The following is a 57,671-nucleotide window of genomic DNA, read 5'->3' on the forward strand; positions in this document are numbered from 1 at the left end:
TTGTTTTACTTTGCTCACTGGAAAATATAGATAAAATTTTGTCCCTTTATTTAGTTCAGTCTCAAGGTCTATAAAGCCTTTGTTTTGTTTTACTAGACTGTATACAATTGAAAGCCCCATTCCTGTTCCTTTACCTATATCTTTTGTAGTAAAAAAAGGTTCAAATATTTTTTCAATTATATCTTCATAAATCCCACAACCTGTGTCCTTAACTAATATTAACACATAATTTCCTGGAGGAATCTCTTCATTTAATCTTGTCATCTTTTTTTCTGTTAAGGTCAAGTTCTTTGCCTCTATTACAATGGAACCCTTGTACTGTATGGCATCCCTGGCATTTATTACAAGGTTCATTAAAATCTGTTCCAGATGGGTTATATCTACATATATCTTATTTAATTCACTTGCTATATTAATTGAAAAATCAATATCTTCAGTAATAACCCTTCTCATAATTTTATAGAAATTCTCAAGAAATCTTTCCACATCTATAACCTGTCTTTTTCTTGGACCTCCTCTACTAAACATTAAAAGTTGATTTGTAAGCTCTGAAGCCCTTTGTAAAGTGTCTTTGATTCCTGATATATATGGCCTGACTTCCTGACAGGTTAATGTTTTTTTATCGAGCATCTCTGTATGTCCATTTAGTATAGTGATGAGATTGTTAAAATCATGGGCAACTCCAGCTGCAATTCGTCCAAGAGATTCGAACTTTTGACTCTGTAGTAATTGTTTGTTTAGGTCATCTTTTTCCTTTTCAATCTTTTTTCTCTCACTAATATCTCTTACCACTGCCAGTATTGCAGGTTTACCATTATAGTCAATTAAATTCGTATTTGTTTCAACAGGAAAGATTGTACCATCTTTTTTTCTATCTATGGTCTCATATAACAAATTTTTTTTCTTTTTTAAAAGAGAAATGATCTTTTTTATATTGGGTAAGTTGTCACTTCCAGATAAATCAGATAGTTTAATATTTGAAAATTCTTCTTCTGTATACCCATACAACTCAAGACATTTTTTATTATATTCTAACAGATTAAAGTCCATATCAAATATCATTATGGCGTCATTTACATTATTAAATATATATTCGTACTTTTTCCCTAAAAATTTCGTCTCTGTCATATCAAAACCAAATGCAACAAATACAGGTTTATGCAAAGATAAATATTGCAAATAGATCCTGATGGGGTATGTGGAACCATCCTTTCTTTTGTGGATTACTTCAAAAGATATTTCATCTCTTTCTTTATTTTTTAATTGTCTAAAATAACTATTTACCAAATCTTTTTTTATATCAACCACAATATCACATGGTGACATGTTTTTCATTTCATCAGATGACATACCCATATTTTTACACACACTGTCATTAACATAGATGAATTTATATGTCTCAGGATCCAGGACATAAATTTCACTTTTTACATTTTCCACTATTGCTATAAGACGTTCGCAATCTTCCATTGGATAAAAACCATTACTTTTTTCTCTACTCATGGTTATTTCCTTTTCTTTTAGAAAAGCTCAATTGCTGGACCTTCATCCACAGATGAATGTCCTGATATAGTATTTTCATGTATCTTTCTTTCTCCTGCCATTTTATATTTTTCTTTTAAAGCATCAGAAGATGGTATATCCAGATCTATTATAGCTTTTATATCTTCTTTTTCCAAAACAGTTATAAAGGATTTAAAAAAATTTGATAGGGTCTGAAACTCTTCTTGTATGTTCTCTATCCTCTGTCTCACAATGTCCTGAAATTGAATAGAGGCAATGACCTCTATTACCATATCCATTGCAACTTTTGTATGTTCCTGAACAGAATTTAAAATCCTGGCTCTTATTTCTGTTGATTTTTCACTTACTTTAAATATTTCATCTATCTCATTAATAATATTTTCATATGTACCCTCTCTTTCAAGTTCTTTGGCTACATCTAAAAGCCCCTGAAATCTTTGTTCTGTTGTTTTAACAAGACTGGAAATCTTTTCTGTCATCTTTATGGTGGTGATTCGTGATAGTTCAGCTAATTTATGTACCTCATCTGCAACCACAGCAAACCCCCTTCCTGCTTCACCAGCCCTGGCAGCCTCAATAGCAGCATTTAAAGATAAAAGCTTTGTTCTATCAGCGATATCCTTTACCTCTTCTATTAATCCGTCTAAAGACTTCACCTCTCCCATTATACTAACAACACCCTCTATATTTGTTTTTATATTATTCAACCCTTGGGACATTGTTGTCTTCATATCATTTAATACTTCTTCAATGGTCCTTGCCTTAGATCCTGCTTTTTCACTTACCAAATTTTCTAACTCTTTAACGCCTGATAAAACAATATCCAATATCTTATTCACAGATTCCTCTAATTCATTTAATCTGGATACAATATCTGATGCAGTGTCTTCAGTTATTTGTATTATCTCATCATCTTGGTTAAACATTATATTTGTAATATTTATTATTTCTTGTGAAAGTCTTTTGATATACCCTTTGATATCTTTATAATTTTCTTCCAGATGTAGAATTTGATCTTTTAATCCTTTTTTTTCTTGTTTAATAATCTTTATGGTATCCTTTAATTTACTTATTTCCCCCTCTATTATCTTTAAATTATTTAATAAATTTTCTAAAAATTCATTTTTATCTATTTTATCTATATTATGGATTTCTTCGCATAAATTTAGCGGCATATTTTTAGTATCTACTAGATTTAAATGAATGGAATTATCACTTAATAGTTTATTTAACTGTATCATCAAGGATTGTATGGACTTACAAATTTTTTTATATTTTTCTTCCTCTAACTTTTCCATTTCATCTTCTTCTTTAAATTTTTTTCCCATAAAACTAAAGGATATAAGAAATATAAAAAAAATACCTATACAAGTTATATAAAAAGTATATGTGTGATAATTTACATAAACATAATACACTACTATCCCCATAATAAAAGAAACTGTACAACGCATTAAATTTAAAAAAAATTCTTTCATTGGGATTTCCTTTTTTAAATGTTTAGCCACCATAGGTATCCTCCCTATTATGGCAACACCTTTTTTACAACAGCCAGAAGGTCATTTGGCTTAACTGGTTTTACCAACCAGCCAGTTGCTCCTGCCTTTTTTGCCTCCTGTCTTTTTTCCTGTTTGGATTCTGTGGTGAGCATCAGTATTGGCAGAAATCTAAATCCAGGTTTTTTCCTAACCTCTTTTATAAAAGTTATTCCATCCATAATAGGCATGTTTAGATCCGTGATTATAAGATCTGGCTTTTTGCCAGAGCTCAGTTTGCTCAGGGCCTCTTTCCCATTTTTTGCCTTTTCCACTTCATAGCCAGACCTTTTTAACACCCCTTCCATGCTCATAAGTATTGTTGCAGAATCATCAACCAAGAGAATTTTTTTCATGGTGAACTCCTTTGGTTTAAAAGGAATTATAATTATCCGTTATTTCCCGTGCCCAGAACTCTTCTATTTCCTCACATAAAAGATAATAATCCATTGCACCTGCACTTTTTGGTGCAAAGTATCTAACAGGTTTTCCTGAATTAAATGCCTCTGCCAGTCTTATATTGCTCCTTATACCCCTGAGTATTTTTCTAGGGCCAAACACTTTGGTTATATCCTTTATCACCTCTTTGTGCATATTATATCTTCTGTCATACATAACAGGCACAAGACCAAGTAATTTTAATTTTTTATTGTACCTAGTTGCAATTTTATAAAATAATGAACTCATCTGTTTAACCCCAATTGCAGCAAGAAAATGGGGCAAAAATGGAATAATTATTCCCTTTGATGCGCAAAGTGCAGATATTAAAAAGATATCTAAAGTGGGTGGTGTGTCAATAATTATTCTTTGAAACTCATTTAGTTTTATCAAGACATTATAGAGCGTTAATTCATAGAATTTCCCCTGTTTATTTATAAAATGTGTATTTGCTGGGGATATATATAGATTTTCAAAATCAGTCTCATATATGGCCTGGTAAAAATCAAAGTCCTGTTTTTCAAAAATATCATGTGCAAAATATTTTATTTTTCTAAAATCCACGCCAAGTCCATAGCCTGCATGTCCCTGGGTATCCAGATCAATTAAAAGGGTCTTATGTCCCCTTGCTGCCATCTCAGCTGCAAGGTTTACTGCTGTTGTGGTTTTACCAGTGCCTCCCTTTCTATTTGCCACAGAAATTATTAGCATATAATGCTCTCTTTTGTGTAATAACCCCACTCATCACTGATCTTTAAAAAATCATCTATCTCCCTTAACTTCGCTGATTTAAGCGTAAATTTATCCTTATCTATCCTGTATTGTTACTCAAATATTCCGTGATTAAATCTTTATAAAAATCGTCTCCTGGCATTGCTGAAATCTCAGGCTTAAAATACAAAATGGACTGAACAAGGGCTGTGTGCATATATTCCAGGTTTTCCAGGTTAATTTGTGGATCCTTTGTGCTTTTCAACCACTCTACAAAACTTTCTGCCTCTTCCACAGTGCATTGATCTTCAAAAAAAGCAACATTTCCCTCATACCTTATAGCCATCTTATAAGCTCCTTTGGATTTAATATAAGTAACACACGACCATCTCCAAGCAAAGTCGCCCCTGAATACAAGGAGTATTTTTGCATGGCGCCTTCCAGGGGCTTTAAGACAATATCAATTCCTTCATGGAATTTATCCACAATGAGACCAAATTCTGTTTTCTCCATTGTCAGGATTAAAATAGCCATTTCATCTTCATCACCAATGTTTTCCTCTAGTTCAGAATATTTTCTCCCTTGATCTGACACTTCTTCAATCCCAAGTACACTGCGCAAATTATATATTGGGATTATTCTGTTTCTCAAGACAATTACTTCTTTGTCTTTTACCTTATGGATTTCAGAAGAGGGTATCTTTACTGTTTCTGATACATTTTCAATTGGAACCCCAAAAAATTCACCACCAACCTCTATCATTAAAATCCTTGTAACAGCCATGGATAGAGGCAGACTCAGAGTAATTGTAGTGCCTTTTTGCGGCTCAGACCTAATCTTCACACTGCCACCAACCTCTTCCACCATGGCACGAACAACATCCATGCCCACTCCCCTTCCTGAAACATCTGTAACCTTTTTTGCAGTGGATAGACCTGGGGCAAATATTAGATCAAGGGCCTGTTCATTACTCAACTTGCCAAGACTTTCTTCATCAATAAGCCCTTTTTCATATGCCTTTTGCTTCACTTTCTCCACATCTATCCCCCTACCATCATCTCTCACTTCTATTACCACCTGATCCTCTAATTGATGGGCAGCCAAAATAATATGCCCTTCCTCTTCTTTCCCACACGCCACTCTCTCATCAGGGGATTCTATGCCATGATCAAGGCTATTTCTTATAAGATGTACCAGGGGATCTGTCATTTTCTCCAGGACATTTTTATCTGCCCGTGTTTCTTCTCCTTCTATTGTAAGTTTTACCTTTTTGTTTAAGGAACGGGATATATCCCTCACAAGCCTTGGAAATCTTTGAAACACATGGGATACAGGGATCATCCTTATCTGCATTACAATTCCTTGAATTTCTTCGCAAATACGATTTATAGTAGCATACTGACCCTTTAGTTCCCTTCCAAGTTCCCTGCTTTTAAATTCTTCTTCAGCCCTACGAGCCAGATAGGGCAATGCATTCTTAGCAACAACAAGCTCACTCACCAGATCCATCAAAGAATCTATCTGCTCCTGATCCACTTTTAACACCTTTACTTCAGTCTTTATCTGGGGATGATGTATTCTGGAATCCTTTGATATGGGGGGGGATATTCTTGTTTGATTTTTAGTTACAGTCTCTCTTTTTTCACATTTATTTTCTTCAGATGAAATTTCACTGGAAATATCAACCGCTTGTTCTTTAAATAAAAAATCCATCCTGGATAGTAAATTCTGTTTTGTTTCTTTTGCAAGCTCATAAGAAAAATTTTCCATGAGATTATCTATCTGCTGTAAAACAGCATGTGCCACATCTTCATATCCACAGGAAGACAATATATTTGTTAACATATTTTTTATACTCTTAAGCTGACCTGGTTTTATTTTTTCATCACACTCAAGTTCCAGAAGTTCTACCTGTTTTTTTATTATATCTTTCAGTACATCATCCACTGGAATCTTTTTTATTTCTGAAAATTCTTTTATTTTTTCTTTGCTTTTATCTTGAGTTTCATCACAAACAATATTTTCTGCGTCCCTATCTTCAGGAACAACAAATTCATGGGATTTAATAGATTGTATAAGAGATTTTATCCACTTAACTGGAAGGGGAGGTGATTTTGAAATACCTATCTCTAGAAAACTCAATGCAGCATATTCATAACTAGTTTCAGATATAATCTCCTTTACAACTTTAATGGCATCAAGGAGTTCATCTAACTCACCTTGTTCCACCAGCCTCATTGCATCCTCAACAAATAATTCCAGGTGTTCATTAAATACAATATCCCCACATGGACACAAAAGTGCAAATATAGTTATTGGAAATATATTTATTTCATCTAAAACATAAGCAAAATGTTCTTCTAGCTCTTCTGATGGAGCAGAGCTTATCATTGAAAACTTTAATATACATTTAAAAGGATCAAAATCTTCTCTATCTATATCAATAAGTCCACATGAAAATCCCTGTAAAAAAGGAGTTTTCTTTACAGTTATTACAGGATCATCCCCTGTGAAAAAACAATTTTCATTGGGTTCATAAGTTATTAAGTTCAGTTGAACATCCCAATCTGGTGCATCCTTTATTATTGCCAGTCTATGTTTTACAGGGATATGGGTCACTGCATCTAAAATTTCCTGGGTAATCTCAGGAGCTTTAGCTCTATGTTCCAGCTCAGTATCTGCAAGCTCTTTGGATATATCAGGGGCCTTTGGTGTAATATCCTTTGATATGGCTAAAAGCCTTTGTTTTAATTTATTACTATATTCCTCAGCATCTGGACCCAATTTTTCTTCAGACTCTAATTCGTCCATCCATATATTAATTTGATCCAGGATATCTAAAAACACATCTACCACATCAGGAGTTAGGGTAAATTCCCCATCCCTTGCCTTATCCAGGATATTTTCTGCCTCATGTACTAATTCTGTTAAAGGAGTTAATTCAAATACTCCTGAAGAACCCTTTATTGTGTGCATTGATCTGAAAAGACTATTTAATATGTCAGGGTCATCTGGATTTTCCTCTAATTTCAAAAAATCAGAGCTCGCCTGTTGAACCAGATCCCTTGTTTCTTCTATAAATTGTGCAAGTAAATTATCCATGTATTGCCCCCTTAGAATATTGATTTGGATATTAGGTGCTGGGTTTTGGCAAAATTCAGCATCTAATCCCCAATATTACCCAACAACCCCCTTACAATTGACTCCAGCACATGAGGTTTTACTGGTTTAACAAGATAATAGTTTGCACCTGACTCATATGCCTTTATTTTATCCTTAACATCTGATTCAGTGGAAACCATTATTGCGGGTATATCAGAAATTTCTTCATTTGAACGCATTTCCTTTAAAAAGGAGTAGCCATCCATAACAGGCATGTTTATATCCACAAATACAAGGGCTACTTTTTCTTTTAAAATCTTTTCAAGGGCTTCCATTCCATTTATGGCTTCATCTGTATCAATCCCCAGTTTTTCCAGCAAACCTTGATGATACTTTCTTACAGTGGGAGCATCGTCTACCACTAACACCTTTTTATTCATAAAATCCCCCTGATTAATCTTAATATGGCTTTTGATAGGCTATACAATTTTGAAATTTTCGCACCTTAAACAAAGAACATATCCTGCTCATGGACTCAGAATGTCCAAGAAAGATGAACCCCCCTGGATTTAAGCTGTCATAAAAACTGTTTGCTACTTTTGCCCTGGCCTTATCATCAAAATATATTAAAAGATTGCGACAGAATATCACATCAAAATACCTCATCTTTTTTGTTTCAAGCACATTGAAGACATTTACCCGCTTAAATTCTATGGCATCTCTTATATCCTCGGTTAGTTGGTATTTACCTTCACCAAGGGATTTAAAATATTTTTTAATCAAAGTGCGTGGCAATTGTTTTATTGACCTGGTTCCATAAATCCCCTTTTTGGCTTTTTCCAGGGCATTTGTATCTATATCTGAGGCAACTATTTCAACGTCAAATTTATCAATATCTGGCCAATATTCCAGAAGATATATGGCAATAGAATATGGTTCTTCTCCTGTGGAACAGGGAATTGACCATATTCGTATAAGATTTTCCCTTTTACTTTCACATATCTCAGGAAGCACTTCTTCAACCAAACACTTAAACTGGTATTCTTCTCTAAAAAAATATGTCTCATTAACTGTCATGAGATTGACCAGATTCTCAAATTCCTTACCACTTCTGTCAAATCTGAGATATATAAAATAAGAACGAAAATCCTTATAACCTGTGGCCTTGATTCGCTCTATAAGTCTCTTGTCCACAAAATATCTCTTTGAATTTCCAAAATAAATACCTGTTTTTTTGTAAAAATATTCTCTAAATTTTTCAAAGTCGTGATCTGTTATTACAATATCATCCTGCATGTAGGTACTCCCTAACCCGGGTTGTCAAAACCTGGGTTAACTATTAGAACAATTTTAATTTAATATTCTCTTTCTACCCCCCTAGTTTAGTATTTAGTATTTTGATAAATCGGAGGGTTAATTACATTAAAAGGGTTATTATTGTTACTTTTTATGATAAATCACTTATCGCTAACCCTTAAAAATTCCTCTATCTCCTTTATATCTCTGGATTTAAGCACCAATCTGTTGAGTTTCTTTAGTGTGTCTTTGCTCTCTATTTTATTTATCTTTTCTCTTAACCTCTTGGGCACATTGTCAAACTTTAGCTCAATACCCTCTATGATCATAGTGCGCATTGCATATATCATCCCTTCCTGAATACCATGTTGCCTGCCTTGCTGAATCCCCTGCTGGATTCCCTGTTGTATTCCCTGCTGGATTCCCTGTTGTATTCCCTGCTGGATTCCCTGTTGTATCCATTTTTGAGCCAATGACGGCATACTATCACCTCCTATTCCTTCTAATATCTCCTCTAATTCCTCCTCTGATGCCTCACTTCCTGCTGATATATACTCTAAAACTAACATCAATCTATTCTTATCTATACTGTACACCTTCTTTAATACAGGTGTTAATGACTCCTTTAAACCTCTTATCTCATCAAATATGTGTTTCATGCATAAAAGGCCTGCGCTTAAAAACAAGTTCACTCCTATATCCAATATTTCTTTATCCTTATATAAATTGGTATCAAACAATACCACCTTAAAATCTACCAGATACTCTTTTATTTCCTCTGGTACATCAAAATAGTCTGAAAACCTGACTGGTAAATTGTATCTCTTCCTGCCATGATAAAAAATAACTGGAATTATAGGCCTTGGCCCCTTACCCCTCTCCATATCCTTCTTCCACATCACCACAAGATAGCTCAATATCTGAATCAATACACGCCTGTCTGGATAGGACTTGTGTTCAAATACAAAATATAGCTCACCTTCTCTTTTGCCAAATTTGCATCTTACTGCTATATCCAGATAATACCTCTTATATTCCTCATCACTCTTCTCACTATCTATTATCTCAACACTGTCTAAATTTATGTGTCTTACCAGAGATTGTGGCAAAAATTCCCTTATAAAATCCCTTACATTCCTCTTATCGCCAAATAGCTTCTTGAAAAATGTGTCATGGGGACGAGTAACCCTTATATCCATGTCATTTATTTCCTATCCATGCCAGTTTTTTAAGTACCTGGGTTAACATATTGGTTTAGCATTTTGATAAATCAGGGTTAAGGTCTTGCAACAGTGAATCAATAACAAATGTTATATATGGCTCATCTTTAAATTTATTTTTGATTTCTAAAAGTGTGGGTTCCATATCTGGAGTAACCACCAGTTCACTTAACGCATCTAAGGCAGTAGAAACTACATTTATATGGTTATCTTTTTTTGCAGTTTCAAGGATCCATTTTGGAACATCTTTGTGTTTTAAGGAACTCAAGATATTAAGTGCAAAAATTCTTATATCTGGATCAGGATGGGTTAGAAGTTTTTCAATGTGTTTTTCCATCTGATCTGGCATCTTTTGTAGGACTTCTATAACCCTGTTTCTTAAAGCTGCATCTTCTGATGATAAAAAGGGTATTAACTTTTCTGCAATTGGCTCACAATTTATCTCCAGAAGTACATTTAAGATAACATCCTGTACGCTTTTATCTGTTTCCTTTTCTAATCTCTCACAAAGTGGCAAAATTGCCCTTTCACCATACTCAAGTAAGTCTCTGGCTGCCCATCTCCTTTTTATGGAATCATCATCCTGGAGTTGTTCAACCAGTGTATCAAAATTCCTCTCCTTCTTTCTTCTTTCTCTAGGTCCATCTTCTTTGGTTGGCTCTGTTTTTCTAGATTTTATAAGACCCATAATTAGCTCCTTTATTAACTCCTCATATTAACTAACTTTGCCAGTTTATCAGCTATCTCATAAGAAGGGAGCACAAAATCTGCTCCATTCCTTTCTATAAGCTCCCTTGGCATTCCAAAAACAACTGCAGTCTCCTCAGACTCAGCAATGGTCTTGCCTCCCTGTCTATGCACCTCTGCCATGGTCTTTGCACCGTCATATCCCATGCCAGTTAAAAGCACTGCTATTATCTTATCAGCAGGGATTGTGTTTAGTGCAGATTCAACCATCTTATCCACTGAAGGATGCCATAAATATTTAGGGTCTTCGTCAACACTCTCAGCAATAACCCGCTTTAATCTTGTTTTTACCTCTACATCAGCATTTCCCTTTGCAATATAGATCTTCCCAGGCTCAAGGGGTATGGCTTTTTCTACATGGACCACTTCAAGTTCACATACCTTATTCAGACGTTTTGCAAATACCCTTGTAAAACTTTCAGGCATGTGTTGGGCTACAAGTATTGGCAGGGGGAAATCTCCAGGGAGGTTTGACAATATCTCTTCAAGGGTAGACGGCCCTCCTGTGGAACTTCCAATTAAAACAATGCCCTTAAACCCTGAAATGGTTCTAATTTTCTTTCTGGGCAATTTATCTGCATGTCTGACTCTTATCTTTTCCCTTTTTAAGCGATTTCTCACTTTTAATATGGATTTTCTGGATACAACTGCCTTTATCTTTTTAATGAGCTCATCTTTGATCTGTTTTATGTTTAAAGAAACTGTTCCCCCTGGCTTTGGAATATAATCGACTGCCCCAAGTTCAAGGGCCTCAAATGTAACTAAAGCCCCTTTTTCTGTTAACGAAGACACCATAATAACAGGTCTGGGAAACTCTGACATAATATGAGTTAAGCACGTGATGCCATCCATTACAGGCATGTTTATATCCAGGGTAACAACATCGGGATCTATTTCCCTTATCTGCCTTAAGGCATCTTCTCCATCTCTGGCAGTATATACCTCAAACTCATGCTCCAGCATTTCTCTTAAATATTTTCTCATTAATGCAGAATCGTCTACAACCAATACCTTAATTCTCTGTTTCATTGCCAAATCTCCAGATTGTAATTAGTTGTCCTCAGAAATAGAAGATATTTCTTCAAACTCTTCTTCTTTTAAGAGCTTTTCCACATTTATAATAAATATCATTCTTCCCTGTTCTTTTAAATTAATTACCCTATCTAAGACATCTGCCTGTTCCTTTGACATTTTTGGGACATTTTCCATTACTATTTTATCAACACTTAGAACTTCTGACACACTGTCCACAATAAAACCCATACTAACACCCCTGGTATTTAGCACAATAATGCGCTGGGATTCCTTTTTTGTTGTAGAAGGAAGACCAAGACGCTTTCTCATGTCCATAACAGGAAGTACTCTGCCCCTTAAATTAATCATTCCTTCTATATATTCTGGTGTCTTTGGTACTATATTTATCTCTTCTGGTACCAGAATTATCTCCTGTATATTTTCAATTAAAATACCATATTCTTCATCTTTTAGCCTAAAAACAACAAGTTGAATCTCATCCTCTTCCATGGTTTCTTGCTTTTGTTTATCCTCCATACTACTCTCCTTGTATTCCTGACTCATTGATATGGCAATTTCCATTGCAGGGTGCTTCATCATATCTTTTAAAGACAGAACACTTACAAGACGCTTTCCATTTTCCAGTCTACAAACTGCCCTGATATCCTTTTGATCTGATGAATTTTGCAATAGATCAGGAAGTGGATCCCATTCATTTTCAGATACCTTGAAAATTTCACATACCCTATCCACCACAAGGCCTACTTCATATATATTTTCTTCATAAAAACAGGTGGCAACCAGTATTCTGCTCTGTTCAGGGTCGTGATTGGATTTAAGTCCCAACATCTTATTGAGATTCACAATGGCTAAGGTTTCGCCTCTATAATTTATTATCCCCATAAAACACTCATCTGTATCTGGGACATGGTAAATTTCATCAGGATAACGAACAATTTCTTTTATTTCAGACACCTCCAGGGCAAATTCCTGAATATCTAAATTAAAACTCACAACCTGATGGATATTTTCATCTTCATCTTCTCTATTTTGTTTTTTGCTATATAATTCCCCAGAGACAAGATCAGCTCCAGAAGATTGTATGTTCTCATGTTCAGAATAAAATTCCCTTTTCACTATTTTTTTCCCATCCAGAACCTGTATTAATATGGACTTATTTTTGGGATGTCTTATAACACCTATTAAAAAATCGGCCTGGAGCTCCTGTTTATTCTTTTCTTGCTCTATATCATCTTCTTCCACCTGGATAACCCTGTCAATTTTATCCACTAAAAAACTAATTGGTTGTCCTATATCTATAATAACCACTCTGGAGTTCTCAGTTATCTGTCTTTTTTCTAATCCCAATATTGTCCTGAGATCCAACACAGGCAAAATAGTTCCCCTTAGATTTGCAAGCCCTATTAGAGAAGGCGGAGTTAATGGTACCCTCACTGTTTCTGGCACCCAGATTATCTCCTGAACCACATTCATATCAAAGGCAAAGCACTCTTCTCCAATATAAAAAGTAACAAATTGTCTGTTTTTCCCCTCTTCTTCACTGAGGTCTTTTTTATCATCAGCAGGATTTGTATCTAATTTTCTGTCTTCATTTATATCCATAATTATCCCTCCTGCTGACAATTAAATGGCCATATTTTGTAACTCATCAGCTATAGAAGCAATTTCTTCTGTAGCTGCGGCCAATTCCTCCATGCCCTGAGCCTGTTCTTTGGCAGAGTTAGCCCCCTGTTCTGTAGCAGATGCAGCCTGTTCTGCGGCAGCTGAAATTTCTTCAGCGGCCTTTCTTGCTTCAGGCAGCATCCTCATAATTTCCTTAGAGGAGTTTAATATTTCACCTACTCCTTTAACTATATCGTCCATTTGTTTTATGGTGGTATTTACTGCCTTGATTGTTGTATCGGATTTTTTTACTTCCTCCATTCCTGAACTCACAATATCTGCAAGTTCTCTGTTCATTGTAATTATCTCTTCTTGAATATCCTTTATAATATCTTTTATATGGTCTGCATTTTCAGCTGCATCGTTTGCAAGGTTTTGAATATCGCCTGATACCACGGCAAACCCCTTGCCAAATTCTCCAGCCCTTGCAGCCTCTATTGCTCCATTCACCGATAACATAGAGGTCTGCACTGCTACTGTGGCAATGGTGTCCACAATTTTATCCATGTTGCGAAGATTTTTTTCAAGTTGTCTCAAGATCTCCGCATTCTCCAGAGATTTTTTCAGATTGTCCTCTATACCAGCAACCATTCTCTTTACCTTTTCCACATTATCTTTGAGCCCTTGTCCAAGTGTGGTTATCTTTTCTGCTATTGCCTCAGACATCTCCATTATTTTTTGATTTGTTCCTTCCACTTCCTTTATTGAACTTGCCAGCTCTTCTGTGGCCTCTGCCTGTTGATGGGCGCCTTTTGAAATCTGATCTATTGCAGTCATAATTTGTTGGGCAGCCCTGTTACTTTCCTCAATGGTGGCAGAGAGTTCTTCTGCTGCTGCTGCAACTTCTTCTGCATCTTTTGTAATGTCTGTGCTGTTTTTTAACTCTTCTGAGAGTTCTTCCAGCTTTTGCGTGGCCTCTTCTGTCTGTTCCATTGCAACCTTCTGCTCCTCCAGACTGGCAAGGGCCTCTTCACAAGCAGATGCCTGCTCTTCTGCCGCTGCTGCAACAGCCTCTGCCTGACTCAGGGCCTTATCTGAAATATTTGCAAGTTCATCTCCAAGATTAGCTATTTCCATAATCTCACTACATGAGTTCTCAATCTCTTGTTTTATCTTTAAAAGCTCATTGGTTATATCTTCTGCCTGTTTTAACTCTGAATTTATCTCCTCTGCTGAACCTTTAATCCCTTTTACTAGGTTATTTATCTCTTCCTGAACCTGTTTCACCCATTTGGCTATATTACCTGCACTTTTTTCTGTTTTCTCAGCCAGTGATCTAACAGCATCTGCAACAACAGCAAATCCCTTTCCATGTTTTCCAGCCCTTGCTGCTTCTATTGCTGCATTTAAGGCAAGAAGGTTGGTCTTATCAGCTATTTTTATTACTGCCTTGACTGTTTCATTGATCTTATCTGCCTGCTCTTCCAGGGTGGCCATTTTTTCCACAGCCCTGCCCTGCCTTTTAGCTGATTCCCTTATCCCTTCTGCCAGTCCTTCTATCTGTATCTTTGTCTCTTCAAGAACTTTCTGGAGCTCAATCCCTATTGAATTTGCCTTTTCACCATGTTCCTTTTGAAGTCCAACAGCCTTATTGACTTCACTAAAACCTCCCAGAAGCTCCTGGGATGCTCCGCTGGCCTGTTCGGCTCCACTGGCAATTTGATCCATGGCTTTGGTTAGTTGTTCAATGGCACTTGATGACTCAGTTACTGCACTGGCAAGTTGTGCTGTAGCAGCGGCAATCCTTTCTGCAAGTTGCTGTTGCTTTGCCAGGGTGCGTGCCCTTTTTCTTTTTGCCTCAATCTCCTTTTTGGGTAGTGGACTGGGCACATCCTTAATACCATTTGAGCTCCCTCTTTTCTTTAACGGCATAACAACCTCCTTGGTTTGGATAATTCCCAATTGATGTATAGGTAAAATTATTGTATAACACTATAATAATGTTAAATATAATGTCAACAGAAATGGTTTTTTAGGAGGAGCAAAAAGGATTTACACAGTTTTATGATCCATACCCTACTTGAAAAATATATAGATGGGCTTGGTTAATATTAATGGGCCCGTGGATGGGCCCATTAATATTTTTAGCTGTTTTCAGATTTGATCTTTTCTATTAGTTGTCTTAGCTCTTCTGCCTGCTGTGCCATTTCACTTATTGCTATGGCAGATTGATCCATGCCCTCTGAAGTGGCATCGGCGAGATTTTTAATTGTCTCAATACTCCTTGTTATTTCTTCACTTGCAGCAGATTGCTCTTCAGCAGCAGTGGCAATGCTGCGAACCTGATCTGCACTACCTTGTGCTAGCTCCACAATCTCTTTTAATACCTCTCCAGATTGCTGTACCTTTTCTGTTGCAATTTTAACTGCCTCCAGGGCCTGCTGGAAATTTTTGTTGCTGTTCTCAGTTGAGATCCTAATGTGGTTTATGTTTTCCTCTACCTCTTTTGTGGCAGCCATCGTGTTTTCAGCAAGTTTTCTTACCTCATCAGCAACTACAGCAAACCCTCTTCCAGCCTCCCCTGCCCTTGCTGCTTCTATTGCAGCATTTAATGCAAGGAGGTTGGTCTGGTCTGCAATGTCGTTAATTACATTTATGATTCTGCCAATTGCTTGGGCCTGATTTAAGAGCTCTTCCATATTTTTGTTAAGTTCTATACTAATCTCCTGCACCTTATTTATTTGATCCACACTTTCCTGGACCACTGCAAAGCCTTCCTCTGCCTTGACCTTAGTGGCGTCTGAGTTTTCTGATGCCTGGGATGCATTTTTTGCAACTTCAAGTACTGTGGCATTCATCTGTTCCATTGCTGTTGCAGCTTCTGTGATCCTTTCCTTTTGTTCTGACATGTGCTGTGATACTTCCTGTGCCTGAGCTGATAATTCTTCACTTGCAGTGGTTAGGTGTTCTACCACCTCTTCCATTATGCTTGCTGCCTGTAACATACCATTTTGCTTGGCCATTTCAGCCTCTCTTCTGGCCTTTTCTGCCTCAGACAATGCAACTTTTGCATTTTTTTCCGCCTCCAGGGCACCTTTTTTCTCTGATTCTGCTTCACCTATCTTTTTCTTTAACTCAGTGACCATTGTCTCCATTGCTTGCTGAAGGATAAAAAACTCACCCTGCAATGTTTTTCCCAATCTAAAGTCAAAGGACCCCTTTGTTATTTTTTCTGCAAAATCAACTAAAGATAGGAGTGGATTCTTTATTGCCTTGTTAAAATAGATAAGTAGAAGGATTGAGATAATAAGTATTAGTACTACTCCAGCAATGGACCCCTTTAAAGTAGCGCTCTTTTCTGCCCCTTTAATGTGGGCTATCTGGGCTTGAGCAAGTTTTTGTATATCATCCATATATACGCCCATTCCAACAATCCAGCCCCATGGCTTAAAGAGCTTTACATAAGATGTCTTTAACACATCTCCTGGCTCTCCTTTTTTTGACCAGTAGTAGTCTACGAAACCAGCCCCTTTTTGTTTACATACCTCTATCATTTCCTGGATTAGCATCTTACCCCGTTTGTCCTTTAGGTCTCCAACGTATTTATTTACCAATTTGGGATTTGGGTGGGCCAACATATATCCCTTTAAGTCATTTATCCAGAAATAGTTTCCGTCAGGAAGGCGAATTGAAGCTATTTGCTTTAGTGCTTGGGCTTGCATCTGTTTAGTTATATCCTCTACCCATTCCCCTGTTCCAATTATCCAGTTTAACTCTGGAATGAGCATAACATAAGATACCTTTAATTTTGCCTCCTGTTCCCCTGGTTTTGACCAGTAGTAACTGACCATTCCTTCACCTTTTTCTTTACATACACGTACCATGTCGTTAAAGAGATAATTCCCCTTTTTGTCTTTAAAATTAGATAGGTCCTTTCCATCTAGGGCTGGTTTTATTGGGTGCATGACCATGTAGGGGTGCATGTCATTTATCCAGATATAATTCTTTCCATGGTATCTGAAATTTTTTACCAATTCCTTTACCTTTTCTTCAATAACAGCCCTTGGCTGTCCCTGATTTTTCTTTAAAATATAAGTTATCTGGTTTCTTACACCCTCCAAAATTAGCTTTAACTCCGCTGCCTTGGCCTTTTTGAGGCTTTCTATGTCTTGAGATTTTCTGTAATAGGTATCAATCACTGAATAGGCCACGTCTACCAAATTTTTTAGGGATGACAACTTGTGTTGCTTTATGCTTTCTTTTGAACACTTGCTTATGGAAGTGGATACGTTGTTTAGTTCTAGATAGAAAATGGTCAAAAACATTATTCCCTGGATAATTAAAAGGGAAATAACAATCACCAAAGCCTTTTTAATTATGGAATTTTTCATAGCCCTTTCCTCCATCTCAGTAGTTTTTATTTTTTTATATCAAAACGCTGTTCTTTTATCAATAGAGTTGCTTGATGTATCTCAAAAATATTTGCACCTCAAAATTTGAGGATTATAGCTAGTTATACAACTAAATGGATGGTATTGGTACCCATTAGCCCTTTATTGGAATAGTCGTTTCCATACCTTGTATATAGGGATAGTTCATCATCTGTTAATTGATAATTTGCTGGAGATTTAATAATGTTATCTAAAGTATTTTTTATATCTGTAAAAAATCCCTCTTCTCCAAAAAGGTGGCTCAGATATATGTCAGGATCTGTGTTTATAATTTCTTTAAAATATGGTCCTGTTATTATTTTATCATTTGGATCCAATGACAAATCCATTTCTTTTAGATCTTTATAATGATCCGAGATTACATCTTTGATATCTGAAATAAGTCTTTTTGAAAAGAGATTTTGCCTTGTGTATATCCAGTCAATATATTTGTTAAATTCATCTATTATGTTTACAATGTATTTTAATATATCTCCATTTAATTTATTTTCTTTTATATGGATGAAATCATTAGTTGAATCCAATAAATTTAAAGTCAATTTCCCGTTTTTTTCATTTACTTCATTTGACCAGGTGGTTTTTTTCTTGGAATTAAAATAATATTCTCCCCTATGAGATGCTTCGTATGTCTTATCCAATTCCAATGTCTTCACCAAATTGTTTTCTATATCCTGTAATTGAAAGTAGTGTTCGTATCCTGTATTATTATTTGTTATTTTTAGATAAATATAGTCAATAAGTGAATTTGGATCACTTGGATTTAGAGACCTCTTTTTTGTGGTATAAATATCAGCTGTAAGACCTAGGTCCAGGCTGTTTATGACATAGGCCAATGTATCTAAAAGCCCTTTATTAGTGGATATATCAGAGTTAGATACAGAAAAATCAATACTTATAACTTCATTGTCAATGTTTATATTAAATTTATATGTGCCATCTTCTAATATCTTATGTTCTTCAGGCCTGAGTTTTTTACTCTCTATCACCTCTGATGAGGCTAATCTATTTATCTTAATATAATCTATATTGTTTGTAACCTTGTCATTTAATTGGGCGTCTAATTTGGATGGGTCTGAGACCTCGACTAAATAAATTGAGGAATTAAGCTTAAAGAATTCATATTTTTCCAGGAGTTTTTTAAATTCTTTGGTCTTTTCCATGAGGTGAGTCAGTGCATTTTTGTTTGCCCCTGTTTTATGGATAGTAGAGTATATTTTCCTTGATAGGTTCTTTTTATAGGTGTATGAACTGGTGGGGGTGGAATTAGTGAGCTCTGCCTTTACAATATAGTCATCTATTATTGTGTTGGTAATATTTCTGACCATATGGCTTTTTTATTTTAAACTATTTTTTTATAAGCCAAATATTATAATACTTGCATGAAGGTTTCAAGGGGTTAGTTTGGTTTTTGATATTTGTATAACTGGAGGCTATATGGACCCATTAGTAGTTGCACAGGTAGATTTAAGGGCCATTGCCCATAATTTAAAACAGGTGAGGAACCTTATTCCCAAGACTACAAAAATAATGGCAGTTGTAAAGGCAAATGGCTATGGTCATGGGGCGTATGAAGTGGCTAAGGTAGCCCTTTTAGAGGGTGCATCTTCTCTTGCGGTTGCGAGGTTAGATGAGGCAATTGACCTCAGGGAAAAAGGTATTTGTGAAGATATCTTGGTATTTGGATATATTCCAATATATGATATAGAGCTTGCCCTTAAATATAATTTAATTGCCACTATATTTGATAAAAAACAGGCAGATGAGTACAGATTAAGGTGCAGGGATTTGGGGTCTAGACTGAAGGTACACATAAAAGTAGATACTGGTATGGGGAGGGTTGGATTTGTGTTATCTGACAAAAATCATAAAAAACAGGCGATTTCAGATGTAAGAGAAGTTGTTGTTGCAGATGAATTTTCAGTTGAAGGTATATATACACACTTTGCGTGTGCAGATGAAGAGGACTTAAGTTTTTCAAAAATTCAACTTGAGCTATTTAATGAATTAATGGAAGAAGTAAAAAAAATGGATATAGGGGAAATTAAATTCCATGCAGCAAATAGTGCGGCAGTTATGCAACTTAAAGATGCCCACCTGGATATTGTCCGTCCAGGGATTATGCTCTATGGGCTCTATCCTTCTGATTATTTAAAAAAAAGCTCAAGTATTAAACTCATGCCAGCAATGACCTTAAAGGCCAGGATTACCCAGATAAAGGAGGTCTCAGAAGGGTTTAGGGTAAGCTATGGCTCTACCCATGTAACAAAGGGGAAATCTAGATTGGCTACTATCCCTGTTGGATATGCAGATGGATACCCCAGGATTTTGTCAAATAAGGGATCAGTACTTATAAGTGGAAAATTGGCAAAAATAGTTGGAAGGGTGTGTATGGACCAGTTTGTTGTTGATGTGACCCATATAAACGTATCAAGGGGAGATGATGTAATCATCTTTGGTAGAGAAGGATCCTATGAACTCAGTGCAGATAAAGTAGCCAGGTGGGCAAACACCATAAATTATGAGATTGTCTCTCAAATAACCTCCAGGGTAAAAAGGGTATATGTGAAAGAGAGATAAAGACCATTTTTTATTTTACCTGGGAAAGAAAGTCTTTGGGAGTTAGGACATTACCAGAAAATATATGTTCAAAGTGGCGTTTGTCCCAGGTAATTATTGTGGAAATAAAAGAGAGATGTTTTTTTGCAACTGCAATCATAAGTGCATCTCCTAATGATGTCCTTTTTTTAAGTATCTTTAAAATTTCTCTAATTTTTATAGCTGGAAATCTGGCATCGATCTCTGGATCAGGCAAAACAGATACCTGATATCTCTCCTTAAAATAAAACCATAGCTCGTTTAATTGCCTCTCATTTAAATTAAATGACAGTATTCCACAGATCTCTAACAGGTTGATAATGGTGGTAAATCCCCTTTTCTTTTTTGCTATATATGTAAGAAATGTTCTATTTATTTCATAATGGATATCCCTTTTATAACGAAGATCTATGACAAATATATTGGTATCAATTAATACTAAGTCCTCTTTCGAACCCATCTTGTAGCTTCCTCCCATCCTGAGAAATAAGGCTCTGTCTTATCTAAAGCCTTTTCAATATCCCTCCACGCATCTTTAAATGGCCTGAGTGATTTAACTGTGCCCTCTTCCTTCTCTGATATAGGGATTATAGCTGCAACAGGCCTGCCGCGATATGTTATGGTTAATTTTTCACCTGCTCTGATTCTTTTTATAATTTCCCCTGTCCTTTGTTTCAGTTCTTTTGCTGTAACGATATTTATAAAAACCACCCCCTTTTAAAGTAATTACTTTTACAAAAAGTAATTACTTTAGCTTAAAATGTCAATGTTGGATTAACTGTCTGAAATGGGATATTCTAGTTGGTAGTAACTTACATGTTGCTTTACCTTCACTTTTTTAATAAAGAAGAACAAATTTGTCTTAACCCAGGTTTATCAAAATGATAACCCTAGGTTAATATGAAACAATTATTTAAGAGGATATGTCCATGGAATATCGCTATAAAAAGGCACTTAAGTTTTTGTATTCCCTTCAAAAATATGGTATAAAATTTGGTCTATCAAAAACAGAAAATCTCCTATTAAAAATGGGTAAGCCTCAAAAGGACCTAAAATTTATCCATATTGCTGGAACAAACGGAAAAGGCTCTGTTGCCACTTATTTGAATTCAATTCTCACAAAAGCAGGATATAGGGTAGGACTTTACACATCACCCCACCTGGTCTCCTTTACTGAAAGGATGAGAATAAATTCTCAGAATATAGCAAAGGAGGATGTGGTATTTTATACAAATATAGTCAGAAAAGTTATGGATGCATCTGAACCCCCTACTTTTTTTGAGGCAGTGACTGCCATGGCGATTAAATATTTTGCAGATAAAAAGGTGGATGTTGTAATATTGGAAACTGGGATGGGTGGAAGATTAGATGCAACAAATATAGTTCAACCAATTTTGACTATTATTACAAATGTATCCTTAGAGCATCAGGAATTTCTTGGGGACACACTTGATTTAATTGCAAGGGAAAAAGGAGGTATTATAAAGGACAAAATTCCACTTATAACAGGAGTTAAACAAGGTGAACTTATTAAAATTTTAGAAGAAATATGCGGACAAAAAAAGGCGCCCATGTATGTCTTGAATAGGGATTTTTCATGTGTTGTTGAAAATGGAACTTATAATTACTTTGGCATAAAAAGAGACTATGAGGGAATCAAAAGTGGGCTAATAGGGAATTATCAAAAGAACAATTTGCCCATAGCCTTAGGAAGTATAGAGATATTGAACAACATGGGATTTAATATACAGGATAGTCATGTAAGTTCAGGGATTAAAGATGCATTTTGGCCTGGTAGGATGCACATAATTTCTAAATCTCCATCTATTTTATTAGACGGTGCCCATAATATTGCTGCAATGGAGGGATTAAAAGAGTCAATTAAAGATATAGATTACAACAGGCTTATACTGGTTATTGGTATTATGGAAGATAAAGATACAAAGTCTATTTTAGATATAATTGTGCCAGTAGCAGATCTTACCATCTATACACGTCCTGAGTACTACAGGGCAATGGATCCATATAAGCTAAAAAAACAATATGAAAAAAAGCATAAATTTGAGATAATAGATGGTCTTAAAAATGCAATTTCAAGATCAAGAGAACTGGCAAATGGTGATGACCTTATATTAATTACAGGATCTCTATTCACTGTTGGAGAGGCTCTCACTGTTTTAGATTCTGATAACTATCCCAAAGAGGAAGTATGAAGTAGTGGGATTTTATTATGCAGAGAGAAGTACAATTTGAACAATATCTTTTGAATCAAATAGAAGACCTAAAGAAGAGGAACGAAGAACTTGAGCTCCTCATAATGGAATATGAGAGGGCAATAGATGCGAGTTCAAGCTACAAGACATTAATGGAGGTTGCCCAGGATTTAATTGAGCTTAAAAAAGCACAAAATGCCCTTCAAAAAGAAAGGGATTATTTTAAAAATGTGCTGGATAATTCTGCTGATGCAATTGGTATTGTAGATGCAAAAGGGAGGTTTATCAGGTGGAACAAAAGGGCTGAAGAGCTTTTTGGTTTTAGCTTTGAAGAACTTAAAGGAAAATCTGCCTTTGATTTATATGAAGACAAAGAGCGATTAAATGAGATGCTCTCTGAGCTTAGAAAAAATGGTTATGTTAGGGATTTTGAGATAGATGTTAGGACTAAGAGTGGCAAATTTTTGCCCATGGGAATGTCCATAAGCGTTTTAAAAGAAAAGGGAAAGGTAATTGGCAGTGTCTGTGTTGCCAGGGACCTTACCCAGATAAAACAGGCACAGAGGGAGCTTGAAAAGAGTAAAGAGGCTGCAGAGGCTGCAAGCAGGGCAAAGTCTGAATTTTTGGCCAACATATCCCATGAGATAAGAACGCCAATGAACGCAATTTTGGGGTTTGCTGAAACCCTCCTCAGTGAAACAGTGAATGAAAGGCATAGAAAATTTTTGGAAACCATACTTTCTAGTGGAAAAAACCTCTTGGCATTAATTGACGATATTTTGGACCTATCAAAAATAGAGGCAGGTAAGCTCAAATTACAGCCAGAGCCAATGGATATAAAAAGTGTGATCTATGAGATGCGATCAATTTTTTGGGATAGGGCAGAAAAAAAAGGCCTTGAATTTAAGGTTGATATTGATACAGATGTATCAGATATATTTATTTTAGATGAAGTTAGGATAAGACAAATACTCATGAATCTCATTAGTAATGCAATAAAATTTACAGATTCAGGGTACGTGAAGATAAAGCTCAGCCAGAAGTTTGTGAGCCCTGGCAAGGTGGAATTGATCCTTAAAGTAAAAGATACGGGCATTGGTATCCCAAAATCTCAACATCAGGTAATATTTGAAAACTTCAGACAACAGGAAAACCAGAAAACAAAGAAATATGGGGGAACAGGACTTGGACTTGCTATTACAAAAAAACTTGTGGAGCTTATGGGAGGGGAAATAAGGGTTGAGAGTGAAGTTGGCAAGGGAAGTGTTTTTGAGGTTCATTTGAAGGAAGTTGAAATTGGTTCTAGTACCCTGAATATGGGCTCTAACAACTTGTGTAAGGACCAGTACAATGTAAAATTTGTTGGTGGTTCCATACTTGTAGTTGACGATGTGCCATATAATATTGAGGTTATAAAAAATTTTTTACACGATACAGGTCTTTTAATAACAGGCACTACAAGTCCCAGGATTGCCTATGATATGCTTAAAGATATGAATTTTGATCTGGTACTTATGGATATTAGGATGCCTGAATGGGATGGCATTTTACTTACAAAGCAATTAAGAAAGTCAGATAAATTGAAAAATATTCCAATAATAGCCGTAACTGCAATATCTATAAAGGATAAATTAGATGAGATAAATGAAGTTTTTGATGGGTATTTATTAAAACCAATTGAAAGAGCTAAATTAATAGATGTGCTAAAAAAATTTTTAAAGGTGCAAAATTGTGACGTAAAAAATTATTGTCCAGTTAAAACTACTAATATATCTGGTGATTTTATCCATGAGATAAAAAAAAGTATTGGAGAAAAAATAAGAAATATAGACGGGGTAATAGAATTTAGCGAAGTGTATAATCTGGCAGTAAAATGGAATGAAGTTGCTGATAAATATAAATGTAAAGAGGCAAAAAAAATAGGTGATGCGCTTATAACTAGTATTAATGCATGTGATCTTTTGGCAATTAAAGGGATATTGAATAAAATTAAGAAATTTATCTAATTATATAATTAGATATTACTTTTAATTTTAATAGTTAAATAAATGTCTGATACTTCAAAATTAATTTTAATTGTTGACGACAATGTTAATAATTTGCAGGTGCTGAGCAATATCCTGCTGAGTAATGGATACAACATAGCTGTTGCAGAAAGGGGAAAAGATGTCTTGTCATTTATTCAGAAAAAGATACCCAATTTAATACTCATGGACATTGTTATGCCAGAGATGAGTGGAATTGAGGTATGTGAGATACTAAAACAAGACCATAAAACCAGAGATATTCCTATTATTTTTATAAGTGTACACAAAGATACCTTTGAAAAAATAAAGGCCTTTAGGGCAGGAGGTGTAGATTATATTACCAAGCCTTTTCAAAAGGAGGAGGTTTTAGCAAGGGTAAATGTTCATCTAGAGCTGCAAAGGGCCAGACAAAAATTAAAGACCATAAACCAGGAGTTGGAGACAAGGATTTATGAGAGGACAAAAGAGCTTATAGATGCCAATAAAAAATTAGAAGAAATGAATGTAGCCCTAAAGGTGCTTTTAGAAAAAAAGGAAGAACACAAAGACGATTTTGGGAAGCAAATTGTTTTTAACGTAAGGCAAATAATTGAACCATATTTAGATAAACTTAGACAAACACCCCTTACACGGGAACAGGCGACTATATTAAAGGTAATAGAAAAAAAAATAAAAGAAGTGGTATCCCCCTATGAGAAGGGTTTAAGTCAGAGATATGGTCTTACCCCAGCAGAAATACAGATAGTGGAACTAATTAGAGCAGGAAAACCAACCAAGGAAATAGCAGATATCTTGGGTCTGTCCAAAAGGACAGTAGACACCCATAGACATAATATAAGAAAAAAACTTGGAATCCTCAATAAAAACATAAACTTAGTCACCTACCTTTCCTCCCTTGAAAGGGAATTTAAATAATACTTATATCGCTTACGCATTATATACAAATTTTTCCAGTATTGTGCTTGAATGGATTTTTGTTTAATCCTTGGGTTTATAATAGGAAAAAGATAATTAAAAGGTGTTTTTTGTTTATAACCCATAACCTTATGGAGGCGTGTTATGTCGGTAGATACCACTGTTGATTCCTTTAAAGGTCACAGGTTGGCAGGGTGGCTTGATTGGCTTCAGATGTTAACTGGCCTGACCCTTGTGTGTTTTTTGTTTGCACACATGTTGTTTGTTGGCAGTGTAATTTTTGGTGCCAGGTCCCTTGACTTTGTGGCGGAGCTTTTTGAGAAGACCTATCTTGCCCAGGTGGGTGGTCCTATTTTGTTTTTTCTTTTTTTACTTCATGGTTTCTTAGGTGCCAGGAAAATGCCCTTTAGGACAAAGGAGCAGAAGTTGATTGTGAGACATGCCAAGATGATGCGCCACAGAGACACCTGGTTTTGGGTAATTCAAGCTGTAACTGGGGCCATCTTACTTGTTATTGCTTCCATCCACATGTGGACAATTCTCTCTGACCTTCCAATAACAGCTGCCAAGGGAGCCAGTGAATTAAAAAATGGTCTCTGGCTTATCTTTTACCTCTTGCTTATAGCAGCTGCTGCGCTCCATGGATGTATTGGTCTCTACAGGATTGGAGTTAAGTGGGGAGTGGTTACAAGGGCAAAAAGGATTAACGCACTGAAGTTTATATATTGTTTGATTGGAATTTATGTTGTGGTTGAGTTGTTGATTATGCTTAGATTTTATTTTTTAAAAGTTTAACTAAAAAAAGCTTAAGCGGGGTAAGAAAGATGCAGACCTTTTATACAGATATGTTGTGCATAGGTGGAGGCCTTGCTGGGGAAAGGGTTGCCATTGAGGCAGCTGCAGCAGGGTTTGATTGTATAGTGCTTAGTCTGGTTCCCCCAAGGAGGTCCCATTCATGTGCTGCGCAGGGGGGGATGCAGGCAGCCCTTGGAAACTGTGCAATGGGAGAAGGGGATTCTCCAGATGTCCATTTTGAAGATACAGTGAAGGGATCAGATTGGGGATGTGACCAGGAAGTGGCCAGACTGTTTGTGGATACAGCTCCTATTGTGATGAGAGAGCTTGCTTTTTGGGGGGTTCCTTGGAACAGGGTAGTTCCAGGTCCTGCAGTCTATTTTAAAGGTGGTCAAAAATTTGAGGTCTATGAAAAAGAAGAAAAGGCTGGGCTAATTACTGCAAGGGCCTTTGGTGGCACAGCCAAGTGGAGGACCTGCTATACTGCAGATGGAACAGGTCATTCTGTTTTATACACCATGGACTGTAAAGCAGTAGAACTTGGAGTTAATGTCCACGATAGGGTGGAGGCCTTATCCATTATACACGATGGCGAAAATTGTCTTGGAGTAGTTGCAAGGTGCCTTAGGACAGGAGAGTTGCTGGTATATTTTGCAAAGTCAGTCCTAATTGCAACAGGTGGATATGGACGCATTTATAAGCACACCACCAATGCAGTTATAAATCAGGGAACAGGCCTGATTTTGGCTCTAGATACTGGTATTGTGCCCCTTGGGAATATGGAGGCAGTGCAATTTCATCCTACAGGGATCGTTCCAACAGATATCTTGGTAACAGAAGGATGTAGAGGTGATGGTGGAGTGCTTTTGGATAAAAATGAATACAGGTTTATGCCAGACTATGAGCCTGAAAAGGCAGAGCTTGCATCCAGGGACGTGGTCTCAAGGCGTATGACAGAACATATTAGAAAAGGCTTTGGGGTAAAGAGTCCATATGGAGATCATCTATGGCTTGATATAAGGCACCTTGGGGAGAAACACATCACCACAAAGCTAAGGGAAGTATACGATATCTGCATGAATTTCCTTGGAATTAACCCAATACACCAACTCATTCCTGTAAGGCCCACACAACACTACAGTATGGGTGGTGTTCGAACAAATAAAGATGGTGCTGCATATGGTCTCAAAGGCCTTTTTGCAGCAGGCGAAGCTTCGTGCTGGGACCTCCATGGGTTTAACAGGCTAGGTGGTAATTCACTGGCAGAGACAGTTGTTGCTGGAAAGATAGTGGGAGAAAAGATAGTGGAATTCTTAAAAGGTTATGAAGTGGATATTAAGACATCATATGCAACAGCTGAAGTAAAGAAACAAAAAGAGCGCATTGAAAAGCTAAAGAGATCATCTGGTGGTGAAAATGTCTATAAATTGCGCAATGAGATGCAGGAAATTATGATGGAGAAGGTGGGAATATTCAGAAATGAAAAAGACCTGCAGGAGGCCGTTGACTCACTACAAGACTTGCTTCACAGGAGTAAAAACCTATCACTTGTATCCAGTGGAATTGGGGCAAACCCAGAACTTGCTGAGGCGCTGAGACTTCCAGGGATGATTAAGGTTGCACTTTGTATTGCCTATGGAGCTTTGCAAAGGAAGGAGAGTAGAGGTGCCCACTATAGAGAAGACTATCCATTTAGGAATGATAAAGAGTGGCTGACCAGGACCTTGGCCACCTGGAAAGAGGGTAGTGATCTACCCACTTTAGAGTATGAACCTGCTTCAAAGGTATTCCATCTACCTCCAGGTGATAGGGGTTATGGGGAAGGAAAGGTGATCTCTTCTGATGGGGATGCACCTGGCGATTAGAACTGGGCTCAGCTTGGTAATAAATAAAAAATCACATAAAAGAGAGAGGAGACCATGAGTAGAACACTCCATTTTGAAATATTTCGTTACAACCCAATGGATCCTGATTCAAAGCCCCATATGCAGACATATTATCTAGAAGAAAAGGAAAATTTGACTCTGTTTTTGGCCTTGAATGAGATAAGGGAGACCCAGGATCCATCCCTTCAGTTTGATTTTGTCTGTAGGGCAGCAGTTTGTGGGTCATGTGCAATGGTAATAAATGGACGTCCTGGCCTTGCGTGTAAGACCAAGACAAAGGATTTACCAGACAAGATTACCCTTCATCCACTCCCAGTATTTAAGTTGATTGGAGACCTATCTGTGGACACTGGTACGTGGTTTAGGGGTGTGGCAAAGAAGATAGAAGCCTGGGTGCATACTCAAAAGACATTTGATCCAAATGCACTGGAAGAGAGGATGGATAATGATCTGGCTAACGAGATCTTTGAACTGGACAGGTGTATTGAATGTGGGTGTTGTATTGCAGCGTGTGGAACTGCCAGAATGAGGGAAGATTTTCTGGGTGCTGCAACAATCAACAAAATAGCCAGGTTTTACATTGATCCAAGAGATGAGCGGACTGATGAAGAATATTTTGAAGTAATAGGAACAGATGAGGGAGTCTTTGGATGTATGGGACTTCTTGGTTGTGAAGATGTGTGTCCAAAACAGATTCCACTTCAGGATCAGCTGGGAATAATGAGGAGAAAGATGGCAATTGCATCCTTAGGTGGCAAAGTGGGAAAGCTGTTTTCAGTATTTTCCAAGAAAAAGAAATAGTGGAGATAGTTATGAAAGTTTTCAATGCTAATGAGATTTATTCTAAGATGAAAGAGGTGATTTTGGATGCAGGGTGTAATCTCCCTAAGGATGTGGAAGGCGCCCTGGCTAAGGCATATAAAGAGGAGACCTCAAACTCTGCCAGAGAAATTCTATCCCAGCTTTTAGAGAATGCGAAATTGGCCAGGGAAAGTAGACTTCCCTTATGTCAGGATACTGGTGTTGGTATATTTTTTGTGGAAATAGGAGATGAGGTAAAGATAGAGGGCGAGCACATATCAGACGTATTATCAAGGGCAATGGTGGATGCATACAGGGAAGGATACTTCAGGAAGTCTCTGTGTAATCCATTTACCAGACAGAACACAGGGGATAATACTCCGGCGATGATCCACTATGACCTGGTTAAAGGGGACAGGCTAAAGATTCTATTTATGGCCAAAGGTGGTGGTAGTGAAAACATGTCCAGGTGTACAATGCTGGCCCCTGCTGCTGGATGGGAAGGGATAAAAGAGTTTGTGGTTAAAAGGGTGGCAGAGTCTGGTCCAAATCCATGTCCTCCAATAATAGTTGGGGTTGGGATTGGGGGAACCTTTGACTATGCCCCTATCCTGGCAAAAAAGGCCCTATTCAGGCCAATTGGTGACAGACATCCAGATGAGGACATAGCCAGCAAGGAAGAAGAACTCTTATCTGCTATAAATGATTTAGGTATAGGTCCCATGGGTCTTGGAGGTAAGACAACTGCCCTGGCTGTAAAGATAAATGTCAAGGAGTGTCACATTGCCTCCCTGCCAGTTGCAGTAAATATACAGTGTCATTCTGCAAGGTATAAGGAGGTAATTTTTTAGATGAATACATATAAATTAAAGACCCCTTTAAGTGATGAAGATATTTTAAAATTAAGGACAGGGGACGTTGTTTTGATATCTGGTGTAATTTACACTGCAAGGGATGCAGCCCATAAGAGGCTCATTGAATCAATTGATAAAGGTGAGGAACTACCGTTTCCCATTAAAGGGTCGGTCATTTACTATGTGGGGCCGACCCCTCCCCCCCCTGGAAGGCCAATAGGGTCAGCTGGCCCAACTACCAGTTATAGGATGGATCCATATGCTCCAACCCTATATAAATTGGGACTAAAGGCATCCATTGGAAAGGGAAAGAGATCAGATGAGGTGAAAAAGGCCCTTCAGGAATATAAGGGAGTTTATCTTGGGGCAACAGGTGGTGCTGGTGCACTTTTGTCCCAGAGGATAAAAGAGGCAAGGGTAATTGCGCATGAGGATTTAGGTCCTGAGGCCATAAGAGAGTTGGTGGTAGAAGATTTTCCAACCCTGGTTATAAATGATGCATATGGTGGCGAGTTATATGTAAAACCAAAAATTTGATTATGAGGAGCTTAATTTTCATGGAGAGAAAGAAAAAATTAATAGCAGCAATTTCAGCTGCCATATATATGTATTTAGAACAAGAGGCCATGGCTGCATCTATGATGGCACAGACCCCTGTGTCAGCTCCCAGGCAGCAGATCAACTTTCCAGTTACCAGTCCATGGTCCTTGGCTGGCAGGATGAGTATTATGGAGAGACGTTTTAATTGGCAGTATCGTTTGTGTAAATTTTAATCTAAGGAGTATGTTATGGTAGAAAAGCATGGAGTACTAGAAGCAGGTACCCTGGAAGATAAAGTAGAGGTGAAGAATCCATTAAAGATCCAGGATTTGACCATGAGGGATGGACACCAGTCCCTATTTGCAACCAGGGCCTACCTGGAAGATTTACTGCCCATTGCAGAGGAAATGGACAAAGTGGGCTTTTATTCAATGGAAGTGTGGGGCGGGGCAACATTTGATTCCTGCCACAGGTTTCTAGGAGAGGATCCATGGGAAAGACTAAGACAGTTTAAAAAACACATAAAAAATACACCCCTATCCATGCTCCTTCGTGGCCAAAATCTAGTTGGATATAGAAATTATGCAGATGACGTGGCAGAGGCATTTGTGGAGAGGTGTTGTGTCAATGGAATTGATATATTCAGGGTCTTTGATGCATTAAATGATTTTAGAAATTTCAAAACCGCAGTAAAAGTAATTAAGGCAAATAAGAAACATTTTCAAGGGAGTATTTGCTACTCTCTAACCGAGCAAAGAATGGGTGGACCTGTATACAACCTTCAGTATTATCTGGATAAGGCCAAGGAATTGGAAGATATGGGGGCTGATACCATATGCATCAAGGATATGGCTGGTCTTATGGCCCCTTATGATGCATATGTGCTGATCAAGGCATTAAAAGAAACCGTTAAAGTCCCAATTCATCTCCACAGTCATTTCACATCGGGAATGGCTGACATGACTATGTTAAAGGCCATTGAAGCAGGGGTAGACATTATTGATACATGTCTTTCCCCATGGGCTTACAGGACATCTCATCCAGCCAGTGAGCCCATTGTTGTTGCACTCAAAGGAACAAACAGGGACACTGGCCTTGATTTAAAACAACTTATTAAATGTGCAAAACATTTTGAACAGATAACACCTAAATACAGACATCTTTTAGATGACAGGATCTCTGTAATAGATGTGAATGTACTTCTACATCAAACACCAGGTGGTATGCTATCAAATCTTGTAAATCAGTTAAGGGAAATGGATGCAATTGATAAATTGGAAGATGTATTTAAAGAACTACCAAGGGTAAGAAAAGAACTTGGACAGGTGCCTTTAGTTACTCCAACCTCACAGATAGTTGGAACACAAACTGTGAACAATGTTCTCTTTGATACACCTGATGAGAGATATAAGATGATAACAGCCCAGGTCAAGGATTTATGTTTTGGTCTATATGGTAAAACCCCAGCTCCAATAGACCGTGAAGTACAGAAAAAGGCACTTAAAGGGTATCCAAGGGGAGAAAAGCCATTTACTGGTCGTCCTGCAGACATCTTAGAGCCTGAGCTTGAAAAGGCCAAAAAGGAGATTGGTGACCTTGCCAAGGATATAGATGATCTCCTCATCTATGCCTTGTATCCTGTTACTGGCAAGAAGTTTCTAAGGATTAAATATGGACTGGATGAGATGCCTGAAGAGATGAAGCCAAAGACAATGGAAGATGTAAAGAGAGAGCAGGAACTCATTGAAAAGGCCAAAAAAGGGCTTTTAGTTGAAAAGGTAGAAAAAGAAACACCAGAGAAGAGTGCAAATGTGAGAACATTTAATGTATTTGTGGATGATGAATATTTTAAAGTTGAAGTGGATTCTTTAGATGGCCAACCAATGATTACTCAGATGGCACCTATGCCCGGTTATGTACCACCTGCTCATCAGCCACAGCCACCAGCACCACCAACTCCTCCAAAGGCTGAAAAAGCAGCACCAGCACCTAAAAAAGAAGAGGCAAAGGAAGAGAAAAAAACATCTGGCCCGATTTCAGGCACTCCAGTAGAGGCACCTATGCCTGGTATTATAATCAGGTTAGAAAAAAATGTAGGTGATCAGGTAAATGAAGGGGATGTACTACTTATTTTAGAAGCAATGAAGATGGAAAACTCTATTACATCCCCCACATCTGGAGAGGTCAAGGAGATCAGGGTAAAAGAAGGTGAAAATGTGTCCAAGGGTCAGGTCCTTGTGGTGGTTGGTTAAATGCAGGATACGGAACTTTGAACATTAAAAGATGTGTGTATGTGTGGGTGTATGTGAAAGTTACAGACACATACACAGATCAATAAAAAGAGGAGTCATTTATGCATAAGAGGAAAAAAATCTCAATAATTGGCGGTGGAAATGTGGGTGCAACTGCAGCCCATTGGGCCGCCAGCAAGGAGCTAGGTGATATATGTTTAGTGGATATAGTAGAGGGGATGCCACAGGGCAAAGGCCTTGATCTTAGAGAGGCATCTCCAATTGAAGGATTTGATTCAAATATCATTGGAACAAATGACTATCGTGACACAGCAGATTCAGATGTGGTGATTATAACAGCTGGGCTTGCAAGAAAGCCTGGTATGAGCCGTGATGATTTGCTGGCAAAAAATACAGAAATTGTAAAAGGGGTCACAGAACAGGTTGCAAAATACTCACCTAATGCAATCTTGATTGTGGTGTCAAATCCTTTAGATGCAATGGTATATGTTGCCCATAAGGTGAGTGGATTTCCCACAAATAGGGTGGTAGGAATGGCTGGTATCCTTGATTCAGCTAGGTTTAGGACATTTATTGCAATGGAGTTAGATGTCTCAGTTGAAGATGTTACTGCCTTTGTGCTGGGTGGACATGGAGATCAAATGGTTCCTTTGCCAAGATACTCTACAGTTGCCGGTATTCCAATAACAAAGCTGCTTCCAAAGGAAAAGATAGATGCAATGGTAGATAGGACAAGAAAGGGTGGAGGAGAGATAGTTGCGCTGCTCAAGACTGGATCTGCATTTTTTGCTCCATCTGCTGCAGCAGTACAAATGGCTGAGTCCATATTAAAGGACAAAAAACGCATTCTCCCCTGTGCTGCATATTGCGACAAAGAGTACAATGTAGGAGGCTATTTTGTAGGTGTACCTGTAAAACTTGGAGGAAACGGGGTTGAAGAAGTAATAGAGATTGAACTTTTACCAGAAGAGGCAGAGGCCTTTCAGAAATCTGTTGATGCAGTAAAAAATTTGGTATCTAAAATAAATATATAGTGGAATGAACAAAAGGGCCCATATTATATGGGCCTTAAAAATTTTTAGTGGGGGCTTTTTATGGGGGAGAAAAAAGTTTACAGGGTGTTAATTGGTAAGCCAGGGCTCGATGGCCACGATAGGGGGGCAAAGTGTATAGCCAGGGCCCTTAGGGATAGTGGATTTGAGGTAGTATATACAGGAATTAGACGGACACCTGAAGAAATAGCTATGGCAGCTATTCAGGAAGACGTGGATGTTGTTGGACTCTCATCCCTGTCAGGTGCTCATATGGAGCTTTTTTCAGAAGTAGTGGAGGCATTAAAAAAGCATGGGGCCTCAGATATTCCAGTAATCGGTGGTGGTATAATTCCAGAGGAAGATATTGAGGAACTGAAACAAAAGGGAATAAAGAAGGTCTTTACTCCAGGTACTCCAATGGAAGAGATAATTAAAACTTTTAAAGAGTTGTGTGAAAATAAATGAATATAGACGAAATAATCCAAGGAATTAAAGATAGGTCGCCACGTGCCATTGCCCGTGCCATCACCATGGTGGAAAATGGAGATGTGTCTGTTGATGAGCTACTTTCTTCCCTTGACAAAGAAGCTATAGAAAACACCATGGTTTTTGGGATAACCGGTCCTCCTGGAGCTGGGAAATCTACTTTAACTGGAAAGATGGTTGGATACTGCAGAAAACTCGGGAAACGGGTAGGTGTTATAGCAGTTGACCCTTCTTCTCCAATATCAGGTGGCGCAATCCATGGGGACAGGATAAGGATGATGGAACACTCCCTTGATACAGATGTTGTGATACGGTCCATGGCTACCCGCGGAAGATTGGGGGGACTCTGTGCATCTGCTGGGGCTGTGTGTAGAATACTTGCCTCCAGTGGGTGTAATCCCATAATTATTGAGACTGTTGGAGTGGGTCAGTCAGAGATAGATATTGTGAAGATTGCAGATGTGACAGCCCTTGTGTCTGCACCAGGTCTTGGGGATGATATCCAGGCCTTAAAGGCAGGACTCATGGAAGTTGCTGATGTTATGGTGGTGAACAAGGCAGATAAACCAGAGGCACAGATGCTGGCAGTTGAATTAAATGAAATTGCCAGGGAAAAGGGGACTGAAGTGATACTAACAATTGCCTCTGAAGGCAAGGGAGTGGATGAGCTGTACCATGCAATGGAAAGGATATATAGAGAGAATGAGAAAAAGGGACTCAAGCAGAGAAAGCGGATAGAATACAGGAAAAAGGAGATCACTGACTGGGTTATAGAGATGATAAGAAGAGATATAGAGAAAAAAATAGATGAAGTGGATACAGATTTAGACAAGGATCCAAGGGTGGTTGCGTCCCTTGTGTCAGCTAAAATTAAACAAATACTTCAAGGTTAAAGTGGTGTTAGGAAAATTATAAATAAATTTAAGTTCAATGCTTAACCTGATTATAACCCATTGTAAAAATTTTGAACCTTCAACATTGAACTTTGAACATAAATAAGGGGTGGGACATGTCAAAACATCCAAAATATAAGGAATGGGAAGAAAAGGTTTTATCAAAGGTCCTTGCCAGGTTCCCTGAGAGAAAAAAGGAATTTAAGACTGTAGGGGGACTTGAGCTTCCTCGCCTTGCCCTTCCCAGGGAAATAGATGATGAATACTTAGAAAAACTGGGATTCCCTGGACAGTATCCGTATACCAGGGGGGTTCAGCCAACAATGTATCGGTCCAGATTATGGACCATGAGACAATATGCAGGCTTTGCCACTGCCAAAGAGACCAATGAAAGGTACAGATATCTACTTGAGCAGGGGCAGACAGGTCTTTCTGTTGCCTTTGATCTACCCACCCAGATTGGATATGACTCTGATCATCCAATGAGCAAGGGAGAGGTTGGAAAGGTTGGAGTTGCAATAGATTCTCTGGCTGATATGGAAATTTTGTTTGATAAGATCCCTCTGGATAAGGTTTCAACTTCCATGACCATAAATTCTCCAGCCTCTGTGTTACTTGCAATGTATGTTGCAGTTGGAGAAAAACAGGGAGTTCCAAGGGAAAAGCTAAGGGGAACAATTCAAAACGACATTTTAAAGGAATATGTGGCAAGGGGTACGTATATATTTCCTCCAAGGCCATCTCTCAGGATTATTACAAATATATTTGAATGGTGTAGTAAAAACACACCTCTTTTCAATACAATTTCAATTTCAGGATATCACATAAGGGAGGCTGGTTCAACAGCCGTGCAGGAAGTGGCATTCACCCTGGCCAATGGGTGTACATACGTTAAAACCGCCATTGATGCTGGATTAGATGTAAATGTATTTGGAAAGAGGCTTTCCTTTTTCTTTAATGCCACAACGGATTTAGTTGAAGAGGTGGCGAAATTTAGGGCAGCAAGGCGCATGTGGGCGAAGATCATGAAAGAGCGCTTTGGTGCCACAGATCCAAAGGCCTGCATGCTTAGATTCCACACTCAAACCGCAGGACATACCCTAACAGCCCAGCAAATTGACAACAATGTCGTGAGGGTAGCCCTGCAGGCCCTGGCAGCAGTGCTTGGTGGGACCCAGTCCCTACACACAAATTCAAAGGATGAGGCCCTGACCCTGCCAACAGAAGACTCTGTTAGGACTGCGCTCAGGACCCAACAGATAATTGCCTATGAATCTGGTGTTGCAAATTCAATAGATGTTTTAGGAGGCTCATACCTGGTGGAACAATTAACAGACAAAATAGAAGAAGAGGCCTTTTCACTCATGCAGAAGATTGATGACATGGGTGGTGTTATAGCTGCAATTGAGGCTGGATTTATTCAGAGACAGATAGAGGATTCTGCATATGAATATCAAAAACAGATTGAGACCAAAGATAGGATTGTGGTTGGTGTAAATGAATTTCAGTCCAAGGAAAGTGTAAAGGTTCCAATACTCAAAATAGACAAGACAGTTGAACAAAAGCAGGTTGATAGGGTTAAAAAGGTCAGAGAACAAAGGGATAATTCAAAGGTGGAAGCCTGCTTAAAGAGATTAGAAGATGCTGCCAGGGGAGATGAAAATCTAATGGATCCAATACTTGATGCAGTTAAAGAATATGCCACAATCGGTGAAATTTGTGGGGTTTTAAGGGAAGTCTTTGGAGAATATAGGGATTAGTGAAAATAAAATATTTATTTAAAATAACTAAACAAAAGGAGTCCATATGGCCCTGACCACAGAAGAAAAGATCAAAAAATTAAAGGAGCTTGAGAAGGAAGTTGTGAAAATGGGGGGAGAGGAGGCCATAAAAAAGCATAAGGAAAAGGGGAAACTTACAGCAAGAGAGAGATTGGAACTCTTATTTGATGCTGGTACTTTTCAGGAAGTTGATATGTTTGTTAAGCATAGATGTACGTATTTTGGCATGGAGAAGGTAAATATACCAGCAGATGGGGTGGTTACTGGTTTTGGACTGGTAAATGGGAGACCAGTTTGTGCCTATTCCCAGGATTTTACATCTAGAGCAGGAAGTTTAGGTGAGATGCATGCCAAAAAGATCTGTAAAGTTATGGACCTTGCAATGAAAGTGGGTGTTCCTGTTATTGGCTTTAATGATTCAGGTGGTGCAAGAATTCAGGAAGGTGTTGATGCCTTGTCTGGTTATGGCCAGATATTTTTTAGAAATGCCAATGCATCAGGTGTAATACCCCAGATCTCAGCAATAATGGGTACCACTGCTGGTGGAGCTGTTTATTCCCCTGCAATGACTGATTTTATTTTTATGGTGAAAAAGACCTCTTTTATGTTCATAACAGGTCCCCAGGTGATTAAGTCTGTTACAGGTGAAGAAGTGAGTTTTGAAGACCTTGGTGGTGCAATGGTACACAATGAAAAAAGTGGTGTTGCACATTTTGCATGTGAATCTGATGAAGATGCAATAATGAAAATTAAGAAGCTCCTATCATATTTGCCCTTAAACAATATGGAAGATCCCCCATATGAGGAGCCAACAGATGTGGTAAATAGGGAGGCACCTGAACTGGATAAAATTATACCTGACAATCCAAATCAGCCATATGATATAAAAGAGGTTATATCTGCAATTGTGGACAATGGTGAATTTTTTGAGCCACATGAGTATTATGCCCCCAATATGGTGGTATGTTTTGCTAGGTTAAATGGACACCCAATTGGAATTATTGCAAACCAACCAAAGGTGTATGCTGGATGTTTGGATATTAATGCATCAGACAAAGCCACCAGATTTATAAGGTTTTGCGATGCCTTTAATATTCCAATGTTAACCATAGCAGATGTTCCAGGATATCTTCCTGGCACAGATCAGGAATGGGGCGGTATAATTAGACATGGAGCAAAGCTCCTCTGGTGTTATTCAGAGGCAACTGTGCCCAAGATGTTGCTTATTACAAGAAAGTCCTACGGTGGTGCATACCTTGCCATGTGTTCCAAAGACCTTGGAGCTGATTTGGTATATGCATGGCCCACGGCAGAGATTGCAGTAATGGGTGCTGCTGGTGCTGCCAATATTATATATAGAAAGGAGATTAAGGCAGCAGAAAATCCAGAGGAAAAGAGAAAGGAAAAGATTGCAGAATATGAAGAAGTGTTTGCAAATCCCTATAGGGCAGCTGAAAGGGGATATATTGATGCAGTGATTCAACCAAGACTCACAAGACCAAAACTCATTGCTGCACTGGAGCTTTTAAAGACCAAGAGAGAGGCAAGGGCACCTAAGAAGCATGGCAATATACCAATGTAAAATTAGAGGAGATTAAAATATGTTACAAAAGATAGACCATATAGGTATAGCTGTAAAATCCTTGGATGATGCAGTAAAGTTTTATGAAAATGCACTTGGACTAAAATGTGAAAAAATTGAGGAAGTTCCCACCCAAAAGGTAAAAACCGCTTTTTTTGATATAGGAGGTGTACACTTAGAACTTTTAGAACCAACTGCAGAAGATAGCCCCATTGCCAGGTTCTTGCAGAGAAATGGAGAAGGAGTGCACCATATTGCCTATTTTAGTGATGATATTGTGGCACAGCTATCAAAGGCAAAGGAAGCAGGGTGTAAGCTTATTAATGAAGAACCTGTTCCTGGTGCAGGAGGAAAGAAAGTGGCATTTCTCCATCCAAAGTCAACACATGGGGTATTAACTGAGTTTTGTTCAAAGTAATGTTATGATTTTATAATAAAAATGAAGATTTATATGGATTGTTGCTGTTATAACAGGCCTTTTGATGACCAGAATGATCCCATTATATATCTTGAGTCAGAAGCTATAAAGGTGATCCTTTCTTTGTGCGAAAAAGGAGTTTATACCCTGGTGATTAGCGATGTTTTAATCTTTGAAGTAGAGAAGACGCCAGATATTTTGAGAAGGGAAAGGTTAAAGGCTATACTGGAAAACATAGAGAAACAAATTATAGGAGTGGATTCAACATTAGAAGAAAGGGCAAAATGTTTTGAAAAATTGGGATTAGGTGCTTTTGATGCTCTTCATCTAGCATGTGCTGAGAAAGGGGCCGATATACTTCTTACAGTGGATAGAAAGTTTTTAAAGAAGTCATCAAACATAGCAGATTTACAGATAAAAGTTGTAAGTCCGTTAGAATGGTTGAAAGGATTGTATTATGGAAAAATTGACCAGTTATAAGACATCCATAGAACTTCACAAAGAAGGATGTAGGATATTGGCTGAACAATTGGGAGTGGTGAATTTTATAAGATTTATTCAGGATTTTGAGAGGGGAGAAGGTGACTATACAAAAGATAGACGTGTGTGGCAGAGTAGGTATAGGGTAGAAGATATAATAAAAGAGATAAAGAAAACATAACAAACCAAGGTGTATGGTCATGAAAATACATGAGTATCAGGCAAAGGAAATATTTAGAAAATACAACATCCCTGTTCCCAGGGGTAGGGTTGCCCATACAAAAGAAGAAGTTATACAGGTGGCAAAGGAACTTGGGAGTCTTCCTGTTGTCATAAAGGCCCAGGTCCATGCTGGTGGGAGGGGAAAGGCAGGGGGCGTTAAGCTTGCTGGTTCCCAAGATGAAGTGGCCCAGATAGCAGATTCAATGCTTGGTATGTTGCTTGTCACCCACCAGACTGGGGAAAAAGGCAAGGTAGTTAGAAAGGTGCTTGTAGAGGAAGGGCTAAATATTGATAAAGAGTACTATATGGCAGTTGTAATGGATCGCTCCACTGAAAAGGTAGTTATAATGGCAAGTGAAGCCGGGGGAATGGATATAGAAGAAGTTGCTGAGAAGACGCCAGAGAAGATAATTAAGGTGTTTATTAATCCCCTTGTGGGGGTCATGGGACACAATTTAAGAAACATAGTTTATGGGCTTAATGTGGATAAAGAGTTGCAAAAACCCCTTATGGCAATTGCTAACTCCCTTTACAATATCTTTATTCAACTTGATTGTTCCCTTGTAGAGATAAATCCCCTGGTGTTAACAAAAGAAGGTCAGTGGATAGCCTTGGATGCAAAGATAAATTTTGACGACAATGGACTTTTCAGGCATAAGGATATAATGGAGTTGCGAGATATTGAAGAAGAAGATCCCCTGGAGGTGGAGGCATCAAAATATGGCCTGAATTACATAAAGCTAGATGGAAATGTGGGTAATATTGTAAATGGTGCTGGTCTTGCCATGGCAACAATGGATTTAATTAAAAGGGCTGGTGCTGAACCGGCTAATTTTTTGGATGTTGGTGGTGGAGCAAATGCTGAGATGGTAGAGAATGGATTTAAGATCCTGCTTAGTGATGAGAATGTACGTGCCATATTAATTAATATATTTGGTGGTATTTTGAGGTGTGATGTGCTTGCTGAAGGTGTTGTGGCTGCAGCCAAAAAGGTTGGGGTGCATGTGCCTGTGGTGGTTAGAATGGAAGGTACCAATGCAGAAAGGGGAAGAGAGATCTTGCTTGGTTCTGGACTTAATCTTAAGACCGCCAGGGATTTAAAAGAGGCGGCAAAGATGATTGCAGAGTTAGTATAAGGAGTAGCCTATGAGTATATTTGTAAACAAAGACACAAGGGTGGTTGTTCAAGGTATAACTGGCAAGGAAGGTAGTTTTCACGCAAGACAGTGTATAAGTTATGGGACCAAAGTGGTGGCAGGTGTGACTCCAGGTAAGGGCGGAATGAAGATGGATGATGTGCCTGTTTTTAATACTGTTATTGAGGCAAAAGAGAAGAGTGGGGCAAATTGTTCTTTGATATTTGTTCCCCCTGCATTTGCAGCAGATGCCATTTTAGAGGCAATTGATGCTGGTATGGAAGTAATTGTAGCTATAACAGAAGGTATTCCAGCCCTGGATATGCTTAAGGTGAAAAATTATCTAAAGGGTAAAGATTGTAGATTAATTGGGCCAAATTGTCCGGGAATTATAACTCCTGGTGAGTGTAAAGTTGGCATAATGCCAGGTCATATCCACAAACCAGGTGGTCCCATAGGGGTGGTTTCCAGATCTGGAACACTTACATATGAGGTGGTGTATCAGCTCACCCAAATGGGGATTGGCCAGACAACCTGCCTTGGTATTGGAGGGGATCCAATAATTGGCACAAACTTTCTAGACGCATTAGCGGCTTTTGAGGAAGATGATGATACCAAAGGTGTGGTTATGGTAGGAGAGATTGGGGGAGACGCAGAAGAGAGGGCTGCAGAGTTTGTAAAGAACAATATGACTAAACCAGTTGTGGGATTTATAGCTGGTTTAACAGCACCTCCAGGCAGGAGAATGGGACACGCAGGCGCAATAATCAGCGGGAATAAGGGAACAGCAAAGGCAAAGATCGCTGCCCTAAAAGATGCGGGTATTGCTGTTTGCGAGGACCTTGGGTCCTTTGGTGAATTTGCCAAGGAGGTGTTTGGTCTATAAATTTTGTATTAAGGTACTTTAATTGTTTTTTGAACCTTATTTAAAGGAGGGGAAGATGGGTAAGCTTTTTTTGAGGGATTACAAAAAGATGTGGGAGTACGCAAAGAATGATCCCGAAGGATTTTGGAATGAGGCTGCTGTATGGTGTATGAACAATATTCACTGGTTTAAACCCTGGGAAAAGACCTTTGATTGGGATTATCCCACATTCAAGTGGTTTGTGGGTGGAACCACCAACATCTGTTACAACTGTCTGGATTACAAAATCCTAAAAGGGCTTGGGGATAAACCTGCCTTTATTGAGATCAGTGGTGAGAGGGGCGAAGAGAGGACATTAACCTATAGGGAAGTTTTGACGTTAGTGGAAAAGTACGCAGCTTCCCTAAGGGGTCTTGGGGTTGAAAAGGGCGATAGGGTAATGCTCTATATGCCCATGTCTGCTGATGCTGCAGCTGTTATGCTTGCCTGTGCCAGGATTGGTGCCATCCATGTTGCAGTATTTGCTGGCTTTTCCTCAAAGGCAATTGCAGATAGGATTGATTTAACAAAACCAAAGGTTGCAATTATCCAGGATATAGGCTCTAGGGCTGGGAAAATGGTGTCCCTAAAGGATATGTTTGATAAGGGCCTTGAGATGGCAGATTATAAGGTTGGTACAGTGGCGGTGTTTTCCAGGGAAGGATACAAGGTAGGTGAATATTCTGTTAACATGGAAAAGGGAAGGGATATTACCTGGGATGAGTTTTTAAACGCTGGAGAAGGGCAAGATGGTGGATATGTAGAGCTTGAAGCCAACGAACCACTGTTCATCCTCCCAACATCAGGAACCACAAAAAAACCAAAACCAACTGTGCAGAGACATGGTGGGTATCAGATTTATATATACTGTATGGGTCAGTGGATATATGGAAGAAAACCTGAAGATATGTGGTTCTGTACATCAGACATAGGATGGATAGTTGGACACAGCTACAATGTGTATGAGCCACTTTTAGGCGGGTGCACATCTATCCTCTATGAAGGTACTCCTAATTATCCAGAAAAGGATATGTGGTGGGCAATTATTGAAAAACACAAGGCAACTGGATGGTGGATTTCCCCAACAGGTGCAAGGGCACTTCTCATGCTTGGAATTGAACAGGCAGAAAAACACGACCTATCTTCCTTAGAAAGGGTATTTAGTGCAGGGGAAGTTCTAAATCCACCTGTATGGGAATGGCTGCAGAAAAAGGTCTTCAAAGATAGAATACCTGTAATCGACCATATGTGGCAAACAGAATCATCTGGACCACTATTTGCAAATCCCTATGGACTTGAGCTCTTTCCAATCAAACCAGGATCCGCAACATATCCTGTTCCTGGTATTGTACCAGAGGTTGTTGATGAACTAACAGGAAGGTCTCTTTTGCCTGGTGAAAAGGGAACAATGATAATTAAAAGACCTTGGCCAGGTCTAACAGCAACACTTTATGAGAATCCTGAACAATATAGGGAAGAATACTGGGAAAACACTTTGGCTACAACGGGTGCTTATTATTGTGGTGATGCAGCAACAATAGATGAAGATGGATATGTCTGGTTCTCTGGTCGTGCAGATGAGGTAATAAAGATATCAGACCATAGAATAGGAACAATAGAGGTTGAAAGCGCACTTGTAAATCATCCAGCAGTTGGTGAGGCAGCTGTAGTTGGTGTTCCCGATGAGCTAAGGGGTCAAATATGCCTTGGACTTGTGGTTCTAAAATCTGGATATGAGCCGTCAGAGGAACTGGAAAAAGAACTAATTAGTTATGTGAGAAACGCACTGGGTCCAATTGTTGTATTTAAGGGAATTGAATTTGTTGAGATGCTTCCAAAGACAAGAAGTGGTAAGATCATGAGAAGGGTACTTAAAAAGGTGTGGAGCAATGAAGATATAGGTGATATCTCCACAATAGAAGAAGAGGCATCTGTGGAAGAGGTAAAAGAGGCTCTGTCTAAATTAGGTAAATAATGAAATTTAGGGCTGGCGTTATGCCAGCCCTAAATGACACAATTTTAATGTGCATTGACTATTGTCAATTTATATTAAAATTGTGTTGACAAAAAACAGATATTTGATGTAATGTTTTATCAACTATAAAATATAAAATGGAGAACTGTAATGAGCAAATTTATTCAAAGATTAGAATTAAATAGGCAAGATGTTTATAAAGATGCAAAAATAGCAGAATATGGCAAGAGGGAAGTTGATTTTAAAGGGATGGGAAAGGTCAAGAAAAAATTGAGACATAAAGCAAGAGAGGTTGTTTGTGTTGAGGCATGCAGGACACCCTTTGGAAGATTTGGTGGAAAATTAAAACAATATGATGCCCCTCAGTTAGGTGCATTGGCAATAAAGGAAGTTTTGAGGAGAGTATCAGAAAAGGTAAAAGCAGAAGACATTGATTATGTGGTATTGGGACAGGTTGTTCCTGCAGGTTGTGGTCAGGTCCCTGCCAGGCAGGCAGCAATTTTAGGTGGTCTTCCTGAATATGTGCCTGCTATTTCAATAAACAAGGTCTGTTCTTCAGGGATCAAGGCAATTGATTTAGGTGTGCAGTTAATTCAAACAGGTCGTGCTGAGATAGTAATTGCTGGTGGAATGGAATCCATGTCAAATTGTCCATTTGCTCTAAGGGGTATGAGGTGGGGGCAGAGAATGGCCCTTCCAAATTCAGATGCTTTAGACCTTATGGTCTATGATGGTTTGTGGGATCCATTTTATAATAGGCACATGGCCATTCATGGTTCTGAGACAAGTGATGAATTTGGATTTACCAGACAGGATAATGATGAGTGGGCCTATCGTTCCCAGATGACTGCAAAAAGTGCAATGGAAGAGGGTAGGCTTGATGACGAGCTGTTTGGTGTGGAAGTTAAGGTTGGAAAAAATTTAGAGGTATTTGATACAGATGAGCAGCCAAGGCCAAATACTACCCTGGAGACCCTGGCAAAGTTGCCCCCAGTATTTAACCACAAAAGCACAGTAACTGGCGAGCCTGGTTCAATTACAGCAGGTAATGCCCCTGGAATAAATGATGGGGCAGGTGTTTGTATGTTAATGAGCAGGGAGATGGCAGAAGAGCTGGGATTTAAGATACTCTTTACCATATTGGATTATGCAGAGGTTTCTCAAGCAACCAAGGACATTGCCCTTGTCCCTGGGTTGTCCATTAAAAAGGTTTTGGATCAAAATGATATGGACATTAAAGATATTGATTTAATAGAGATAAATGAGGCCTTTGCAGCGGTCACACTTATTAGTGGAAGGAAGGTACTTGGTTTATCCAAAGAAGAGATGGACAAAAAGGTAAATGTAAATGGAGGTGCCATTGCCTACGGCCATCCAATTGGTGCAACAGGGGCAAGGATAGCCATGACCCTTGCATATGAACTTAGAAGAAGGGGAGGGGGAATTGGTGTTTGTGGTATTTGCTCTGGTCTTGCCCAGGGAGATGCAATGTTAATTAAAGTGGATGGTTAATTTTTGAAAATAAAATTTTTTATGGAGGTTATTTATGGATATAAAAAAAGTAATGGTAATTGGTGCAGGTCAAATGGGTAATGGCATAGCACAGGTAGCTGCTCAGGCTGGATATGACGTTGTTTTAAATGATATAACAATGGAGCTAGCTGAAAAGGGACTGAATAATATAAAGAAGATTTTGAGCAAAAATGTCTCCAAGGGAAAGATAAGTGAGGAGGAAAAAGAAAGTATTTTATCTCGTATTACCCTGTCAGATAATCTAGATCCTGCCAGGGAATGCGACCTCATTATTGAAGCAGTTGTGGAGAACATGGATATTAAAGCCAAAGTGTTTTCAGAACTAGACAAACTTGCACCATCTCATGCAATTTTGGCAACAAACACTTCTTCTTTACCAATTACCCAGATAGGTGCATGTACAAATAGGCCTGAAAAGGTAATTGGAATGCATTTTATGAATCCTGTTCCAGTTATGAAGTTGGTAGAGGTGATAAATGGATTAGAGACAGCCCCAGAAGTTACAGAGACCATTAAACAGGTGTCTGAGAAAATGGGCAAGGTCCCAGTTGAGTGTAGAGATGTGCCTGGCTTTGTATCAAATAGGGTGCTCATGGTGATGATAAATGAGGCAATATGGGAGCTTTATGAAGGTGTTGCAACAAAAGAGGGCATAGACAATATTATGAAATTGGGTATGAATCACCCAATGGGACCACTTGCCTTGGCTGATTTAATTGGTCTTGATACTGTTTTGGCAATATTAAATGTACTTGTGGAAGGTTATGGGGATCCAAAATACAGGCCATGTCCCCTCTTAAAATCATATGTTGCAGCTGGTAGATTGGGTAGAAAGACTGGTAAGGGATTTTACGATTACAATTAGAAATTTTTTGTTTTTATCTACTATTTTTTAGATAAAAATTTGAGGGGTGATCCTTATGTTAAAATATTTTGCACAGGAGCTTTTAGATAAATGCTCTTCTCTGAGAAAAAAATGGGAAGATGAAGTAAAAAAATTAATTGAAAAAAAGCCTGAGAGAATGCAGAGGTTTTCAACTGTTTCTGACCATGAGATAAAGAGGCTTTATACACCTGAAGATATAAAAGACTTGGACTTTGAAAAGGATATTGGTTTCCCTGGCCAGTATCCCTATACCAGGGGAATCCATCATACTGGATATAGGGGCAGGGTTTGGACCTATAGGATGTTTTCAGGACTTGGAACAGCCAAGGACACCAATGAGAGATGGCACCTCCTTTTAAAAGAAGGACAAACTGGACTCAGTACTGCCTTTGATTTCCCAACCCTTATGGGATATGATTCTGATAGTCCTAGGTCTGCTGGAGAAATAGGAAAGGTTGGTGTAGCAATTGATACTTTAGAAGATTTTTTAGTACTGGTAGATGGTATTCCCCTAGGGGAAGTGACCACATCTATGACCATCAATCCACCTGCCACGGTTATGTGGTCCATGTACATTGCATGTGCCAAAAAACAGGGAGTACCCATAGAGAAAATAGGCGGTACCATACAAAATGATATGTTAAAGGAGTTTATTGCCCAGAAGACCTTTATGCTTCCACCTGAACCATCTATGAAGCTAATTAGTGATACTGTTGAATTTGGGACAAAGTATGTGCCTAGGTGGAACACAATTTCTATCTCAGGCTATCATATTAGAGAAGCAGGTTCTACTGCTGTCCAGGAACTTGCCTTTACTTTGAGGGATGGAATGGAATATGTGGAACATGTTATGAAGACTAAAAAGCTGGAGCCAGATGAATTTGCCCCAAGGCTTTCATTTTTCTTTAACTCCCACATAGATTTTTTTGAAGAGATCTGCAAGATGAGGGCTGCAAGGAAGATCTGGGCACACGTTATGAGGTACAGGTATAAGGCAAAGAATCCAAGGTCCTGGTGGATGAGATTCCATACACAGACAGCGGGATGTTCTTTAACTGCACAACAGCCATATAACAATGTTGTGAGGACGGCTGTAGAGGCCCTGGCGGCGGTACTTGGTGGGACCCAGTCCCTACACACAAATTCTCTAGATGAGGTATATTGTTTGCCAACTGAACATGCAGTACAGATAGCCCTCAGGACCCAACAGATAATTGCTGAAGAGACAGGTGTTGCAAATACCATTGATCCTCTGGCAGGTTCTTATTTTGTGGAAAAATTAACCAAAGAGATGGAAGAGGCTGCCTGGGAATATATTGAGAAAATAGACAATATGGGTGGAATGCTGGCTGCTATTGACCAGGGATATCCTCAAATGGAGATTGCAAATGCAGCGTATAAGTTTCAGCAACAGGTAGAAAATGGTGAAAAGGTAATTGTTGGTGTAAATAAATATGTCACAGAGGAACTCCAAAAGATACCAATCCTGGAGATCGATGAAAGGGTTGAGAAGGAGCAACTTAAGAGATTGGAAGAAGTTAAGAGGAGAAGGGATAATAAGGCGGTGAAAAAGGCATTGGATAACTTGAGAAATGCCTGTAAAAAAGCTGAGAATGTAATGCCTTATTGTATTGAGGCTGTGGAGGCCTTGGCTACAGAACAGGAGATATGTGACGTATACCGTGAAGTATATGGAGTGTATAGGGATCCTGGATATTTTTAAAAGTTTCAAGGAGAGTAGGTAGGATGGCAAAAAGAAAATTGCGTATAATGGTAGCAAAGCCAGGATTGGATGGACATGATAGGGGGGCTAGGATCCTGGCAAGGTTTTTTAGGGATTCTGGGTATGAGGTGATTTATACTGGGTGTCACCAGACGCCTGAACAGATTGTAGAAGCGGCAATTCAAGAGGATGTAGATCTAATTGGGCTTAGCTGTTTATCAGGGGCTCATAAAAAGCTTTTTCCAGAAGTTGTTGATTTGCTTAAGGAAAAAGGAGCTGATGATATTGTTGTGATAGGTGGTGGCATTATACCTGAACAGGATTTTCAATACTTATATGATCATGGAATTAAGGCGGTTTTTACTCCAGGAACTCCACTAGAGGATATAAAAAAGTGGATAGATGAAAATGTAAAAGTAAAGGAAGATCTCCTGTAATTTAAACGTGAAAAAGCGTGAAAATGGATAATTGGAAGGTAAATATATGGATCAGCAGAAGCTAGAGGAAATTTTAAATCGTATAAGAAAGGGGGATGTGAGGGTAGTCTCTCGGCTCATTAGAAATTTAGAGGATAGGATTCCAGAGGCCAAAGAGGTCATTAAATACATATATCCTTATACAGGTAAGGCGCGTGTAATTGGCATCACAGGGGCCCCGGGAGCAGGTAAGTCTACAATTACAGATTTTTTGATAAGCTCATACAGAAAACAAGAAAAAAGTGTAGGGGTTTTGGCAGTTGATCCAACTTCTCCATTTACAGGTGGAGCACTTTTAGGTGATCGGGTGAGGATGCAAAATCATGCTGGGGATAAGGGTGTATTCATCAGGAGTTTGGCTACAAGGGGAGCCTTAGGTGGTCTTTCTGCTGCAGTTGAAGATGCCATACATGTTTTAGATGTAATGGGTAAAGACATAATAATTGTTGAAACAGTGGGAACTGGTCAGTCGGAAGTGGATATTATGAATAATGCGCATACAATATTAGTTGTTCTAACTCCAGGAATGGGGGATGATGTTCAGACAATTAAAGCTGGCATTATGGAGATAGCGGATATATTTGTAATAAACAAAGGTGATCAGCCAAATGCAAGGAAACTATACATGGACCTTATGCGTGCCTTGGATATGATGCAGGAATTTCCAGGTGGATGGCGACCTCCCATTGTTAAGTTAGAGACCACTGCAGATCCAATAAAATACGCAGAACAGGTGGATGTTTTAAGGGAAAAAATAGATGAGCACTTAAAGTTTTTAGAGGACAAAGATATACTTAAGGAAAGAGAAATAAGGAAGGCCAAGGTACAGCTTTTAAATGCCCTTGAATCACAGATCCTTCTCCCAATAATAGAGACGTTGCAAAAAAATGGGAAAATGGATGATATGGTAGATAAAATAGCTAAAAAGAAGATAAGTGCATATGAATTTGCAGAAGAGATAAAAAATGTTTTCTTAAGAGAGTAAAAATTAGAAATTAGTATTGCATTTTTTGTTAAACAATGTTTATATTTAGATGACAAAGTTATAGTGTTACAGTTTGGTAAAAGTGAAATATAAAGTTTAAATTAAAAAACAAAAGGAGTGGGATGTATGGCAATGCAAGACTATTACAAGAAAGTTATGGAAATTAACCAAATGGCAGACCTTGATGCAAGGGACAAGGCAGCCAAGGCATTTTTTGATGATTTAAATAAGTCCCAGCTGCCAGAATATTTTAACTGGGCTGAAGAGATCTTTGAGGGACTGCATGTAAAAGAGAGGGGAGAACAAGACGCACTCATATGGGTAAATCTAGAGACTGGTGAAGACAAGAAATTTACTTACTTAGAACTAGCTGCAAATGGTAATAAGGTGCTAAATCTTTTAAGAAAAAACGGTGTTAATCAGGGCGACAATATGTATATGATGATCCCCATTGTCCCTGAGACCTGGTTTGCGTCCTTTGCATGTCTAAAAGGCGGACTTGTTATTGTTCCCACTGCCACTACAATGACTGCTAGGGAACTTGAATTTAGGTTTGAGACCTATCCACCGGATGTAATTGTCGCAGATGAAGCATCTGCAGCAATAATGGACGAGACATTAAAGGCAACAGGCAAGGAACCCAAAGTTAAGTTGGTAATTGGTCAAAGGGATGGATGGATCCCTTATAGTGAGGTTGAGAAGGAATCTGGTGAGGCTGAAGGCGCAAAAATAAAGAAAGATGACATCCTGTTCTGCTTCTTTACCTCAGGTACCACAGGCCTTCCAAAAAGAGTTGGACATTCAGCCACCTCATATCCTGTTGGGCATCTGTCCACCTCAGTTATGATTGGAGTTGCACCTGGTGATATCCACCACAACTTATCTGCACCTGGATGGGCAAAATGGGCATGGAGTAGCTTTTTTGCACCACTAAATGTTGGTGCAACTGCAACGGGATTTTTCTTTAAGGCACTGGATGGAAACAAGTATCTTGAGGCCATTTCAAAGTACAAGGTGAATATTTTCTGCGCTCCACCAACTGCATGGAGGATGTTTATTAATTTGGATCTAGGCAAGTTTGATTTTTCAGCGCTTAAATACTCTGTAAGTGCTGGTGAGCCTCTAAATCCTGAAGTAATAAATCAGTGGAAAAAATACACAAATACAGAAATTAGAGACTTCTACGGCCAGACAGAATCAACTGCAATGATTGGGAATGGGCCATGGATGGAAGGCAAGATGAGATTTGGTTCTTTTGGAAGGCCATCTTATATGTATGATATTGTCTTGGTTGACGATGAGGGAAATGAAGTGACAAAGCCCAATGAAACTGGCCATATTTGCGTGAGATTGAAAAATTGGCGGGCAATTGGTTTGTTCACAGAATATATTGGCAACCCAGAGAAGATGAGGGAGGTATTTGTTGGGGATTACTACTATACTGGTGATAGGGCATACTTTGACGAGGATAATTACTGGTGGTTTGTGGGAAGGGCTGATGATGTAATTAAGTCCTCTGACTACCGTGTTGGCCCATTTGAAGTTGAAAGTGCCCTTGTTGAACATGCAGCAGTTGCCGAGGCCGCAGTGGTCGGTTCCCCAGATCCACATAGATATCAGTTGGTAAAGGCCTTTGTAATCTTAAATGAGGGTTACACTCCTTCCAAAGAACTTGCCCTTGAGCTCTTTAAACATACTATTGATGTTCTGGCCAAATTTAAGATTCCAAGAATTATACAATTTGTAAATGAGTTGCCAAAGACCATTAGTGGTAAGATCAGAAGGATCGAACTCAGGGAACAGGAAATAAAGAAAAAGGAACAGGGGATTGAAAGGGGCGAAAACGAGTATTTCTACTGGGACTTTCCAGAGCTTAGCTCAAGAGGTAAAAAATAAATTCATGGGGGCATAAATTTGCCCCCTTTTTTGTATTGTTAATTTTTTAAAGGCATTTTGCCTTTAAAGGGGTGTATTATACACCAATTTAAGGTAGGGGGAGATGAAAATTTTAACGATCAAAATCAAAAGGAGAGGTGTATGGCTCATGGAACTCTTAAGCCCAGGTGGGGGCAGCCCTTAACGGGTATTATTGCTTTTATTTGTTTCTTTTTAATTGCGTGGCTTACGTGGTTTATTTTCAGTGATCCAAGGGGAATTTTTAAATGGTTTCCCTATCCATTTGTAATGTATCTTGCCATGATGATTTTGGTGGGTCTATGGCAACACATGTTTTTAGGGGACTGGCCCTTTCAAAATTTGAAACAGCCAGTAAAAGGTATTGTAATGACCATTGCCAACATTGTGTTGGTGTGGTTTGTTATAGACATTATTTTTTACCGGGTGCTGGGAATTGGATTTAATTTCCTGAGTTATTATAAATTAGCAGCACTGGGAAAACCTGGAAAATTGGCACAAGTGGCAGTTGTGTGTTTTGTTTTAATAGGGTTTTACACATATCCAGTTGTCACCATATTTTTTGGAAAGTGGCCAATCCAGCCAAGTAATCTAAAACAACCAGAGGCTGGTCTTGCAGAGATTGGGTGGGCCTCACTTATTACTTTGTTCTTTTATACAATATTGATAGTGCCATTTTTTGGGCTCATCTTTAAAACTCCTGCCCTTGCCACTCCCTGGTGGACAAAAATAGCAGGGACTCCCCATGTCCACTGGGTGTTTGGATGGTGGGAATGGGCGATTATTATTTTGTTTTTGACACCTAATGTATGGCGGATGAAGCCCTGGAGTGCTATGGAAGTACCTCAGCCGTGGAAGGGATTAATATCTATGGCCCTGTCCTTTATAGGGGCTTATATTCTTGCAATCATTTGCACCAAGATTGCTTACTTATGGGTCCCTGAAGAGACATTTCACCACCTTAAAGAGGCAAAAGGGGCAGCAGAAGTAACCAGGTTCTTATGGTTGCATTCTGCAGAAATTGCAGGCTTTACCCTTATTCCATTTTTGATATGGCACCACTATTTTGATGATATGTGCCCAATGAGGGATGTGGATAGCTGGGGTGCCTTTTTCTTTAGAACCATTGGAGTTTTTGTTCTTTGCGCCATTAATTACTGGTTCTTCTATTATGCGAATTTTGGACACTGGGGCCTTGGAAATCATCATATGAGCGAGCTCTCCCACAGGTTTCCACATGGTGAATCTTTACTATGGAACTTCTGGTGGATTATTCCACTCCTCTGGAATGAGTGGTTCTTTCATAAATGGCCCTTTTATGTGGCTGAAGAATAGAAAAAAAGGGGCCAAAAGGCCCCTTTTTTGTTTGCAAGAAATAAAACACATTGTTTCAAAATGATAGACTCGGGTTAAAAAGGCCCCATGGGGGCCTTTTTTTATATCTGAAGTGCACTAAAGTCTGCAAGGGTGGAGAGTTTTTTAGTAAGGGCGTAGAGTAGGTTTAACCTATTTTTTCTAAGCTCCTTATCTTCGCACATAACCATTACACCATCAAAGAACTCATCAACCACAGGCCTAAGATCATATAACAGCATGAAAAGTCCCGTGAAATCTTCTTTTTTATACAACTCTTCCCATTTTTTATCTAGATCCATTATTGCTTTTGCAAGCTTCTTTTCTTCTTCCTCAACCATCTTTTCCACATCAAATCTATCACTTAATTTACCCTCTGAAGACAAGCCCTGTTTTCTTATTATGTTGTCGGCCCTCTTAAATGTGAGTACAGCGCTTTCAAAGCCATCTTGCTCACTAAACTCTTTTAGACCTTCCACTCTCTTTAACACAAGGTATATATTGTCTATATCAGCTCCCAATGCAGCATCTACTATTTTTGTTTCAAAACCAAGGGAAGTCAAATAACCTTTTAGTCTTGCAGCCACAAATTCTTTTAGCTTTGCTAAGGTTGTTTCCTTTGGATTCTTCCACTCAATATTCCCATATGTGTCAAAAACATAAGAAAAGGTATCAAAGAGGGAGAAATCAAACCCTTTGTCCAGAATTATTCTAATTATAGCAAGTACTTGTCTCCTCATGCCATGTGGATCCTGGGCACCTGTGGGGATCATATCCAGTCCAAAGCAACCAATTATATTATCCATTTTATCAGCAAGGGAGAGTATTGCCCCTCCTGTAGTCTTTGGCAGAGGACTGTCAACACCAGTTGGCAGGTAGTGTTCGTATATGGCATCACTCACAATCTGGTCTTCACCTTTTCTTTTTGCATAAATTCCTCCCATTATCCCCTGGAGGTCATCAAATTCTCCCACCATCTCAGAAACCAGATCCACTTTGGAAAGCTGTGCTGCCCTTTTTAAGGATTTTTTGATTGTTGGGGCAAGTCTTTCTGCTAGATATTCACAGATTTTGTCAAGTCTATTTGCCTTGTCACCCATGGAACCAAGTGGGCCTAGAAACACCACCCGGTTTAATTCCTCTCTCCAATCATGCAAGGATGCCTTATTGTCCACATTCCAGAAAAACATGGCATCTTCTAACCTTGCACGAAGGACCCTTTCCCATCCCTTTTTAACCAGTGACATATCACTGGGCTTTATATTTAAGGTACACAAAAAATATGGTAGGAGGTTGCCATTTTCATCTTCAATCCCAAAGGATTTTTGGTGTGTCTTTATACTGGTTAAAAGCACCTCTTTGGGCAGTTCAAGAAATTTAGAGTTAAATTCTCCAATGAGCGGTAAGGGATATTCAACAAGACCTATGACTTCTTCTAAGAGTTCTTCATCCCATATAACTTTTCCCCCACGCCTTTTTGCCTCTTCTTCTCCCACTTCCCTTACAATAGATAGCCTTTTTTGGGGATCTAAAATAACCTTTCCCCTGTGTTCTAATATGTTAAAATACTCATCACAAGATCCTATCTCAAAGGGACCCTTTCCCATGACCCTGTGTCCATAGGTCTTATTAGATGCAGAAATTGATGCGATTTCAAAATCAATAACCTCTGTATCAAAAAGGGCAAGTATCCATCTAATTGGCCTTCCAAACAAAAATCCAGAATCTTCCCACTTCATCCTCTTTGGGAAGTGGAGCTTTGTGATGATATCTTTTAAGATTTCAGGGAGAATGTCTTTTGTATAGGCTCCTCCTATTTCTTTTTTTGTGGCAATATACACTCCTTTTGGCGTCTCTTCTTCAAAGAGGTCTTCTATTGAAACACCTTGTGATTTGGCAAAGCCAATTCCTGCCTTTGTGTAGTTTCCATCTTTGTCCTTTGCAATATTTACTGGTGGTCCAACTATTTTTTTTGTCTCTTTTTTTTGTACCTCACTTATTTCTTCCACATATGCAACTATCCTTCTTGGAGTAGCGTAGGTGTTTACCTTTTTAAAGTTAACCTGTGCATTTATTAGCTCATTTTCAAAAATCTCTTTTAGTTGAGTGATGATGCCAGGCAAAAATCTGGATGGCATCTCCTCTGTTCCTATTTCCAATAAAAATTTTCCCATTTTTTCCCTCTCTTTATTTTATCTCAAAAGGTTATATTTTATTTTACCATATCAGGCAAAAATAGACTTATTTTTGGAAATGCTATTATTATCCCTGTGCCTACAATTAAAGCCAACAAAAAGGGTATAATTCCAGCAAATACTTCTTCTAATTTAATGTGAGGAGATAGACCTTTTACAATATAGGCGTTTACCCCAACTGGTGGAGTTATTATACCCATTTGGGTGATGAGTACAATAATTACTCCAAACCATATGGGATCATATCCCAGGTTTATAATTATTGGAAAAAATATTGGAATAGTAAGGGTAACCAGGGCAAGTGCATCGATAAAACACCCTGCAACAAGGTATATCAAGCATATCATACTCACAATTCCCCATGCAGGTAGATTAAGGGAATTTACAAAATTCGCCATTTCCATTGATATTCTGGATAAAGCGAGAAAGTGGCCAAATATTGTTGCACCAGCAACTAGCATGATCACCATACAGGAGACATTTAGGGTATCATTTACGGCCTTTACAAAGTTTTTCCATGAGAGTTTTTTCTGTATAACCACGATAACTAAAAGTAAAAATGATCCCACAGCCCCAGCCCTGGTTGGTGTGAAGAGTCCAAAAAACATCCCTCCCATAACTAGGGAAAATATAAGCATGGTTTCCCAAACATCTTTTATTGATTTTATTTTTTCTTTTATGGGAAATTTTTCTCCCCTGGGGGATTGGGAAGGGGATAGGATGGAGTAAAAGTAGATGGCAATGCAAAATAGAATAGTTATCAAAATTGCTGGAATAATGCCTGCCAGAAATAATTTTCCTATGGATACCTGGGTGAGAATGCCATATATAATAAACACCACACTTGGCGGCATCAAGATCCCAAGCCCTGAGCCAGCGGCAACTGAACCTGCAGAGATTTTGTTTCCATATCCGTAACGCTTCATCTCTGGGATTGCAATGGACCCAATGGTTGCAGCAGTAGCAGTGGTAGATCCACAAACCGCCCCAAATGCAGTGCATGCAACAATAGTGCCCATGGCAAGTCCACCCCTTACACCGCTTGTTAGTTTATATGCCATGTCATATAATCTCTGACTAACACCAGCATAAAAGGCAATAAATCCCATAAAGATGAAAAGTGGAACAAGGGCAAGTCCATATGAAGAGAATACCCCGTAAAGGTCCCGTGATAAGAGGTTTAATGCTGCTGCAGGTGAAGTTAATATACCGTAACCTACAACCCCTACTAAGGCAAGGGCATATGCAACTGGGATCTGAAGAAAAAAAAGTATGAGAAGGATGATGATTCCTAAAATGCCACATGTCACAAAGTCCATTATTTTTTCCTCAAACTGGTGTGGATTTCAACTCCGATTTCACTTAATATTACCAAAAATAATACTCCGCACCCAAGGGATACCCCATACAACAACAGGTACTTTGGAATCTGGAGGGTGGAAGTGACTTCTCCTGCTACCTTTAAGTCCTTTGCATAGTTAAAGCACTCTATTGTAGCGGACAAAAATAAGATTCCACTGAGTATAGATACAAATATGTCATCAAATTTTTTAAAACCAGGTCCCATTCGTCTATACAGGATATCAATCCCAATGTGTGCCTTGTTTTTGTGGGCAATTGGGAGTACAAAGGCAATAGTAATAGATGCAAGCACACTCACCAGCTCTTCTACTCCCAATATTGGATGCCCAAAAAAATTTCCAATAACATCTGCGCAGGTTATAGACATAATAAATACCAGTAAGACTCCTGCAACTATTCTGAGAAAAGAAGATATTTTGTCCACAAAAGTTATAAACTTGTTCATCCTCTGATTAATCCATATACTTAGACTTAAATTGTCCCTTTTTGTATTGTTTTAATGCCTTTTTTAAATATTCAATTACCTTGTCTCCAGGTAACCCTTTTTTCTTGGTCATATTAATATATGTATCAAATACCCCTTTGACCCTTCTAGCCCATCTGTCTGCTTCTTGTTCTCCTATTCCAATAATCGTATTTCCATGGGCAAGGGTATATCTTATTCCCTCAAAGTCACTATTATCCCATGCCTTTCCATGTTTTTTCGCCCACTTAATGTCTATTTGGTCAATTATCTTTTTGTATTTATCAGGGAGTGAGTTCCATTTTTTCTTGTTCATAACAACGAAAAATCCAACAGAATATGCAATCTTATAATTGGCTATAGTATATTTTGTAACCTCTGCCATTTTCCAGCCTTTGTTAGTCTCTATGGGATATGTTGCTCCTTCAACTACCCCTTTTTGGAGTGCCTGATACACCTCAGGCATTGGCATGGCAACTGGAATTGCCCCAAGTGCCTTTAAAGTGTCTGCAACTGAACCTGGACACCTGATCTTTAGGCCTTTTAGGTCCTTTAATTTGTATACTGGCTTTTTTTTGAGGTGGATAAAACCAGGGCCATGTGCATGGAGGTATAAGACCTTTACCTGGGACAGTTCCTTTGGTTTAAATTTTGTGTAGACTTCATTGATTATGGCAGTTGCAAATTCTCCGCTGGGGTTTCCAAATGGTAGATTTATAAAATCCATCAGAGGAAACCTGCCTCTGGTATATAAAAGACAGGACATACCTATGTCAGACATTCCAGATATGACCCCATCATAACATTGGGCTGCCTTGGTTAGAGTCTGGCCTGGATAAAAATATATTTTAACATTACCATGGGTCCTTTTTTCCACCTCCTTGCACCACGCCTCGGCCAATTTGCTTTGGATGTGAGTTGGAGGGAAAAAGCTGCTATAGGTAAATTGAAATTTTTTGGCAAAAACATGTGCAGAAAAAAAACAAAAAATAATACTTAATGAAATTATAGACACTTTTTTAACCATTTATAAATTCCCCCTTATTTAAGGTTTAACCAATTTTTATTTCTTTGAATTTTGAGCTAGTTATCTAACAATGGATAGCCCATCTCTTCCCTTTGTTTTGCATAGAGCCTGGCTACGCTAGATGCAAGGTGTCTTACCCTGGCAATGTAGGCAGTCCTCTCAGTAATTGATATGGCTCCCCTTGCATCTAAGAGGTTAAACACATGGGAACACTTGAGACAAAAGTCATAGGCAGGCCATGGGAGATTTTCTCCACAAAGCCTTTTGCACTCTGCTTCAAATAGGTCAAAACATGTGAACAACA

The 57,671-nt window shown here is 38.6% G+C and carries 51 protein-coding genes (1 of these 51 running past the window's edge); 29 read left to right on the plus strand and 22 right to left on the minus strand.

Going from position 1 to position 57,671, the window contains the following annotated elements:
- The 15 genes from ACYQ0O_RS05130 to ACYQ0O_RS05200 form a co-directional block, all read right to left on the minus strand.
- Positions 1-1,503, minus strand: a 1,503-nt coding sequence (locus ACYQ0O_RS05130) for a PAS domain S-box protein (RefSeq protein ID WP_459891260.1), incomplete at its 3' end; no start/stop codon positions are given.
- Positions 1,504-1,520: 17 nt separating this feature from the next.
- Positions 1,521-3,035, minus strand: coding sequence for a methyl-accepting chemotaxis protein (locus ACYQ0O_RS05135; RefSeq protein ID WP_459891262.1), 1,515 nt, complete (start codon positions 3,033-3,035; stop codon positions 1,521-1,523).
- A 14-nt stretch (positions 3,036-3,049) separates the two neighbouring features.
- A complete protein-coding gene (locus ACYQ0O_RS05140; protein WP_459891264.1) occupies positions 3,050-3,415 on the minus strand; it encodes a response regulator in 366 nt (121 codons plus the stop codon).
- Positions 3,416-3,431: 16 nt separating this feature from the next.
- Positions 3,432-4,208 (minus strand): ParA family protein, encoded by a 777-nt coding sequence (locus ACYQ0O_RS05145; RefSeq protein WP_459891266.1) that lies wholly within the window; start codon positions 4,206-4,208, stop codon positions 3,432-3,434.
- A gap of 100 nt (positions 4,209-4,308) precedes the next feature.
- Complete coding sequence (locus ACYQ0O_RS05150) at positions 4,309-4,554, minus strand: hypothetical protein (RefSeq protein WP_459891268.1); 246 nt, start codon at positions 4,552-4,554, stop codon at positions 4,309-4,311.
- Positions 4,545-7,310, minus strand: coding sequence for a chemotaxis protein CheA (locus ACYQ0O_RS05155; protein WP_459891270.1), 2,766 nt, complete (start codon positions 7,308-7,310; stop codon positions 4,545-4,547). The genes ACYQ0O_RS05150 and ACYQ0O_RS05155 overlap by 10 nt, the downstream gene beginning before the upstream one ends.
- 62 nt (positions 7,311-7,372) lie before the next feature.
- Positions 7,373-7,750: a response regulator gene (locus ACYQ0O_RS05160; protein ID WP_075068371.1), complete on the minus strand. Its 378-nt coding sequence runs from the start codon at positions 7,748-7,750 to the stop codon at positions 7,373-7,375.
- Between the two features lie 19 nt (positions 7,751-7,769).
- Positions 7,770-8,606, minus strand: coding sequence for a CheR family methyltransferase (locus ACYQ0O_RS05165; protein WP_459891272.1), 837 nt, complete (start codon positions 8,604-8,606; stop codon positions 7,770-7,772).
- Positions 8,607-8,767: 161 nt separating this feature from the next.
- A complete protein-coding gene (locus ACYQ0O_RS05170; RefSeq protein ID WP_459891274.1) occupies positions 8,768-9,805 on the minus strand; it encodes an Rpn family recombination-promoting nuclease/putative transposase in 1,038 nt (345 codons plus the stop codon).
- 55 nt (positions 9,806-9,860) lie between these two features.
- A complete protein-coding gene (locus tag ACYQ0O_RS05175) occupies positions 9,861-10,514 on the minus strand; it encodes a HEAT repeat domain-containing protein (RefSeq protein ID WP_459891276.1) in 654 nt (217 codons plus the stop codon).
- 14 nt (positions 10,515-10,528) lie between these two features.
- Positions 10,529-11,602 (minus strand): protein-glutamate methylesterase/protein-glutamine glutaminase, encoded by a 1,074-nt coding sequence (locus ACYQ0O_RS05180; protein WP_162506784.1) that lies wholly within the window; start codon positions 11,600-11,602, stop codon positions 10,529-10,531.
- A 21-nt stretch (positions 11,603-11,623) separates the two neighbouring features.
- Entirely contained in the window at positions 11,624-13,210 is a 1,587-nt protein-coding gene (locus ACYQ0O_RS05185) for a chemotaxis protein CheW (RefSeq protein ID WP_459891279.1), read from the minus strand.
- Positions 13,211-13,231: 21 nt separating this feature from the next.
- Positions 13,232-15,142: a methyl-accepting chemotaxis protein gene (locus ACYQ0O_RS05190; RefSeq protein WP_459891281.1), complete on the minus strand. Its 1,911-nt coding sequence runs from the start codon at positions 15,140-15,142 to the stop codon at positions 13,232-13,234.
- Positions 15,143-15,354: 212 nt separating this feature from the next.
- Positions 15,355-17,601 carry a methyl-accepting chemotaxis protein gene (locus ACYQ0O_RS05195; RefSeq protein ID WP_459891284.1) on the minus strand — a complete coding sequence of 749 codons (2,247 nt, stop codon included), beginning with the start codon at positions 17,599-17,601 and terminating at the stop codon, positions 15,355-15,357.
- 122 nt (positions 17,602-17,723) lie between these two features.
- The gene (locus ACYQ0O_RS05200) at positions 17,724-18,986 is read right to left on the minus strand and encodes a hypothetical protein (protein WP_459891286.1); all 1,263 of its coding nucleotides are present in this window, start codon (positions 18,984-18,986) and stop codon (positions 17,724-17,726) included.
- Between the two features lie 109 nt (positions 18,987-19,095).
- Between ACYQ0O_RS05200 and alr the strand changes: the two genes are divergently transcribed.
- On the plus strand, positions 19,096-20,238 hold the full coding sequence (gene alr, locus ACYQ0O_RS05205) for an alanine racemase (RefSeq protein ID WP_459891288.1): 1,143 nt from the start codon (positions 19,096-19,098) through the stop codon (positions 20,236-20,238).
- A 10-nt stretch (positions 20,239-20,248) separates the two neighbouring features.
- Here the strand turns inward: alr and ACYQ0O_RS05210 are convergent, their stop codons facing one another.
- Positions 20,249-20,716, minus strand: a complete 468-nt coding sequence (locus tag ACYQ0O_RS05210) for a type II toxin-antitoxin system VapC family toxin (protein ID WP_459891290.1) — start codon at positions 20,714-20,716, stop codon at positions 20,249-20,251.
- Positions 20,695-20,967, minus strand: a complete 273-nt coding sequence (locus ACYQ0O_RS05215; RefSeq protein ID WP_459891291.1) for a type II toxin-antitoxin system Phd/YefM family antitoxin — start codon at positions 20,965-20,967, stop codon at positions 20,695-20,697. Before ACYQ0O_RS05215 ends, ACYQ0O_RS05210 begins: the two co-directional genes overlap by 22 nt.
- Positions 20,968-21,185: 218 nt before the next feature.
- Between ACYQ0O_RS05215 and ACYQ0O_RS05220 the strand changes: the two genes are divergently transcribed.
- The 28 genes from ACYQ0O_RS05220 (at position 21,186) to ACYQ0O_RS05355 (ending at position 52,302) form a co-directional block, all read left to right on the plus strand.
- Complete coding sequence (locus ACYQ0O_RS05220) at positions 21,186-22,469, plus strand: bifunctional folylpolyglutamate synthase/dihydrofolate synthase (RefSeq protein ID WP_459891293.1); 1,284 nt, start codon at positions 21,186-21,188, stop codon at positions 22,467-22,469.
- A gap of 17 nt (positions 22,470-22,486) precedes the next feature.
- Positions 22,487-24,475 (plus strand): PAS domain-containing hybrid sensor histidine kinase/response regulator, encoded by a 1,989-nt coding sequence (locus ACYQ0O_RS05225; protein WP_459891295.1) that lies wholly within the window; start codon positions 22,487-22,489, stop codon positions 24,473-24,475.
- 42 nt (positions 24,476-24,517) lie between these two features.
- Entirely contained in the window at positions 24,518-25,411 is an 894-nt protein-coding gene (locus tag ACYQ0O_RS05230) for a response regulator (RefSeq protein ID WP_459891297.1), read from the plus strand.
- Between the two features lie 144 nt (positions 25,412-25,555).
- A complete protein-coding gene (locus ACYQ0O_RS05235; RefSeq protein ID WP_459891299.1) occupies positions 25,556-26,206 on the plus strand; it encodes a succinate dehydrogenase/fumarate reductase transmembrane subunit in 651 nt (216 codons plus the stop codon).
- A gap of 29 nt (positions 26,207-26,235) precedes the next feature.
- Entirely contained in the window at positions 26,236-28,071 is a 1,836-nt protein-coding gene (locus ACYQ0O_RS05240) for a fumarate reductase flavoprotein subunit (RefSeq protein ID WP_459891301.1), read from the plus strand.
- Between the two features lie 54 nt (positions 28,072-28,125).
- Positions 28,126-28,893, plus strand: coding sequence for a fumarate reductase iron-sulfur subunit (locus ACYQ0O_RS05245; protein ID WP_075068396.1), 768 nt, complete (start codon positions 28,126-28,128; stop codon positions 28,891-28,893).
- A gap of 11 nt (positions 28,894-28,904) precedes the next feature.
- On the plus strand, positions 28,905-29,744 hold the full coding sequence (locus ACYQ0O_RS05250; protein ID WP_459891303.1) for a fumarate hydratase: 840 nt from the start codon (positions 28,905-28,907) through the stop codon (positions 29,742-29,744).
- A complete protein-coding gene (locus ACYQ0O_RS05255) occupies positions 29,745-30,284 on the plus strand; it encodes a Fe-S-containing hydro-lyase (protein WP_459891306.1) in 540 nt (179 codons plus the stop codon).
- A 20-nt stretch (positions 30,285-30,304) separates the two neighbouring features.
- Positions 30,305-30,520: a hypothetical protein gene (locus ACYQ0O_RS05260; RefSeq protein WP_459891308.1), complete on the plus strand. Its 216-nt coding sequence runs from the start codon at positions 30,305-30,307 to the stop codon at positions 30,518-30,520.
- Between the two features lie 15 nt (positions 30,521-30,535).
- Positions 30,536-32,539 (plus strand): pyruvate carboxylase subunit B, encoded by a 2,004-nt coding sequence (locus ACYQ0O_RS05265; RefSeq protein ID WP_459891309.1) that lies wholly within the window; start codon positions 30,536-30,538, stop codon positions 32,537-32,539.
- 101 nt (positions 32,540-32,640) lie between these two features.
- The gene (gene mdh / locus ACYQ0O_RS05270) at positions 32,641-33,573 is read left to right on the plus strand and encodes a malate dehydrogenase (RefSeq protein ID WP_459891311.1); all 933 of its coding nucleotides are present in this window, start codon (positions 32,641-32,643) and stop codon (positions 33,571-33,573) included.
- A gap of 60 nt (positions 33,574-33,633) precedes the next feature.
- Positions 33,634-34,038: a cobalamin B12-binding domain-containing protein gene (locus tag ACYQ0O_RS05275; RefSeq protein ID WP_459891313.1), complete on the plus strand. Its 405-nt coding sequence runs from the start codon at positions 33,634-33,636 to the stop codon at positions 34,036-34,038.
- Positions 34,035-34,952: a methylmalonyl Co-A mutase-associated GTPase MeaB gene (gene meaB / locus ACYQ0O_RS05280; protein ID WP_459891315.1), complete on the plus strand. Its 918-nt coding sequence runs from the start codon at positions 34,035-34,037 to the stop codon at positions 34,950-34,952. Before ACYQ0O_RS05275 ends, meaB (ACYQ0O_RS05280) begins: the two co-directional genes overlap by 4 nt.
- A 116-nt stretch (positions 34,953-35,068) precedes the next feature.
- Complete coding sequence (locus ACYQ0O_RS05285) at positions 35,069-36,712, plus strand: acyl-CoA mutase large subunit family protein (RefSeq protein ID WP_459891317.1); 1,644 nt, start codon at positions 35,069-35,071, stop codon at positions 36,710-36,712.
- 46 nt (positions 36,713-36,758) lie between these two features.
- Positions 36,759-38,315, plus strand: coding sequence for an acyl-CoA carboxylase subunit beta (locus tag ACYQ0O_RS05290; RefSeq protein WP_459891319.1), 1,557 nt, complete (start codon positions 36,759-36,761; stop codon positions 38,313-38,315).
- 19 nt (positions 38,316-38,334) lie between these two features.
- A complete protein-coding gene (gene mce / locus ACYQ0O_RS05295) occupies positions 38,335-38,733 on the plus strand; it encodes a methylmalonyl-CoA epimerase (protein WP_459891321.1) in 399 nt (132 codons plus the stop codon).
- A gap of 21 nt (positions 38,734-38,754) precedes the next feature.
- Complete coding sequence (locus ACYQ0O_RS05300; RefSeq protein WP_075068398.1) at positions 38,755-39,213, plus strand: type II toxin-antitoxin system VapC family toxin; 459 nt, start codon at positions 38,755-38,757, stop codon at positions 39,211-39,213.
- Positions 39,191-39,394 (plus strand): hypothetical protein, encoded by a 204-nt coding sequence (locus ACYQ0O_RS05305; RefSeq protein WP_075068399.1) that lies wholly within the window; start codon positions 39,191-39,193, stop codon positions 39,392-39,394. Before ACYQ0O_RS05300 ends, ACYQ0O_RS05305 begins: the two co-directional genes overlap by 23 nt.
- Positions 39,395-39,413: 19 nt before the next feature.
- A complete protein-coding gene (gene sucC, locus ACYQ0O_RS05310) occupies positions 39,414-40,571 on the plus strand; it encodes an ADP-forming succinate--CoA ligase subunit beta (protein ID WP_459891324.1) in 1,158 nt (385 codons plus the stop codon).
- Positions 40,572-40,581: 10 nt separating this feature from the next.
- Positions 40,582-41,457: a succinate--CoA ligase subunit alpha gene (gene sucD, locus ACYQ0O_RS05315; protein WP_075068400.1), complete on the plus strand. Its 876-nt coding sequence runs from the start codon at positions 40,582-40,584 to the stop codon at positions 41,455-41,457.
- A 55-nt stretch (positions 41,458-41,512) separates the two neighbouring features.
- A complete protein-coding gene (locus ACYQ0O_RS05320) occupies positions 41,513-43,450 on the plus strand; it encodes an acetate--CoA ligase (RefSeq protein ID WP_459891326.1) in 1,938 nt (645 codons plus the stop codon).
- Positions 43,451-43,600: 150 nt separating this feature from the next.
- A complete protein-coding gene (locus tag ACYQ0O_RS05325) occupies positions 43,601-44,962 on the plus strand; it encodes a thiolase family protein (protein ID WP_459891328.1) in 1,362 nt (453 codons plus the stop codon).
- Positions 44,963-44,996: 34 nt separating this feature from the next.
- Positions 44,997-45,848 carry a 3-hydroxyacyl-CoA dehydrogenase family protein gene (locus tag ACYQ0O_RS05330; protein ID WP_459891330.1) on the plus strand — a complete coding sequence of 284 codons (852 nt, stop codon included), beginning with the start codon at positions 44,997-44,999 and terminating at the stop codon, positions 45,846-45,848.
- Positions 45,849-45,903: 55 nt separating this feature from the next.
- The gene (locus ACYQ0O_RS05335; protein ID WP_459891332.1) at positions 45,904-47,592 is read left to right on the plus strand and encodes an acyl-CoA mutase large subunit family protein; all 1,689 of its coding nucleotides are present in this window, start codon (positions 45,904-45,906) and stop codon (positions 47,590-47,592) included.
- Between the two features lie 23 nt (positions 47,593-47,615).
- A complete protein-coding gene (locus tag ACYQ0O_RS05340) occupies positions 47,616-48,029 on the plus strand; it encodes a cobalamin B12-binding domain-containing protein (RefSeq protein ID WP_459891334.1) in 414 nt (137 codons plus the stop codon).
- A 46-nt stretch (positions 48,030-48,075) separates the two neighbouring features.
- Positions 48,076-49,053, plus strand: coding sequence for a methylmalonyl Co-A mutase-associated GTPase MeaB (gene meaB, locus ACYQ0O_RS05345; RefSeq protein ID WP_459891336.1), 978 nt, complete (start codon positions 48,076-48,078; stop codon positions 49,051-49,053).
- 126 nt (positions 49,054-49,179) lie between these two features.
- Complete coding sequence (locus ACYQ0O_RS05350) at positions 49,180-50,949, plus strand: AMP-binding protein (RefSeq protein ID WP_459891338.1); 1,770 nt, start codon at positions 49,180-49,182, stop codon at positions 50,947-50,949.
- Between the two features lie 141 nt (positions 50,950-51,090).
- Complete coding sequence (locus tag ACYQ0O_RS05355; RefSeq protein WP_459891340.1) at positions 51,091-52,302, plus strand: hypothetical protein; 1,212 nt, start codon at positions 51,091-51,093, stop codon at positions 52,300-52,302.
- Positions 52,303-52,403: 101 nt separating this feature from the next.
- Here ACYQ0O_RS05355 and glyS read toward each other — a convergent pair whose 3' ends face one another.
- The 5 genes in view from glyS to ACYQ0O_RS05380 are tightly spaced (at most 56 nt apart) and all read right to left on the minus strand, a layout consistent with a single transcriptional unit that may run on beyond the window.
- Positions 52,404-54,494 (minus strand): glycine--tRNA ligase subunit beta, encoded by a 2,091-nt coding sequence (gene glyS / locus ACYQ0O_RS05360; protein WP_459891341.1) that lies wholly within the window; start codon positions 54,492-54,494, stop codon positions 52,404-52,406.
- Between the two features lie 38 nt (positions 54,495-54,532).
- Complete coding sequence (locus tag ACYQ0O_RS05365) at positions 54,533-55,834, minus strand: TRAP transporter large permease (protein ID WP_459891343.1); 1,302 nt, start codon at positions 55,832-55,834, stop codon at positions 54,533-54,535.
- Entirely contained in the window at positions 55,834-56,322 is a 489-nt protein-coding gene (locus tag ACYQ0O_RS05370) for a TRAP transporter small permease (protein ID WP_459891345.1), read from the minus strand. Before ACYQ0O_RS05370 ends, ACYQ0O_RS05365 begins: the two co-directional genes overlap by 1 nt.
- Positions 56,323-56,329: 7 nt before the next feature.
- Positions 56,330-57,367 (minus strand): TRAP transporter substrate-binding protein, encoded by a 1,038-nt coding sequence (locus ACYQ0O_RS05375; RefSeq protein WP_459891347.1) that lies wholly within the window; start codon positions 57,365-57,367, stop codon positions 56,330-56,332.
- A gap of 56 nt (positions 57,368-57,423) precedes the next feature.
- Positions 57,424-57,671, minus strand: partial view of a glycine--tRNA ligase subunit alpha gene (locus ACYQ0O_RS05380; protein ID WP_075068405.1) — the 3' end only. The gene runs 625 nt beyond the window's last position; only the last 248 of its 873 coding nucleotides appear in the window; its start codon lies beyond the right edge, outside the window; its stop codon occupies positions 57,424-57,426.

The sequence above is a fragment of the Desulfothermus okinawensis JCM 13304 genome (assembly GCF_054654515.1).

What these genes read in the sequence shown, in the direction of transcription:
- ACYQ0O_RS05135 (WP_459891262.1), bottom strand. Translation starts at nt 3,035, where the DNA reads ATGGTGGCTAAACATTTAAAAAAGGAAATCCCAATGAAAGAATTTTTT.
- ACYQ0O_RS05140 (WP_459891264.1), bottom strand. Translation starts at nt 3,415, where the DNA reads ATGAAAAAAATTCTCTTGGTTGATGATTCTGCAACAATACTTATGAGC.
- ACYQ0O_RS05145 (WP_459891266.1), bottom strand. Translation starts at nt 4,208, where the DNA reads ATGCTAATAATTTCTGTGGCAAATAGAAAGGGAGGCACTGGTAAAACC.
- ACYQ0O_RS05150 (WP_459891268.1), bottom strand. Translation starts at nt 4,554, where the DNA reads ATGGCTATAAGGTATGAGGGAAATGTTGCTTTTTTTGAAGATCAATGC.
- ACYQ0O_RS05155 (WP_459891270.1), bottom strand. Translation starts at nt 7,310, where the DNA reads ATGGATAATTTACTTGCACAATTTATAGAAGAAACAAGGGATCTGGTT.
- ACYQ0O_RS05160 (WP_075068371.1), bottom strand. Translation starts at nt 7,750, where the DNA reads ATGAATAAAAAGGTGTTAGTGGTAGACGATGCTCCCACTGTAAGAAAG.
- ACYQ0O_RS05165 (WP_459891272.1), bottom strand. Translation starts at nt 8,606, where the DNA reads ATGCAGGATGATATTGTAATAACAGATCACGACTTTGAAAAATTTAGA.
- ACYQ0O_RS05170 (WP_459891274.1), bottom strand. Translation starts at nt 9,805, where the DNA reads ATGGATATAAGGGTTACTCGTCCCCATGACACATTTTTCAAGAAGCTA.
- ACYQ0O_RS05175 (WP_459891276.1), bottom strand. Translation starts at nt 10,514, where the DNA reads ATGGGTCTTATAAAATCTAGAAAAACAGAGCCAACCAAAGAAGATGGA.
- ACYQ0O_RS05180 (WP_162506784.1), bottom strand. Translation starts at nt 11,602, where the DNA reads ATGAAACAGAGAATTAAGGTATTGGTTGTAGACGATTCTGCATTAATG.
- ACYQ0O_RS05185 (WP_459891279.1), bottom strand. Translation starts at nt 13,210, where the DNA reads ATGGATATAAATGAAGACAGAAAATTAGATACAAATCCTGCTGATGAT.
- ACYQ0O_RS05190 (WP_459891281.1), bottom strand. Translation starts at nt 15,142, where the DNA reads ATGCCGTTAAAGAAAAGAGGGAGCTCAAATGGTATTAAGGATGTGCCC.
- ACYQ0O_RS05195 (WP_459891284.1), bottom strand. Translation starts at nt 17,601, where the DNA reads ATGAAAAATTCCATAATTAAAAAGGCTTTGGTGATTGTTATTTCCCTT.
- ACYQ0O_RS05200 (WP_459891286.1), bottom strand. Translation starts at nt 18,986, where the DNA reads ATGGTCAGAAATATTACCAACACAATAATAGATGACTATATTGTAAAG.
- alr (WP_459891288.1), top strand. Translation starts at nt 19,096, where the DNA reads ATGGACCCATTAGTAGTTGCACAGGTAGATTTAAGGGCCATTGCCCAT.
- ACYQ0O_RS05210 (WP_459891290.1), bottom strand. Translation starts at nt 20,716, where the DNA reads ATGGGTTCGAAAGAGGACTTAGTATTAATTGATACCAATATATTTGTC.
- ACYQ0O_RS05220 (WP_459891293.1), top strand. Translation starts at nt 21,186, where the DNA reads ATGGAATATCGCTATAAAAAGGCACTTAAGTTTTTGTATTCCCTTCAA.
- ACYQ0O_RS05225 (WP_459891295.1), top strand. Translation starts at nt 22,487, where the DNA reads ATGCAGAGAGAAGTACAATTTGAACAATATCTTTTGAATCAAATAGAA.
- ACYQ0O_RS05230 (WP_459891297.1), top strand. Translation starts at nt 24,518, where the DNA reads ATGTCTGATACTTCAAAATTAATTTTAATTGTTGACGACAATGTTAAT.
- ACYQ0O_RS05235 (WP_459891299.1), top strand. Translation starts at nt 25,556, where the DNA reads ATGTCGGTAGATACCACTGTTGATTCCTTTAAAGGTCACAGGTTGGCA.
- ACYQ0O_RS05240 (WP_459891301.1), top strand. Translation starts at nt 26,236, where the DNA reads ATGCAGACCTTTTATACAGATATGTTGTGCATAGGTGGAGGCCTTGCT.
- ACYQ0O_RS05245 (WP_075068396.1), top strand. Translation starts at nt 28,126, where the DNA reads ATGAGTAGAACACTCCATTTTGAAATATTTCGTTACAACCCAATGGAT.
- ACYQ0O_RS05250 (WP_459891303.1), top strand. Translation starts at nt 28,905, where the DNA reads ATGAAAGTTTTCAATGCTAATGAGATTTATTCTAAGATGAAAGAGGTG.
- ACYQ0O_RS05255 (WP_459891306.1), top strand. Translation starts at nt 29,745, where the DNA reads ATGAATACATATAAATTAAAGACCCCTTTAAGTGATGAAGATATTTTA.
- ACYQ0O_RS05260 (WP_459891308.1), top strand. Translation starts at nt 30,305, where the DNA reads ATGGAGAGAAAGAAAAAATTAATAGCAGCAATTTCAGCTGCCATATAT.
- ACYQ0O_RS05265 (WP_459891309.1), top strand. Translation starts at nt 30,536, where the DNA reads ATGGTAGAAAAGCATGGAGTACTAGAAGCAGGTACCCTGGAAGATAAA.
- mdh (WP_459891311.1), top strand. Translation starts at nt 32,641, where the DNA reads ATGCATAAGAGGAAAAAAATCTCAATAATTGGCGGTGGAAATGTGGGT.
- ACYQ0O_RS05275 (WP_459891313.1), top strand. Translation starts at nt 33,634, where the DNA reads ATGGGGGAGAAAAAAGTTTACAGGGTGTTAATTGGTAAGCCAGGGCTC.
- meaB (WP_459891315.1), top strand. Translation starts at nt 34,035, where the DNA reads ATGAATATAGACGAAATAATCCAAGGAATTAAAGATAGGTCGCCACGT.
- ACYQ0O_RS05285 (WP_459891317.1), top strand. Translation starts at nt 35,069, where the DNA reads ATGTCAAAACATCCAAAATATAAGGAATGGGAAGAAAAGGTTTTATCA.
- ACYQ0O_RS05290 (WP_459891319.1), top strand. Translation starts at nt 36,759, where the DNA reads ATGGCCCTGACCACAGAAGAAAAGATCAAAAAATTAAAGGAGCTTGAG.
- mce (WP_459891321.1), top strand. Translation starts at nt 38,335, where the DNA reads ATGTTACAAAAGATAGACCATATAGGTATAGCTGTAAAATCCTTGGAT.
- ACYQ0O_RS05300 (WP_075068398.1), top strand. Translation starts at nt 38,755, where the DNA reads ATGAAGATTTATATGGATTGTTGCTGTTATAACAGGCCTTTTGATGAC.
- ACYQ0O_RS05305 (WP_075068399.1), top strand. Translation starts at nt 39,191, where the DNA reads ATGGAAAAATTGACCAGTTATAAGACATCCATAGAACTTCACAAAGAA.
- sucC (WP_459891324.1), top strand. Translation starts at nt 39,414, where the DNA reads ATGAAAATACATGAGTATCAGGCAAAGGAAATATTTAGAAAATACAAC.
- sucD (WP_075068400.1), top strand. Translation starts at nt 40,582, where the DNA reads ATGAGTATATTTGTAAACAAAGACACAAGGGTGGTTGTTCAAGGTATA.
- ACYQ0O_RS05320 (WP_459891326.1), top strand. Translation starts at nt 41,513, where the DNA reads ATGGGTAAGCTTTTTTTGAGGGATTACAAAAAGATGTGGGAGTACGCA.
- ACYQ0O_RS05325 (WP_459891328.1), top strand. Translation starts at nt 43,601, where the DNA reads ATGAGCAAATTTATTCAAAGATTAGAATTAAATAGGCAAGATGTTTAT.
- ACYQ0O_RS05330 (WP_459891330.1), top strand. Translation starts at nt 44,997, where the DNA reads ATGGATATAAAAAAAGTAATGGTAATTGGTGCAGGTCAAATGGGTAAT.
- ACYQ0O_RS05335 (WP_459891332.1), top strand. Translation starts at nt 45,904, where the DNA reads ATGTTAAAATATTTTGCACAGGAGCTTTTAGATAAATGCTCTTCTCTG.
- ACYQ0O_RS05340 (WP_459891334.1), top strand. Translation starts at nt 47,616, where the DNA reads ATGGCAAAAAGAAAATTGCGTATAATGGTAGCAAAGCCAGGATTGGAT.
- meaB (WP_459891336.1), top strand. Translation starts at nt 48,076, where the DNA reads ATGGATCAGCAGAAGCTAGAGGAAATTTTAAATCGTATAAGAAAGGGG.
- ACYQ0O_RS05350 (WP_459891338.1), top strand. Translation starts at nt 49,180, where the DNA reads ATGGCAATGCAAGACTATTACAAGAAAGTTATGGAAATTAACCAAATG.
- ACYQ0O_RS05355 (WP_459891340.1), top strand. Translation starts at nt 51,091, where the DNA reads ATGGCTCATGGAACTCTTAAGCCCAGGTGGGGGCAGCCCTTAACGGGT.
- glyS (WP_459891341.1), bottom strand. Translation starts at nt 54,494, where the DNA reads ATGGGAAAATTTTTATTGGAAATAGGAACAGAGGAGATGCCATCCAGA.
- ACYQ0O_RS05365 (WP_459891343.1), bottom strand. Translation starts at nt 55,834, where the DNA reads ATGGACTTTGTGACATGTGGCATTTTAGGAATCATCATCCTTCTCATA.
- ACYQ0O_RS05370 (WP_459891345.1), bottom strand. Translation starts at nt 56,322, where the DNA reads ATGAACAAGTTTATAACTTTTGTGGACAAAATATCTTCTTTTCTCAGA.
- ACYQ0O_RS05375 (WP_459891347.1), bottom strand. Translation starts at nt 57,367, where the DNA reads ATGGTTAAAAAAGTGTCTATAATTTCATTAAGTATTATTTTTTGTTTT.